This window comes from Streptomyces sp. TS71-3 (assembly GCF_018327685.1).
In the GTDB taxonomy this organism is placed as follows: domain Bacteria; phylum Actinomycetota; class Actinomycetes; order Streptomycetales; family Streptomycetaceae; genus Streptomyces.
Genome location: NZ_BNEL01000003.1, coordinates 2,766,009 through 2,823,679, shown reverse-complemented (window position 1 = coordinate 2,823,679; position 57,671 = coordinate 2,766,009). Strand labels below are relative to the sequence as shown.

41 protein-coding genes and 4 pseudogenes (2 of these 45 cut by a window edge) are annotated in these 57,671 nt (G+C 72.6%); 25 read left to right on the top strand and 20 right to left on the bottom strand.

Going from position 1 to position 57,671, the window contains the following annotated elements; genetic code table 11:
• On the bottom strand, nucleotides 1-1,008 hold the 5' portion of the coding sequence (locus Sm713_RS35955) for a CaiB/BaiF CoA-transferase family protein (protein ID WP_212914131.1). 156 nt of this gene lie to the left of the window's left edge; 1,008 of the gene's 1,164 nt are visible here — the first part of the coding sequence; it begins with the start codon at nucleotides 1,006-1,008; its stop codon lies off the left edge, out of view.
• 134 nt (nucleotides 1,009-1,142) lie between these two features.
• A complete protein-coding gene (locus Sm713_RS35950) occupies nucleotides 1,143-1,841 on the bottom strand; it encodes an endonuclease V (RefSeq protein WP_212914130.1) in 699 nt (232 codons plus the stop codon).
• 372 nt (nucleotides 1,842-2,213) lie between these two features.
• Between Sm713_RS35950 and Sm713_RS35945 the strand changes: the two genes are divergently transcribed.
• On the top strand, nucleotides 2,214-2,630 hold the full coding sequence (locus Sm713_RS35945; RefSeq protein WP_212914129.1) for an SsgA family sporulation/cell division regulator: 417 nt from the start codon (nucleotides 2,214-2,216) through the stop codon (nucleotides 2,628-2,630).
• A gap of 124 nt (nucleotides 2,631-2,754) precedes the next feature.
• Here the strand turns inward: Sm713_RS35945 and Sm713_RS35940 are convergent, their stop codons facing one another.
• Nucleotides 2,755-3,420 carry a GPP34 family phosphoprotein gene (locus Sm713_RS35940; protein ID WP_212914128.1) on the bottom strand — a complete coding sequence of 222 codons (666 nt, stop codon included), beginning with the start codon at nucleotides 3,418-3,420 and terminating at the stop codon, nucleotides 2,755-2,757.
• A gap of 242 nt (nucleotides 3,421-3,662) precedes the next feature.
• Between Sm713_RS35940 and ddaH the strand changes: the two genes are divergently transcribed.
• Both ddaH and Sm713_RS35930 read left to right on the top strand, forming a co-directional pair.
• Complete coding sequence (ddaH, locus tag Sm713_RS35935) at nucleotides 3,663-4,439, top strand: dimethylargininase (RefSeq protein WP_212914127.1); 777 nt, start codon at nucleotides 3,663-3,665, stop codon at nucleotides 4,437-4,439.
• A gap of 590 nt (nucleotides 4,440-5,029) precedes the next feature.
• Nucleotides 5,030-5,860 carry a PP2C family protein-serine/threonine phosphatase gene (locus tag Sm713_RS35930; protein ID WP_249416910.1) on the top strand — a complete coding sequence of 277 codons (831 nt, stop codon included), beginning with the start codon at nucleotides 5,030-5,032 and terminating at the stop codon, nucleotides 5,858-5,860.
• Nucleotides 5,861-6,080: 220 nt separating this feature from the next.
• Here Sm713_RS35930 and Sm713_RS35925 read toward each other — a convergent pair whose 3' ends face one another.
• From Sm713_RS35925 to Sm713_RS35905, 5 genes are all read right to left on the bottom strand, one after another.
• On the bottom strand, nucleotides 6,081-6,785 hold the full coding sequence (locus tag Sm713_RS35925; RefSeq protein ID WP_212914126.1) for a maleylpyruvate isomerase family mycothiol-dependent enzyme: 705 nt from the start codon (nucleotides 6,783-6,785) through the stop codon (nucleotides 6,081-6,083).
• 160 nt (nucleotides 6,786-6,945) lie between these two features.
• Nucleotides 6,946-7,194 carry a WhiB family transcriptional regulator gene (locus Sm713_RS35920; RefSeq protein ID WP_212914125.1) on the bottom strand — a complete coding sequence of 83 codons (249 nt, stop codon included), beginning with the start codon at nucleotides 7,192-7,194 and terminating at the stop codon, nucleotides 6,946-6,948.
• 146 nt (nucleotides 7,195-7,340) lie between these two features.
• Nucleotides 7,341-8,120, bottom strand: a complete 780-nt coding sequence (locus Sm713_RS35915) for a VOC family protein (protein ID WP_212914124.1) — start codon at nucleotides 8,118-8,120, stop codon at nucleotides 7,341-7,343.
• Nucleotides 8,121-8,651: 531 nt separating this feature from the next.
• Nucleotides 8,652-9,692 (bottom strand): LacI family DNA-binding transcriptional regulator, encoded by a 1,041-nt coding sequence (locus tag Sm713_RS35910; protein ID WP_212914123.1) that lies wholly within the window; start codon nucleotides 9,690-9,692, stop codon nucleotides 8,652-8,654.
• 216 nt (nucleotides 9,693-9,908) lie between these two features.
• A complete protein-coding gene (locus tag Sm713_RS35905; protein WP_212915069.1) occupies nucleotides 9,909-10,916 on the bottom strand; it encodes a multicopper oxidase domain-containing protein in 1,008 nt (335 codons plus the stop codon).
• A gap of 335 nt (nucleotides 10,917-11,251) precedes the next feature.
• Between Sm713_RS35905 and Sm713_RS35900 the strand changes: the two genes are divergently transcribed.
• Together Sm713_RS35900 and Sm713_RS35895 are read left to right on the top strand one after the other, a co-directional pair.
• Nucleotides 11,252-13,777 carry a ThuA domain-containing protein gene (locus Sm713_RS35900; protein ID WP_212915068.1) on the top strand — a complete coding sequence of 842 codons (2,526 nt, stop codon included), beginning with the start codon at nucleotides 11,252-11,254 and terminating at the stop codon, nucleotides 13,775-13,777.
• Between the two features lie 98 nt (nucleotides 13,778-13,875).
• Nucleotides 13,876-16,035 carry an OmpL47-type beta-barrel domain-containing protein gene (locus Sm713_RS35895; RefSeq protein ID WP_249417115.1) on the top strand — a complete coding sequence of 720 codons (2,160 nt, stop codon included), beginning with the start codon at nucleotides 13,876-13,878 and terminating at the stop codon, nucleotides 16,033-16,035.
• Between the two features lie 284 nt (nucleotides 16,036-16,319).
• Here Sm713_RS35895 and ligD read toward each other — a convergent pair whose 3' ends face one another.
• On the bottom strand, nucleotides 16,320-17,345 hold the full coding sequence (gene ligD, locus Sm713_RS35890) for a non-homologous end-joining DNA ligase (RefSeq protein ID WP_212914121.1): 1,026 nt from the start codon (nucleotides 17,343-17,345) through the stop codon (nucleotides 16,320-16,322).
• Between the two features lie 99 nt (nucleotides 17,346-17,444).
• Here ligD and Sm713_RS35885 point away from each other — a divergent pair, with 99 nt between their 5' ends.
• Complete coding sequence (locus tag Sm713_RS35885; protein WP_212914120.1) at nucleotides 17,445-18,521, top strand: ATP-dependent DNA ligase; 1,077 nt, start codon at nucleotides 17,445-17,447, stop codon at nucleotides 18,519-18,521.
• Nucleotides 18,522-18,660: 139 nt separating this feature from the next.
• On the opposite strand, the pseudogene Sm713_RS35880 reads toward Sm713_RS35885, so the two are convergent.
• Nucleotides 18,661-19,107, bottom strand: a pseudogene (locus tag Sm713_RS35880) (MarR family winged helix-turn-helix transcriptional regulator); the annotation flags it as partial.
• Between the two features lie 345 nt (nucleotides 19,108-19,452).
• On the opposite strand from Sm713_RS35880, the gene Sm713_RS35875 reads away from it, so the two are divergent.
• The 10 genes from Sm713_RS35875 to Sm713_RS35830 all read left to right on the top strand — a co-directional run bounded on the left by Sm713_RS35875 (nucleotide 19,453) and on the right by Sm713_RS35830 (nucleotide 31,072).
• A complete protein-coding gene (locus tag Sm713_RS35875; protein ID WP_212914119.1) occupies nucleotides 19,453-20,208 on the top strand; it encodes a CoA transferase subunit A in 756 nt (251 codons plus the stop codon).
• Nucleotides 20,208-20,900, top strand: a complete 693-nt coding sequence (locus Sm713_RS35870; RefSeq protein WP_212914118.1) for a CoA transferase subunit B — start codon at nucleotides 20,208-20,210, stop codon at nucleotides 20,898-20,900. The genes Sm713_RS35875 and Sm713_RS35870 overlap by 1 nt, the downstream gene beginning before the upstream one ends.
• A 235-nt stretch (nucleotides 20,901-21,135) precedes the next feature.
• Nucleotides 21,136-21,906 carry a protocatechuate 3,4-dioxygenase subunit beta gene (pcaH, locus tag Sm713_RS35865; protein ID WP_212914117.1) on the top strand — a complete coding sequence of 257 codons (771 nt, stop codon included), beginning with the start codon at nucleotides 21,136-21,138 and terminating at the stop codon, nucleotides 21,904-21,906.
• The gene (gene pcaG / locus Sm713_RS35860; RefSeq protein ID WP_212914116.1) at nucleotides 21,906-22,574 is read left to right on the top strand and encodes a protocatechuate 3,4-dioxygenase subunit alpha; all 669 of its coding nucleotides are present in this window, start codon (nucleotides 21,906-21,908) and stop codon (nucleotides 22,572-22,574) included. The genes pcaH and pcaG overlap by 1 nt, the downstream gene beginning before the upstream one ends.
• Before the next feature lie 44 nt (nucleotides 22,575-22,618).
• Nucleotides 22,619-24,052, top strand: coding sequence for a lyase family protein (locus Sm713_RS35855; protein WP_212914115.1), 1,434 nt, complete (start codon nucleotides 22,619-22,621; stop codon nucleotides 24,050-24,052).
• The gene (pcaD, locus tag Sm713_RS35850) at nucleotides 24,049-25,197 is read left to right on the top strand and encodes a 3-oxoadipate enol-lactonase (protein WP_212914114.1); all 1,149 of its coding nucleotides are present in this window, start codon (nucleotides 24,049-24,051) and stop codon (nucleotides 25,195-25,197) included. The genes Sm713_RS35855 and pcaD overlap by 4 nt, the downstream gene beginning before the upstream one ends.
• A 154-nt stretch (nucleotides 25,198-25,351) precedes the next feature.
• On the top strand, nucleotides 25,352-26,155 hold the full coding sequence (locus tag Sm713_RS35845) for an SDR family NAD(P)-dependent oxidoreductase (protein WP_212914113.1): 804 nt from the start codon (nucleotides 25,352-25,354) through the stop codon (nucleotides 26,153-26,155).
• Between the two features lie 216 nt (nucleotides 26,156-26,371).
• Entirely contained in the window at nucleotides 26,372-28,300 is a 1,929-nt protein-coding gene (locus tag Sm713_RS35840) for a protein kinase (protein WP_212914112.1), read from the top strand.
• The gene (locus tag Sm713_RS35835) at nucleotides 28,297-28,758 is read left to right on the top strand and encodes a hypothetical protein (protein ID WP_212914111.1); all 462 of its coding nucleotides are present in this window, start codon (nucleotides 28,297-28,299) and stop codon (nucleotides 28,756-28,758) included. The genes Sm713_RS35840 and Sm713_RS35835 overlap by 4 nt, the downstream gene beginning before the upstream one ends.
• Nucleotides 28,759-28,768: 10 nt before the next feature.
• Nucleotides 28,769-31,072 (top strand): PQQ-binding-like beta-propeller repeat protein, encoded by a 2,304-nt coding sequence (locus Sm713_RS35830; RefSeq protein WP_212914110.1) that lies wholly within the window; start codon nucleotides 28,769-28,771, stop codon nucleotides 31,070-31,072.
• Between the two features lie 56 nt (nucleotides 31,073-31,128).
• On the opposite strand, the pseudogene Sm713_RS35825 reads toward Sm713_RS35830, so the two are convergent.
• A pseudogene (locus Sm713_RS35825) lies at nucleotides 31,129-33,799 on the bottom strand (AAA family ATPase).
• Between the two features lie 355 nt (nucleotides 33,800-34,154).
• Here Sm713_RS35825 and Sm713_RS35820 point away from each other — a divergent pair.
• Nucleotides 34,155-35,126 carry a DUF2510 domain-containing protein gene (locus Sm713_RS35820; protein ID WP_212914109.1) on the top strand — a complete coding sequence of 324 codons (972 nt, stop codon included), beginning with the start codon at nucleotides 34,155-34,157 and terminating at the stop codon, nucleotides 35,124-35,126.
• 159 nt (nucleotides 35,127-35,285) lie between these two features.
• Here the strand turns inward: Sm713_RS35820 and Sm713_RS41880 are convergent, their stop codons facing one another.
• Complete coding sequence (locus tag Sm713_RS41880; protein ID WP_212914108.1) at nucleotides 35,286-36,473, bottom strand: phospholipid scramblase-related protein; 1,188 nt, start codon at nucleotides 36,471-36,473, stop codon at nucleotides 35,286-35,288.
• Nucleotides 36,474-36,577: 104 nt separating this feature from the next.
• Nucleotides 36,578-39,214, bottom strand: a complete 2,637-nt coding sequence (valS, locus tag Sm713_RS35810) for a valine--tRNA ligase (RefSeq protein WP_212914107.1) — start codon at nucleotides 39,212-39,214, stop codon at nucleotides 36,578-36,580.
• Between the two features lie 269 nt (nucleotides 39,215-39,483).
• On the opposite strand from valS, the gene Sm713_RS35805 reads away from it, so the two are divergent.
• From Sm713_RS35805 to Sm713_RS35795, 3 genes and pseudogenes are all read left to right on the top strand, one after another.
• The gene (locus Sm713_RS35805) at nucleotides 39,484-40,758 is read left to right on the top strand and encodes an MFS transporter (protein WP_212914106.1); all 1,275 of its coding nucleotides are present in this window, start codon (nucleotides 39,484-39,486) and stop codon (nucleotides 40,756-40,758) included.
• Between the two features lie 212 nt (nucleotides 40,759-40,970).
• Nucleotides 40,971-42,193, top strand: a pseudogene (locus Sm713_RS35800) (RNA-guided endonuclease InsQ/TnpB family protein).
• Nucleotides 42,194-42,255: 62 nt separating this feature from the next.
• Nucleotides 42,256-42,399 (top strand): hypothetical protein, encoded by a 144-nt coding sequence (locus Sm713_RS35795; RefSeq protein ID WP_212914105.1) that lies wholly within the window; start codon nucleotides 42,256-42,258, stop codon nucleotides 42,397-42,399.
• Nucleotides 42,400-42,550: 151 nt separating this feature from the next.
• Here Sm713_RS35795 and Sm713_RS35790 read toward each other — a convergent pair.
• The 7 genes and pseudogenes from Sm713_RS35790 to Sm713_RS35760 all read right to left on the bottom strand — a co-directional run.
• Nucleotides 42,551-44,278 (bottom strand): annotated as a pseudogene (locus tag Sm713_RS35790) (glycosyl hydrolase family 28-related protein); the annotation flags it as partial.
• 90 nt (nucleotides 44,279-44,368) lie between these two features.
• Entirely contained in the window at nucleotides 44,369-45,997 is a 1,629-nt protein-coding gene (locus Sm713_RS35785; protein WP_212914103.1) for an alpha-amylase family glycosyl hydrolase, read from the bottom strand.
• A 57-nt stretch (nucleotides 45,998-46,054) separates the two neighbouring features.
• Nucleotides 46,055-46,948 carry a carbohydrate ABC transporter permease gene (locus tag Sm713_RS35780; protein ID WP_212914102.1) on the bottom strand — a complete coding sequence of 298 codons (894 nt, stop codon included), beginning with the start codon at nucleotides 46,946-46,948 and terminating at the stop codon, nucleotides 46,055-46,057.
• Between the two features lie 16 nt (nucleotides 46,949-46,964).
• Nucleotides 46,965-47,945: a carbohydrate ABC transporter permease gene (locus tag Sm713_RS35775; protein WP_212914101.1), complete on the bottom strand. Its 981-nt coding sequence runs from the start codon at nucleotides 47,943-47,945 to the stop codon at nucleotides 46,965-46,967.
• Nucleotides 47,946-47,955: 10 nt separating this feature from the next.
• Nucleotides 47,956-49,326: an extracellular solute-binding protein gene (locus Sm713_RS35770; protein ID WP_212914100.1), complete on the bottom strand. Its 1,371-nt coding sequence runs from the start codon at nucleotides 49,324-49,326 to the stop codon at nucleotides 47,956-47,958.
• A 303-nt stretch (nucleotides 49,327-49,629) separates the two neighbouring features.
• Nucleotides 49,630-50,637 carry a LacI family DNA-binding transcriptional regulator gene (locus Sm713_RS35765; RefSeq protein WP_212914099.1) on the bottom strand — a complete coding sequence of 336 codons (1,008 nt, stop codon included), beginning with the start codon at nucleotides 50,635-50,637 and terminating at the stop codon, nucleotides 49,630-49,632.
• Nucleotides 50,638-50,694: 57 nt separating this feature from the next.
• Nucleotides 50,695-51,366: a PAS domain-containing protein gene (locus Sm713_RS35760; RefSeq protein WP_212914098.1), complete on the bottom strand. Its 672-nt coding sequence runs from the start codon at nucleotides 51,364-51,366 to the stop codon at nucleotides 50,695-50,697.
• 391 nt (nucleotides 51,367-51,757) lie between these two features.
• On the opposite strand from Sm713_RS35760, the gene Sm713_RS35755 reads away from it, so the two are divergent.
• From Sm713_RS35755 to Sm713_RS35730, 5 genes are all read left to right on the top strand, one after another.
• Entirely contained in the window at nucleotides 51,758-52,033 is a 276-nt protein-coding gene (locus Sm713_RS35755; protein ID WP_212914097.1) for a hypothetical protein, read from the top strand.
• 629 nt (nucleotides 52,034-52,662) lie between these two features.
• Complete coding sequence (locus tag Sm713_RS35750; protein ID WP_212914096.1) at nucleotides 52,663-52,881, top strand: type A2 lantipeptide; 219 nt, start codon at nucleotides 52,663-52,665, stop codon at nucleotides 52,879-52,881.
• A 133-nt stretch (nucleotides 52,882-53,014) separates the two neighbouring features.
• A complete protein-coding gene (locus Sm713_RS35745; protein ID WP_212914095.1) occupies nucleotides 53,015-53,821 on the top strand; it encodes an HlyD family efflux transporter periplasmic adaptor subunit in 807 nt (268 codons plus the stop codon).
• Nucleotides 53,818-56,100, top strand: coding sequence for an NHLP family bacteriocin export ABC transporter peptidase/permease/ATPase subunit (locus Sm713_RS35740; protein WP_212914094.1), 2,283 nt, complete (start codon nucleotides 53,818-53,820; stop codon nucleotides 56,098-56,100). Before Sm713_RS35745 ends, Sm713_RS35740 begins: the two co-directional genes overlap by 4 nt.
• A 10-nt stretch (nucleotides 56,101-56,110) precedes the next feature.
• On the top strand, nucleotides 56,111-57,671 hold the 5' portion of the coding sequence (locus Sm713_RS35730; RefSeq protein ID WP_374196141.1) for an NHLP bacteriocin export ABC transporter permease/ATPase subunit. The gene runs 1,439 nt beyond the window's last position; 1,561 of the gene's 3,000 nt are visible here — the first part of the coding sequence; it begins with the start codon at nucleotides 56,111-56,113; its stop codon lies off the right edge, out of view.

Sequence of the window (57,671 nt, the reverse complement as noted above, 5' to 3'; positions counted from 1 at the left end):
GTGGACGAAGGTGCCGCGGGCGGCCAGGTGCGGGTCGCCGGGGGCCTCCCGCAGGGAGAGGACGGGCGCCACGCAGGCGTCGGAGTCCGCGAAGAGCGACGTCCACTCGGCGCGGGTGCGGGTCGCGAAGCGCTCGGCGACCGCCGCGCGCAGCTCGTCCCAGCGGCTCTGGTCGTCCCGGTCGGGCAGCTCGCCGTCGAGGCCGAGCAGGTGGACGAACTCGTCGTAGAACCGCCGCTCCAGCGCGCCGACCGCCATGTGGCCGCCGTCCGCGGTGCGGTAGCAGCCGTAGAAGGGGCAGCCTCCGTCGAGCAGGTTGTCGCCGCGCCTGTCCTGCCAGATGCCGGCGGCCAGCATGCCGTGGATCATCGTGGACAGGTGGGCGGCGCCGTCCACGATCGCGGCGTCCACGACCTGGCCCGCCCCGGTGCCGCGGGCGTGGTGCAGGGCGGCGAGGAGGCCCACCACGAGGTAGAGCGAGCCGCCGGCGAAGTCGCCGAGGATGTTCGCGGGGATGGCGGGCGCCGCGTCCGGCCCGCCGATCATGCCGAGGATGCCGGTGCGCGCGATGTACGCGACGTCGTGACCGGCGCGGGCGGCCAGCGGGCCGTCCTGGCCCCAGCCGGTCATCCGGCCGTAGACGAGCCGGGGGTTGCGGGCCAGGCAGGGTTCCGGGCCGACGCCGAGGCGCTCGGCGACGCCCGGCCTGAAGCCCTCGACCAGCAGGTCGGCGCGGGCGACGAGGTCGAGCAGCTGTTCCGGGCCGCCGGGGGACTTGAGGTCGACGAGGACCGAGCGCTTGCCGCGACCGCAGAGGTCGTGGACGGGGTCCAGGGCGAGGTCCGTGCCGCCGGGGCGGTCCACGCGGACGACGTCGGCGCCGAGGTCCGCGAGGAGCATGCCGGCGAACGGGGCCGGCCCGATGCCCGCGAGCTCCACCACCCGCACCCCGGTCAGCGGGCCGCGCGCTGCCGTCTGATGAACCTGAGCGGTCCCTGCCGCCGCCATCGGGCCCCCAGCTCTGTGACACAACCGATGTAACACTGCTGATGTTAGGAAGGCGCACCGTGCCCGCACAAGCCACGGGCAAGCAAGCGCTCAGTTTCCACGCTTTCCTCGCCGCTCGCGTGGCGCTTTCCGGGCTAGGACGTGGCCGCGCGCAGTGCGCGGCGGCAGAGGGCGTCGGCGCGCCGGGTGGTCTCGGGGAGCCGGAAGCGGGGCGCGAGTGCGAGCGTGTGGGCGCAGGCGGTGTCCAGGTCCACGCGGTGCCCGACCGAGACGAAGACGGGCTTGACGCTCTCCTGGGTGCGCAGCGCGCGGCCGACCGTCTCCCCCTCGTCCAGCAGCGGCGAGACCGAGCCCCGGGCGGGGGGCGGATCGGCGTACGTGAAGGTGAACGGGTTCTTGGCGACGCCGACGGTGGGCAGCCCGGTGAGCACCCCGAGGTGGCTGGCGAGTCCGAAGCGGCGCGGGTGGGCCCTGCCGTAGCCGTCGCAGACCACGAGCCCGGGGTCGCCGGCGAGCGATTCCAGGGCGGCGAGCACGGCGGGCAGTTCGCGGAAGGCCAGCAGCCCGGGGACGTACGGGAAGGCGACGCGGCTCGCCGCCGTGGCCTCCTCCAGGACGTCGAGCGTGGCGGCGTCGAGGACCACGGCCGCCGCCGCGACGACGTCCCGCTCGTCGTCGTACGCGACGTCGACGCCGGTCACCCGGCCGGTGCCGGGCGGCGGGCCCGGCTCGTCGACCACCACCCGGGCGCGCAGATCCTCCTGGACGGCCCTGGCGTGCTCCTCCGTGCCGGGCCAGCCGGCGGGGACGGGTACGAGACTCGCTTCGGCCATGGTGCGTCAGAGGATACGGCGCGGGTCCTTTGGACGGGCGCGGGTGCGGATCTCGGCCACGGACCGCTCCGCCGCCCTCGCCCGCCGCCGGGACCCGCCAGGCGCCGAGTGGCCGGTCAGGGGCCTGACGAGCCGTCCGATACCGGGCGGTACGGACCCGTTGGCCCGCTCCCGCGGCCCCCGCCCGGAACCGGAAGGGCCACCGCTGGCGTGAACGCGGTGACAGAGGTCACTCGGGGAGGCATGCACGGAACCGTCCGTTCAACCGTCTCTTCTCATAGGGGGCAGTGCCGAACAGCGGCCCGCCGTCCGACCGTCCAGCGCACCGCGAGCCACCGTTCACGCCGTAGAGCCGTCACCAGGGAGCAGGCGATGTCCACCGTCATCGAGCAAGCCGTAGAGGCCCGCCTGGTCGCCGCCGCGCCACGCATGCCCACCGTCTCCGCCACGCTGCACTACGACCGGAGCGACCCCTTCGCCGTCCGCATGACCTTCCCCGCAGCGGCGACGCTGGAGGGCGTCGAGGTGTGCTGGACCTTCGCACGCGAACTGCTCGACGACGGCATGGAGGACGCCTCCGGCGAGGGCGACGTGCACATCCGCCCCTACGGCTACGACCGCACGGTCCTGGAGTTCCACGCTCCCGAGGGCACCGCGCTCGTCCACGTCCGCAGCCACGAGCTGCGCCGCTTCCTCAGGCGCACCCACACGCTGGTCCCGGCGGGCGAGGAGGGACAGCACCTGGACCTGGACCAGGACCTGGACCAGCTGATGCGGGACACCTGCTGAGCGTCCGCGACGGCGCGCCCGCTCGCCGCCTCGCGCCAGGCGGGCGCTGACCGTCCGGGCGCAGGGCGCCGGCCGGGCGGCGGCCATCCGGCCGGCCGGGCGTCCACCGGGCTCCGACGGCCCGTCAGCCGCCGGCCGTCGTGGCGGCGACGATCACCGCCGCCCTGACCTCGCTGATCACTTTCTTCAGCGCGGGGACGGCCGCGCCGCTGCGATCGGTCAGTTCCTCCAGCCGCTCCTTGTGCCGCCGGCGCTCCTTGCCGGGCAGCGCCGTGCGCAGCTCTCCGGCTGCGGCGAGCGCCACCAGGGCGGCGTCCTCCTCGGTCACCTGGGCCACCGGCACGGGCCCCGTCAGGACGGCCAGCACGTGCTTGCGCAGGGCCTCGATCTCCGCCGGGACGGCGGGTTCCGTGCCGGTTGCGGGGAAGAGGCCGAGTATCCGCTGCCTGCGGGGCCGCAGCCGGCCGTCCGCCGTCAGTTGCTCGCGGACCGCCTGCAGGGTGACCCTGGCGCGCAGGTTCACCCAGGACTTCCAGCGGCGCGGCCGGGATTCCGTGATCAGCTCCAGCAGGCCGTCCAGGGCCAGGTCGCCGGTGCGGGCGTCGGGGTCCACGGGGGTGACGACTCCGTCGTCGTCGGCGAGCAGACCCCGCTGGACCAGCTCGGTGAGGGCGCCCGCACGCACCAGGTGGTGGAGGTGGCCGCGGCCCGTGGACCGTCCGCGCTCGGTGTCCCACGCGAGCAGGTAGAGCCGGGCGGGGAGGGAGGGCGGCGGAGGCGAGGAGGGCACGGGCGGTTCCTTTCGCTACGGTCCGGCGGAGCCGGCCGCCGGGCGCGGGCCGGGCGGCAAGAATAGAGCGCCGGTGTGGCGCGGACGAGAACGCGCGGGGCGCGGCGGGCCACACCCGGGGGTGGGAGGCGCGGCAGGTGTCCCGTATCGCCCACATTGACGGGCCGATGAACCGTCCGTCCCCGAAACCCCCACCCCTGGGGGCTTTTTTTCCGCCGAATCCGGCAGGCATCATGTGCGCCGTGCCATCCCAGAAGGTCTTGATCCGTCGCCCGGGCCCTCGCCTCGCCGAGGGCATCCTCACGCGCAAGGAACGCTCCCCCGTGGACGTGCGCCTCGCGCTCCATCAGTGGGAGACGTACGCGGCCACGCTACGTGCGCACGGGTGGGAAACCGTGGAGGTCGAGCGGGCGGAGGAGTGCCCCGACTCGGTCTTCATCGAGGACACGGTGGTGCTGTTCCGCAACGTCGCCCTGATCACCCGCCCCGGCGCGCGCGCCCGCCGCGCCGAGACCGTCGGCGTGGAGCAGGCCGTGGCCCGGCTCGGTGCCTCGGTCAACTGGGTGTGGGAGCCGGGCACGCTGGACGGCGGCGACGTCCTGAAGATCGGCGACACCATCTACGTGGGCCGGGGCGGGCGCACCAACGCCGCGGGGGTCCAGCAGCTCAGGGCGGCCTTCGAACCGCTCGGGGCGCGGGTGGTCGCGGTGCCGGTGGCCCAGGTGCTGCACCTGAAGTCCGCGCTGACCGCGCTGCCGGACGGCACCGTGATCGGGTACGCGCCCCTGGTGGACCAGCCGTCCCTCTTCCCCCGCTTCCTTCCGGTGCCGGAGGAGACGGGCTCCGCGGTGGTGCTGCTGGGCGGCAACAAGCTGCTGATGGCGGCGAGCGCGCCGAAGACCGCGGAGCTGCTGGCCGAACTGGGCCATGAGCCGGTGATCGTGGACATCAGCGAGTTCGAGAAGCTGGAGGGCGGGGTCACCTGCCTCTCGGTACGGATGCGGGAGCTGTACGCCTAGGTCGTGTCCTGCCCATCACGTCGGTGAACCCGCCCTGCGAGCGGCCCAGGCACGAGCAGCCCGGGCCCTCGCCTCCCGCGCCTTCTCCGCCGGGCGGACGGGGCGGCTCCGCCACGGCCTTCCCGCCCGCCTTCTCCGTGTTCTTCTCGCCGAGCAGAGCGGCACGGTGACCTGCTGAGCACCTGCGCGTCACCAGCGTCACCGGCTTGTTCGCAGGCTTCGGGCATGTGACTGTAAAAGTGTATGAATCGACTGCCTGGCTTTCGATGACTGCTGCGACCTTGGGGAGCGGCACGTGGCGAGGTTTCCCGGGGAAGGCGGAGTCGCACTCAGCGCTGCCGCGCGAGACAGGTTGCTGTCCTCGGTGCCTGCTCTGCTGCTGTTCGTCGGCCTGTTCGTCGGCCTCTTCACACCCAGTGACGTCAGGCCGATCGCCTTCCTCGCCACTGCCATGGTCTCCGCCGCCGCGCTGCTGTCCCTGAAGGGGACCGTGCTCGCCGGAGTAGGGCGCCTGCGCCATCTTTCTCGGCCTGATCGTCCACTTCGACGCGCTGCGGGATGCGACCGCCTACTCCGAGCTGGCCACGGTCGTGGCGGTTGCGGCATTCTCCGTCTTCCTCAACCGTCTGCTCGACCGGCGCGCCCATCAACTGCTTCAGGTCCGCTCAGTGGCCGAGGCCGCCCAGCTGGCGGTGCTGCATCCGATACCGCGCCACCTCGGGCACGTCACCCTCGAAAGCCTGTCCCTGGCCGCCGCGGCGGAAGCCCGGATCGGCGGCGACCTGTACGAGGCGATCCGCACCCCGCACGGCGTACGGCTGCTCATCGGCGACGTACGCGGCAAGGGCCTGCTCGCGGTCCAGACGGCCGCCACGCTGCTCAGCGCCTTCCGCGAGGCCGCCCACGACGCGCCTGACCTGCCCCACCTCGCGCGCCGCCTGGAGACGAGCGTGAGCCGCTACGCCTCCCAGTACCCGGAGGTCCCGGGCTCGGAGATCGCTGAACGTTTCATCACCGCTCTCCTCGCCGAGATCCCGGACGACGAACCGGTCGTCCGGACCGTCACCTGCGGCCACCCGCCCCCGCTGCTACTGCACCGCGGCGAGGTCCGGGAGTTGCCGGCCGCCGCTCCCTCGCCGCCACTCAACCTGGGCATGCTGGTGAGCGATGAGTACCACGTCGACCTCGCCCCCTTCCACCCCGGAGACCGGCTCCGGCTGTACACCGACGGGGTCACCGAGACCCGCTACCGCACCGGCGATTTCTACCCCCTCGCCGAGCGCATCCGCTTGTGGAGCGGCGAGGGGCCCCACCAGCTCCTCGAGCATCTCCACCGCGACCTGGTCGCCTACAGCGGCGGCGAGCTCGACGACGACATCGCCGCCCTCGTCGCCCGGCGGCGCCCGGGCCTCCCGGCGTGATGATGAGGCCCCGACCCATGCGGGTTCGCCGGATCCTGTTCGAGGTGGCCCTGCCGCCGGCCTCCCCCAGCAGCTGGGAAACCCCGGTTGCGCAGCTCCCGGAACCTCTCGCTGAACCTGGCAGCGGCCGCGGCCGTGTCCGCCGGCCCGGTGGCCGGCCGGTCCGCAGGCCCGGCCGGCGCCGATGGCGGGTGCCCCCGGGACGCGGCCCGTGGCGGGCTCACGGGACCAGCGGGCCCGACAGCACCGCGAGAGCCGCACCGCGGTCACCCTTCCAGGTGAATTCCGGACCGTCGGCCCGCCGCCTCCCCCAGAGCATCAGCAGCAGGTCCTCGGCCGGCGCGGCGACGGCCGCCACCGGTGAGCCCGGGCCGTAGCTCCAGCAGCCGCCGGTGTCGACGGCGTCCAGGCGGAGGGCGTGCCGGGGCGGCCGGGCGCGGCCGCGGGCGATCTGCCGTGGCGCCATCGTGTCGAACACCTCGGCCACGCCCTCGCCGGCCAGCTCCGGATCGAGGGGCCGCGCGGCGCCCAGCGCGTGCTCGGCGTCCCACCGGTGGATCAGCGTCTCCAGGCTGCGGCGCCGCTGCCAGAAGCCGACCCCGTGGTCCGAGACGCCCGGCGGGTGGAAGATCCAGGCGGGCGTCGCGGGGTCGGCGTCGAGCGCGTCGAGCAGGGCGGCGACGGCCTCGTCGTACCACTGCACGAGCAGGCACGGGTCGCGGGGCGCGGGCGCCGCCGAGAAGTCTCCGTGTCCGTCGGTCACCGCGGCGGCGGACCACAGGCCGGAGCTCCCCAGGTGCTCGGCGAGGTCATGCAGGGTCCAGTCGCCGCAGGTGGGCACCGGGACCGACAGGTCGCCCCCGAGACAGCTGCGGAAGGCGCCCAGCTCGCGGTCCAGATGGCGCAGGAGGGAAGCGGAGTCCATGCCCGGAACGTAACCGACGGCACCGGCGATCCGGTGCTTTTGCCCGGCTCGGGACGGGGCGTGGCTCATGCCTGGTTCAGGACGTGGCACCGCTCGCGCTCGGCTCAGGCCGTAGCGCCGCTCGTGCCCGGCCCAGGCCCTGGCGCCGCTCCCGCCCGGCTCAGGACGGAGCGTCGCGCCGCAGGTCGAGACGTTCCTTCTCGGAGAGTCCGCCCCACACGCCGAACCGTTCGTCATGCGTGAGCGCGTACTCCAGACAGGCTTCGCGCATCTGGCACAACTCGCATATGCGCTTGGCCTCGCGTACCGAGCTGCCGGGCTCGGGAAAGAAGAAGTCGGTGCCGACCTGCGCGCAGAGCGCCTGCTGCTGCCAGGCGAGTTCTGCCCCCGTGGTGCTGTACATCTGCATGGCACGGCATCGTTCCGGGCCGCGAAAAACGACGGATCAACGAGTCATCAACGCCGAAGCCATCCGCCTTCCGGCACCGTCAGTGTAGGCGTCACGGGCCCACAAGCCACGCCGCCGCGCCCGGCGCGCCGCATTCTCCGGACGGGTCAGCGCTCGCTGGGGGTGAGCACCGCGAACCTGGCGCCGTAGGGATCGGCCAGTTGGGTGATCCGGCCGACGTCCTGGATGTCGACGGCGGTGCCCAGCGCCCTGCCGCCCAGCTCCTGGACCCTGCCGCGGGTCGCGTCGGCGTCCGGGACGGCGAAGTAGGGCAGCCAGTAGGGCGTGGAGGCGCGCGGGTCGGCGGAGAGCGGCATCATGCCGCAGAAACCCGAGTCCTCCCCGCCTCCGGCGGGGGACGCGATGGTGTACGTGCCGCCGCTGAACGGCATCTGCTCGATGCTCCAGCCGAGTACCGACGCGAAGAACCCCGTGGCCGCCTCGACATCCGGGGTGTAGAGCTCGGTCCAGCAGAGCGCGCCCTTCTCGTTGACGGTGTCCAGGCCCTTGTTGGCGGCGGGCTGCCATACGCCGAAGGGGGTGCCCGCCTGGTCCGCCAGGACCGCCATCCGGCCCTGGTCCATGACGTCCATGGGCTTGAAGCGCACGGTTCCGCCGGCGTCCTCGGCCGCCTGGGCCGTGGCGTCCGCGTCGGAGCTCTGGAAGAAGATGCTCCACGCCGGCGGGCCCTGGTCGGGGTCGACGGTCATGCCGCCCGCGACGACCTTGTCGTTCAGCCGGAACATGCCGTACCCGCCGGCGTCGGGGCCCGCGAGGCGGTACTCCCAGCCGAAGAGGTCCCGGTAGAAGGCCTGGGCGCCGTTCATGTCCGGGGTGGCGAGATCGAGCCAGTTCGGGGCGCCGTCGACGAATCGGGTGGTGAGCATGGTGCACTCCTTGGGTTCCCGAGGTGCTCTCCCACCGAGTCTTGCCCGGACGGGCGAAGCCCGCATGTCGCCGACGCCGGGGGCACCGCACGTCTGGGCCCGCCCCGGCCCACTCAGCGGCGCGGGGCTGTGCCACCACCTGGCGGTGGCCTGGCCACGGCAGCGTCTACCCCCTTCGGACGGTGACGTCGTGACGGTCTCGACGTGGCTGGTCGCGCAGTTCCCCGCGCCCCTGTCAGGGCACTGCTGCGCCCTGTTCGGGCGCTTCGCGCCAGCGGCGCCCCCGTAGGGGCGCGGGGCTGTGTCGATGTCCGGCTCCGCCGCGTGGGCGCGAGCAACCAGCCACCCGCCGCTGGTCCGGACACGACAGAGACACCCGCTTGGGACGGTGACGATCGACGGTCACGTCGCGGCTGGTCGCGCCCACGCGGCGGAGCCTCCCGCACTGCCCCAAGGGGTAGGAGGTGCCCCCACGACAACAGCCCCGCGCCCTCGTCAGGGCGCGCCATGCACCCCGGTGAGCCCCGGCCGTCAGGCCGACGCGCGCCGCACCAGCGTCGTCTGGGTGACGACCGGAGCCCACTCCGCGCCCGTCCCGGGGCCGGGGACGCGGCCCTGGCCCTGGAGCAGGAGGCGGGCCATCAGGCGGCCCATCTCCTGGATGTCCTGGCGGATGGTGGTCAGCGGCGGGTCGGTCTGCTCCGCGACATGCAGCAGGTCGTCGAAGCCGACCACGGCGACGTCCTCGGGGACCCGCAGCCCGCGCTCGCGCAGCACGCGGATGGCTCCGGCTGCGGACAGGTCGTTGGCGGCGAAGACGCCGTCCAGATCGGGGCAGCGGTCGAGCAGGGCGCGCATGGCACGCTCGCCACCCGCCGGGGTGAAGTCGCACTCCTCGATCAGCCGCGGGTCCCCGTCCCCGAGTTCCTCGCGGTAGCCGTCCAACCGGTCCACCGCGGAGGTCTGGTCCAGCGGCCCGGTGATGTGCGCGATCCGGGTGCGGCCGAGCCCCACCAGGTGGCGCACGGCGTCCCGGGCGCCGCCGCGGTTGTCGCAGTCGACGTACGGGATGTCCGCCTGGCCGTCCGACCAGTAGGGGCGTCCGCCGAAGACGGTGGGCACCCCGGTGCCGCGCATGACACCGGGCAGCGGGTCGTCCAGGTGGAGCGAGAACGCGAGCGCGCCGTCGACGTGGCCGCCGGAGAGGTAGCGTCCCACGCGCGCGTAGTCGTCGGGGCCCTCGGTGAGCAGCAGCACGAGCTGGGAGTCGTGGGCGGTGAGCTCCTTGCTGATGCCGCGCAGTTGCAGCCCGAAGAACGGGTCGGCGAAGATCCGGGTCTCCGGCTCGGCGACGACCACCGCGATGGCGTCGTGCCGGCGGGTGACGAGGCTGCGCGCGGCCTGGTTGGGCACGTAGCCGAGCTCGTCGACGGCGACCCGGACCCGTTCGGCGAGCGACTTGCGGACTCCCGTGCTGCCGTTGACGACGCGGGACACCGTGGCCCGGGACACCCCGGCCCGTGCGGCCACGGCCTCCAGTGTGGGACGCGGGTCGGTCGTCGGATCGCTCACCTTCGGGCTCCTGGGACTCTGGCGGACGAAATGGTCTCGACCACCCTAGCCGCGCTTCCGCACCGGGAAGAGAGCGCTCCCTGTGGACGCCTTGTGTGCCCTCCGCAGGGATGACATGGGGCGGACCCCGGCGCCGACCGGCCCGGACGCCGCTCCCCGGCCCGGTGCCGGCCTCGCGGCGCTGGGGCCGGCCTCGCGGCGCTCGTCCGGACGCGCTCAGTGCCCGTGCGCCATGGAACCCGCTCCGGACGCCGTCCCGGAACCGGAGTGCTCGTGCATCTCGTAGCCGGGAATCGTGCCGTCTGCCTTCCTGACCAGGAAGTGGCCCACCATGCCCATGTCGGAGTGGCTCTGCACGTGGCAGTGGTACATCCAGGCGCCCGCGCCGACGCCCTCGCCCGCGAGGACCTGGAAGCCGAAGGAGTCGCCCGGTCCCACGATCTTGTTGTCGATGACCTGGCTGGGGTCGTCGGGGCCGGTCAGCAGGCCGGTGCGGTTGTCGGCCCAGCGGTGCCCGTGCAGGTGGAAGGTGTGGTAGTACTCGCCGTGGGTGATCGAGACGAACTCGATCCGGTCGCCGACGGTGGCCTCCAGGTCGGGGCCCGGGGTCACGTTGTTGATCGTCATGTCGTTGAAGACGATCGTGTAGGTCCTGTCCGGCAGTATGTCGCCCTTCCTGCGGACGATCACCGGGCCGTACAGCCCCGCACGTATGCCGCCGGTGCCGTGCTCGGTGCCCACGACGTGGTCGTGGTAGTGCCAGTAGCCGGCGGTGCCGGCGCGCCAGGTGCCGTCCTCGCGGCGGCCGGGGGCGTGGGTGCGCCAGGTGTAGGTGCGGGTGCCACCGGGCTCGACCTCACTGTGCGTCATCGCGGTGCCGTCGCTGCTGATCTCGTAGTCCATGCCGTGCACGTGCAGGCTCGCCGCCACGTCCATGGTGTTCTCGAACTCTATGTAGAGCGTGTCGCCCTCGTTGAGCTCGATCAGCGGGCCGGGCACGGTGGCCTTGCCCTTCTCGAAGCCGTAGCCCATCCGGCCGTCCGCCAGCTTCTCCGCGTACATCTTGATGTGCCGCGCCTCGCCGCCCGCGGGGGCCGTCGCGGCGGTCCGGGCGGCGGGGGCCGCTGCCGCGGGGCGCGCCGCCGCGGTGGCGGAGACCGCGCCCAGCGAGGCCACGGCGGCGCCGCCGGCGAGGATCCGGCTGGTGAAGGCCCGTCTGCCCAGCGCCTCGGCCCGCCCGCCGCGTCCCGGTGCGGCGCCCCCGCCCGAGGCCGCCCCGCCGCTCGGCGCCGCGTCCGGTGCGCCGCCGCCCGCGGCGCCCGCCGCCCTGCCGCGTGTCTCGTCCGTAGCGTCGTTCATCGCCGAACTCCCCCTCTTGGTACGGAGACTCACGGGGCGCAAGAAGCCCCCGGGACGGCATCACGGTAGCTGCGTGATCTTCGTTTATCCACACTCAGGACAAAGTTTGTTCTATTGCGGTGATACCTATTGGCGAACCATGAAAAGAGGTCTAGCTTCATCGGCGCTGTTGCTATGACCGATGAGGGGTGGGTGAAGACATGCGGTTCATACCGCATCAAAAACCCTCAGCCGCACCAGGGTTGAGCAGAGCAAGACGCACGGGGCCGCGGCGCGCGGGGCGGATCTGGGCCGCGGCCGTGGCGGCCGGGGCGCTGGCCGCCGGTGTGCTGTCCGGGCCGGCCGCCGCGCGGACCGTCCCGGCGGAGGTGGCGGCCCGGATGAACCTTCCGTCGCCTCCGGGCGGCGCCAACGTCAAGGTGCTGGTGTTCTACGGCTCGGCCGCGGCGGGCGACGAGTCGCCGGTCGTCGACGCCGGCATCGCGGCCATCGAGAGGATCGGCCAGACGGGCCCGGCCGGACAGCACTTCAAGGTGCAGGCCACCGGCGACCCGGCGGTCTTCACGGACGGCAAGAAGATGGGCTCGTACAACGCCGTCGTCTTCCTCACGGGCGGTGGCGACATCCTCGATCCCGAGCAGGAGGCCGGGCTTGAGGCGTACATGAAGGCCGGCGGCGGGTTCGTCGGCATCCATGACGCGGCCCGCGCGGAACCGTACTCCGACTGGTTCACCGGCCTGATCGGCGCCCGGCCCGCCGCCGGCTCGCCGACGAGCGTGCAGCAGGCCACGGTGGAGGTGGGCGACCGGGTCAACCCGGCCACCAAGGACCTCCCGTTGGAGTGGAAGCGCCCGGACCAGTGGCTCAACTGGCAGCAGAACCCGTCCGGCACGGTGCACACGGTCGCCCGGGTGCGCGAGTCCACGTACAAGCCCGGTGACGGCGCGAACGGCTGGGACCACCCGGTCTCCTGGTGCCGTGACTACGGCGGCGGCCGGTCCTTCTACACCGCGATGGGCGGTACCGCCTCCACCTTCGACGAGGCCGACTTCCGCACCCACCTGCGCGGCGCGCTGCTGTGGACGACCCGTCTCGTGCGGGCCGACTGCAAGGCCACCATCAACGCGAACTACAAGGCGGAGCGGGTCACCAAGCCCAACCAGCCGGGCCAGAACGACCAGATCGGCGAGCCGCACGGCATGACGATCGCGCATGACGGGCGGGTGTTCTACATCGGCCGCGGCGGCGGGGACGGCAGCGTGCCCCCGGTCACCGACTGGAACGACCCGAACGTCGGCCGCGGCAAGGGCCAGATCCACATCTACGACCCGAAGACCGGTCAGGTCACCCTCGCCGCCGAGCTGGACGTCTTCGGCAACAAGGGCGGCGGCGACGAGCTCACCAAGATCGAGGACGGTCTGCTGGGCATCGAGCTCGACCCGAAGTTCGAGGACAACGGCTGGATCTACGTCTACTACGCGCCGTTCTCGGGCCTGAACCGCGAGACGCAGATGGACACCCGGCAGGTGTCCCGCTTCACGCTGGACAAGGCCACGAACAAGCTCGACCTGAGCAGCGAGAAGGTGCTGCTGAGCTGGCCCGCCCAGGCGCACAGCTGCTGCCACTCCGGCGGCGGGATGACCTGGGACTCCAAGGGCAACCTCTACATCGCGGTCGGGGACAACAACTCCTCGGGCTTCAGCGACGGCTACTCCGGCAACAACCCGGAGCCCAACTACAAGGGCGTCTCCTTCGCCGACGCGCGCCGCACCGCGGGCAACACCAACAACCTCAACGGCAAGATCCTGCGGATCCACCCCGAGCCGGACGGCACGTACACCCTCCCCGAGGGGAACCTGTTCACCGGCAAGGAGACCGACGAGGGCGGCGGCAAGACCCGCGGCGAGATCTACGTGATGGGTGTGCGCAACCCCGCGCGGATCTATGTCGACAAGACGACCGACGTCCTCTACGCGGGATGGGTGGGCCCGGACGCCAACGACCCGTCGACGACCTGGGGCCCCGCCAAGTACGACCAGTTCGCCGTGATCACGCATGCGAGCAACCGCGGCTGGCCGTACTGCATGGGCAACAAGCAGCCCTACCGCGACCGCAACCTGCCCGACCCGAGCAAGCCGCTCGGCTGGTACGACTGCGACCACCTGAAGAACGAGTCGCCGAACAACGACGGCCTGGTCAACCTGCCGCCGATGACCCCGAACAACATCTGGTACTCGCCGCAGGGCGGCGCCCCCGACTACCCGCGGAACGCGGACGGCATCCCGTCGTACAAGGTGGACGAGGCCACGTACCTGCTGCCGTGGCTCAAGGGCGGCGGCCAGGCCACCATGGACGGTCCCGTCTACCGCTACAACGCGGCGAACGCGGGCCCGAACGCGTGGCCGGAGTACTGGGACGGCAAGTGGTTCGTCGGTGACTTCTACAACCAGACCCAGCCGCGCAACGCGGTGCTCATGGACCCGAAGACCATGGGCAACGGCGGGCTGCCGATCCACTCGGAGTCGCTGAAGCAGATCATCCCGACCGGCAACGACGGCATCGCCAACCTGATGGACTGGGAGTTCGCGCCGGACGGCTCGCTCTACGTCCTCGACTACGGCCGCGGCTTCTTCACCTCGGACCAGCACTCGGCGCTGTGGCACGTGACCTACACAGGCGGCGCCGCCACCCCGGCCGCGAAGGACCTGGCAAGGAAGGCGCAGTGATGACGGGCACCCCCCGGAAGGACAGACCCGCGGGGCGTCCCGCGGCGCGCGGGCGGCACCGCAACCATCCGTGGCTGATACTGCTGGCCTGCCTGGCGATGGTGCTCGGCCTCGGCTCGGCCGCCTACGGGCGCACCGCGCAGCCGGCCGACGCGGGCGCGGCGGCGGCCCAGACCCTCACCTGGACCGCGAACGACGACATCACCAAGTACGCCTCGGTGCCGACGACCGCGGTGGCGGGCCCGGCGACGATCGTGTTCGAGAACAGCGCGGCCACCGGCAACACCACCGGCATGCCGCACACCCTCACCTTCGACATCTCCGACCCGAACTACAACAACGACGTCCACGTCAACATCCTGGCCAGCCCCAACGACTCGCAGGGCGGCCGGTACACCCAGGAGGTCACCCTCACCCCGGGCACCTACCACTACTTCTGCTCGATGCCCGGGCACGCCCAGATGACCGGCACCCTGGTGGTGACGCCGGACGGTGGCGGTGGCGATGACACCACGGCCCCGGAGACCTCGGCGAAGGTCGACGGGCAGCAGAACCCGGACGGTGCGTACGTGGGCTCGGCGACGGTGACGGTCGACGCCACCGACGAGGGCTCCGGCATCGACACCGTCGAGTACGCGCTGGAGGCGGACGGCGACTGGCAGCCGTACACCTCCGCGGTGGTGGTGAACACGCAGGGCCAGCACACCCTGCGCTACCGGGCCACCGACAAGGCCGGCAACGCGGCGGCGGAGAAATCCGTCGACTTCACGGTGGCGGAAGCCCCGACGGACGACACCGCGCCGCCGGACACGTCGGCCACCGTCACCGGTGACAAGGACGCGAACGGCGCCTACGTCGGCATGGCGACGGTGACCGTGACGGCCTCCGACACCGGCTCCGGCGTCGACACCATCGAGTACGCGATCGGTGCGGACGGCGACTGGCAGGCGTACACGTCCCCGGTGATGCTGCACGACCCCGGTGACTACCAGGTCCGCTACCGGGCCACCGACAAGGCGGGCAACGCCGCGGCGGAGAAGACCGCCGAGTTCACGGTGGTGGCCCCGCCCGCCGAGGACACCACGGCGCCGGAGGTGAGCGCGAAGGTCGACGGCGAGAAGAACTCCGACGGCGCCTACCTCGGCACCGCCAAGGTGACGGTGACCGCCAGCGACGAGGGCTCGGGCGTGGCCACGGTCGAGTACTCGCTCGACGGCGGCCCGTACCTCGCCTACGCCGACCCCGTGGTCGTCGACGGGACGGGCGCCCACAGCGTCGCGTACCGGGCCACCGACAAGGCGGGCAACACCAGCGAGGCCGGGACGGCGTCCTTCACGGTCGCTCCGGGCGGCGGGGTGCCCCCACCCCCCTGTGCCGAGTACGACGAGCGCGCGACGGTGTTCGTCGGCACGGTCGACACCGGCATCCCGAACCGGGTGACCGACAACCGGTGCCGGATCAACGAGCTGATCGAGGACGAGAAGGAGTGGACGTCCCAGGCGCTGTTCCTCAAGCACGTGGGGACGGTCACCGACCAGCTCCTGAAGGACGGTGTCATCGACCAGCGCGAGTACCGGCTGATCAACAAGGCGGCGAAGCAGTCCGGCATCGGCAAGCCCGGCCAGACCGACGGGTACCGGAAGATCTTCGACGGCACCCAGAAGTCGCTGGACAGGTGGGAGCAGGTCGGCGGCGGCTCGTTCAAGCTGAACGACGACGGCTCGATCACCAGCCAGCAGGCGAACAACCTGGGCATGCTCTGGTACCCGGTGCGCAAGTACGCCAACTTCTCGCTGAAGCTGCAGTGGCGCGACGACGCCGCGGGTGACGCCAACGCCAACGGCGGCGTCTTCGTCCGGTTCCCGCAGGTGCACGACAACCCGCTGGAGTCCCGTCCGGAGTGGGCGGCCATCGAGTACGGCCACGAGATGCAGATCCTGGACAGCCCCACGGGCGACATGTACAAGACCGGTTCCGTCTACGGCTTCGACCGGGTCGGGCTCGCCGGGGCGATGGTCACCCCGAAGGGCACGTGGAACGACTACGAGATCCGGGTGATCGACCAGCACTTCCAGCTGTACCGCAACGGCAAGCTGATCAACGAGTTCGACAACATCGGCGGGCAGCTCTTCGAGCCCCCGAGGTCGGACGACCCGGGCACCGACGGCCGCCGCTGGGCGGAGGGCTACATAGGCCTCCAGGTCCACAGCACGGCGGACCGCATCTCCTACCGGGACGTCCGGGTCAAGGAGCTGTAGCCCCTAACGGCACCCCGGCCACGCGGGCCCCTTCCCCGGCACCTCGGGGAGGGGGTCCGCTCCTTGCGCGGGGCTGTGTCCGATATACGGCTCCGCCGCGTGGGCGCGCCCCCGAAAGGGGCGCAGGGAACTGCGCGACCAGCCACGATGCGCCTGCGGCGGGCCCCCGGGCCCAGCCCCTTGCGGTCTCGTTCTTGACCACCGGCCGGTGGGGGTTGGTGGCGCAGTTCCCCGCGCCCCTGAGCGGCACCGGGGCGGAGCCCCACGACCGGGTGCCCGGCAGCTCAGTCGGCCCGCCGAGCCCGGCTCGGCTGAACCCGCTTGGGCTCCCCGGCCACCTTGGGGTGCTCAGGGGGATACGGCAGATCCCCCAGCCCATGGTCCCGCTCATCGCGACGCGCCAGCTCCAGCAGCCCGTCGAGCACGTACCGCTCGTCATCCATGCCGGCATGCACATCACCGACCTCGGCATACCGCCGGGGCATCGTCGCGAGGTCGAAGTCCTCCGGCACCGCGGCGTCCAGCTCGTCCCAGCGCAGCGGCGCGGAGACGGCCGCGCGCGGCCGCGGCCGCACCGAGTAGGCGGAGGCGATGGTGCGATCCCGGGCGGTCTGGTTGTAGTCGAGGAAGATCCGCTCGCCCCGCTCCTCCTTCCACCAGGCCGTCGTCACCCTGCCCGGCATCCGCCGCTCCAGCTCCCGCCCGCAGGCGATCGCGGCACGCCGCACCTGCGTGAACGTCCAGCGCGGCTCGATCGGCACGAACACGTGCAGTCCCCGGCCCCCGGAGGTCTTGGGCCAGCCGCGCATCCCGTGCTCCTCCAGGACCGCGCGGAGCGCCTGGGCGGCACGGACCGCGTCGGAGAAGTCGGTGCCGGGCTGCGGGTCGAGGTCGAGGCGGAGCTCGTCGGGGCGCTCGGTGTCCGCGCGCCGCACCGGCCACGGGTGGAAGGTGAACGTGCCGTACTGCGCGGCCCACAGCACCGCGCCGACCTCGGTGGGGCACATCTCGTCGGCGTACCGGCCGCTGGGGAAGGTGATGTGCGCGGTGGGGATCCAGTCGGGCCGGTTCTTGGGTGCGCGCTTCTGGAAGAAGGACTCGCCGGTGACGCCCTCGGGGTAGCGCTCCAGGGTGGTGGGCCGCTCGTACAGGGCGCGGAGGATGCCGTCGCCGACGGCCAGGTAGTACAGGGCGAGGTCCAGCTTGGTGAAGCCGCGCTCCGGGAAGTAGACCTTGTCCGGGCTGGACAGCCGTACGGTGCGCCCGCCCGCGTCCAGCTCGACCGCCGCGCCCTTGCCGCTCGCACCCATGGAGCCACGGTAGGCGCACCCGCCCCGGGCCGCATATCGTCCGGCACGCGTGTTTCCGGGCGAGCCGATCCGGGCGTGGACGGGGCAGAATCAGCAGGTATGGAACTGCCGGTGATGCCGCCCGTGAAGCCGATGCTCGCCAAGCTGGTGTCGAGCATCCCCCCGGACATGCAGTACGAGGCCAAGTGGGACGGGTTCCGCACCATCGTCTTCCGCGACGGCCCCGAGATCGAGCTGGGCAGCCGCACCGGCAAGCCGCTCACCCGGTACTTCCCGGAGCTGGTGGCCGCGCTGGCGGAGCGGCTGCCCGAGCGGTGCGTGGTGGACGGCGAGATCGTGATCGCCCGGGAGGGCCACCTCGACTTCGACGCGCTCTCCGAGCGGATCCATCCGGCGGACTCCCGGGTGCGGATGCTCGCCGAACGGACCCCCGCCACGTTCATCGCGTTCGACCTGCTGGCGCTCGGCGACGAGGCGCTGCTGAGCTCCCCGCTCCACGAGCGGCACGAGGGGCTGACGCGGGCGCTCGCGGACGTCACGCCTCCGGTGCACCTCGCGCCCGCCACCAGGGACGCCGCGCTCGCCCTCAGGTGGTTCGAGCAGTACGAGGGCGCGGGTCTCGACGGGATCGTGGCGAAGCCCCTGGACGCGCGCTACCGGCAGAACGAACGCGTCATGTTCAAGGTCAAGCACGAGCGCACCGCGGACTGCGTGGTGGCGGGCTACCGCCACCACAAGAGCGGCCCCGTGGTCGGCTCGCTGCTGCTCGGGCTGTACGACGGCGCGGGGCACCTCCAGCACGTCGGGGTGGCGGCGGCGTTCTCGATGCGGCGCCGCGCCGAGCTGGCGGAGGAGCTGGAGCCGCTGCGGATGGCGTCGGCCCGGGACCACCCCTGGGCGTCCTGGGCGGACGAGTCCGCACACGAGAGCGCCCGGCTGCCCGGCGCGCCGAGCCGCTGGTCGGGACGGAAGGACCTGTCCTGGGTGCCGCTGCGCCCGGAGCGGGTCTGCGAGGTGGCGTACGACCACATGGAGAACGGCGCCCGCTTCCGGCACACCGCCCAGTTCCGCCGCTGGCGCCCGGACCGCACGGCGGAGAGCTGCACCTACGCCCAGCTGGAGGAGCCGGTCCGCTACGACCTCGCCGAGATCCTGGGCGCACCGCCGCGCACCTGAGCCGGCTCGGGTGGCCGGCCGCCTGCCATGCCGGATGCCCGGCTCAGGCCCCCCGCGGCGCCGGAGCCGGAACCTGCCCCGTCTCGGCGGAACCGGAACCGGGACCGGGACCGGTGCCGGTACCGTCGGCCGGCGGCACGGGCGCGCCGGGGTTGCGCAGGCCCTCCGCCGCGTCCGAGACCCGGCGCAGCAGGTCGAAGAAGACGCCTCGCTCGGCGGTGGAGAGCGGGGCGAGGAACACCTCGTTCATCCGGGCGGTGCGCACGGTCAGCTTGCGGTGCACCCGGGACCCCTCGTCCGTGAGCCGCAGCAGGAAGCGGCGGCCGTCACCCGGGTCGCGCACCTTGTCGAGCAGCCCGCGCCGGCCGAGCCTGCTGATGACCTCGGCGACCGTGGAGCGGTCGAGCCCCACCCGCTCCCCCACCGTGCGCTGGTCGAGCCCCGGCTCGGCCATCAGGGTGTTGAGCACCGCGAACTGCGGCGAGGTGATCTCCTCGGAGACCATGGTGCTCCAGAGCAGGTAGTGCGCCTGCTGGAGCCGCCGGGCCAGGTGCCCGGGGTGGGTGGTCAGGTCCACCGCCGCCATGGGGTCCTCCGCTCGGTCGTTCGGCACACCGGCTCGTGCCGGGCTCGCTGCCGGGAAGAAATCGGTGCACTGAATCAGTCTGTGCACTGAACATAATCTCTCGTTCCCTGCCCTGTGTCGACCGTTACGGATGATGCGGCCTAGCAGGCGTCCTGGCAGCACAAGGGTATTGACGCATCGCGGGAGCGGTGGCAGCGTGAGGGACGGTTCGCTGAAATACTCAGTGCGCTGACTAATTACGGAGAGACGCCGGCCGAGCGCCCGTCGTCCGTGGCCCCGCGGCCGTCCGCCGCGCGGCTCGGGCGCCGGGCGGCACCGGCACTCCCGAGAGGTGGGGCTGCACGGATGGACAAGGTGGTCGCGTCCGCCGCCGAAGCGGTGGCGGACGTCCCGGACGGGGCGTCGCTCGCCGTGGGCGGCTTCGGCCTGAGCGGCGTGCCGAACGCCCTGATCGAGGCTCTGCACGAGCGCGCCGTGACGGACCTGAGCGTGGTGTCCAACAACTGCGGCGCGATGGACTCCGGGCTCGCCGTGCTCCTCGCGGCGGGCCGGATCGCCCGGGTCACCGGCTCCTACATCGGCGCCAACAAGGAGTTCGCCCGGCAGTACCTGGCCGGTGAGCTGGAGGTCGAGCTGATCCCGCAGGGCACGCTGGCCGAGCGGCTGCGGGCCGGCGGCGCCGGCATCCCCGCGTTCTACACCCCCGCCGGTGTCGGCACGCAGGTCGCCGACGGCGGGCTGCCCTGGCGGTACGACGGGCAGGGCGGCGTCGCCGTGGCCTCGCCCGCGAAGGAGGTCAGGGAGTTCGACGGCACCCCGTACGTCCTGGAGCACGGCATCCGCACCGACTACGCGCTGGTGCGCGCGGCCGTGGGCGACCGGCACGGGAACCTGGTCTTCAACAAGTCCAGCCGGAACTTCAACCCGCTGGCCGCGATGGCCGGCCGGATCACGATCGCCGAGGTGGAGGAGCTCGTGGAGCCGGGCGACATCGACCCCGACGCGGTGCACCTGCCCGGCATCTTCGTCCAGCGCGTGCTGGCCCTTACCCCGCAGCAGGCCGCGGACAAGGCGATCGAGAAGAGGACGGTGCGCGGCTGATGGCGTGGACACGCGAGCAGATGGCGGCACGGGCGGCCCGGGAGCTGGAGGACGGGCAGTACGTCAACCTGGGCATCGGCCTGCCGACCCTGATCCCCAACCATCTCCCCGAGGGGGTCGAGGTGGTGCTGGAGTCGGAGAACGGCATCCTCGGCGTCGGCCCCTACCCCGTCGAGGACCAGGTGGACCCGGACCTGATCAACGCCGGCAAGGAGACCGTCACCGTCCTGCCGGGCGCTTCCTTCTTCGACTCGGCGCTCTCCTTCGGCATGATCCGCGGAGGCCACATCGACGTGGCGGTGCTCGGTGCCATGCAGGTGTCGCAGCACGGCGACCTGGCGAACTGGGCCGTGCCCGGCAAGATGATCACCGGCATCGGCGGCGCCATGGACCTGGTGCACGGCGCCCGCCGGGTGATCGCGGTCATGACGCACACCGCCAAGGACGGGACGCCGAAGATCGTCGAGGAGTGCGACCTGCCGCTGACCGGCAAGGCCTGCGTGGACCGCATCATCACCGACATAGCCGTGCTCGACGTCACCGCGGACGGCCTGCGCCTCGTGGAGTGCGCGCCCGGCGCCACCCCCGACGAGGTACGCGCGAGAACCGCGGCCAAGGTGCACGGCGCGGACGGCAACGGCAGGGCGGCACCGGACGGCACGTCCAGCGAGGACGCCGTCCCCGGCCACTGACGACCCCCAGCGGCGCGCCGCACCCCCGGACGCGCCGCTCCCCGGACCACCACGGCGTCCGGACCGACCGCACCCCGAGCCGGTCGCACCCCGAACCGGCCGCCACCGGGCTGAACGCAGGTGGACGGGGCCACGCCCGGCAACGGCAGCGTCCCCCTGACGGGCTGACGGGCCGGTCACCCGGCCTCCCCTACGGCAAGAACATCCGCTCTCCCTCCCACTCCTGGAGTCCCCCATGGCTCTCACCCAATCGGACATCGACAAGGAGGTCGGCGACCTCCAGAGCGCCTACGAAGCCGCACGGACGGCGGGCGCCCCGATCCAGCACCACCCCTCGCGCGACTACGCCCCCTACCGCAGCTCGGTCCTGCGCCACCCCACCCAGCCGCTGGTGGCGGTGGACGGCGGCGACCCGGAGGTGGTCGAGCTGTCCGGGCCCGTCTTCGGCGCCACGGACGTCACGGACACGGACAACGACCTGACCGTCCAGCACCAGGGCCAGCCGCTGGGCGAGCGGATCACCGTGTCGGGGCGGCTGCTGGACGGCAGGGGCCGCCCGGTGCGCGGCCAGCTCGTGGAGCTCTGGCAGGCCAACGCCTCCGGCCGGTACGCCCACCTGCGCGACCAGCACCCGGCTCCGCTGGACCCCAACTTCACCGGCGTCGGCAGGACCCTCACCGACGACGAGGGCCGCTACACCTTCACCACCATCAAGCCGGGCGCCTACCCCTGGCGCAACCACGCCAACGCGTGGCGCCCCGCGCACATCCACTTCTCCGTCTTCGGCAGCGCGTTCACCCAGCGCCTGGTGACGCAGATGTACTTCCCCGGCGACCCGCTGTTCGCCTACGACCCGATCCTGCAGTCGGTGACCGACGAGGCCGCCCGCGCCCGCCTGGTCGCCGCGTACCGGCACGAGCTGTCACAGCCCGAGTTCTCGCTCGGCTACGAGTGGGACATCGTCCTGGACGGGCCGAGTGCCACCTGGATCGAGGAAGGCCGCTGATGACCACCACACCGCCCCGGCCCACGGCGTCCAACCCGACCCTGCCAGCAGCGTCCAACCCACCCCTGCCACCCACGCCGTCCCACACCGTCGGCCCGTTCTACGGCTACGCGCTCCCGTTCCCCGACGGCGGCGAGGTCGCGCCCAAGGGTCACCCCGACGCCCTGACCCTGCACGGGTACGTCCTGGACGGCGAGGGCGCCCCCGTGCCCGACGCGCTGCTGGAGTTCTGGCAGAGCGCCCCGGACGGCTCGCTCGCCGGGCGGCCCGGCTCGCTGCGCCGGGACACCGTGAACGGCGGGTACCTGGGCCGCAACGGCACCGACTTCACCGGCTTCGGCCGGGTCGGCACCGACGCGGACGGCCACTACGCGCTGCGCACCCTGCCGCCCGGCAACCCGGGCGTGCCGTACATCAGCGTGTGCGTCTTCGCACGCGGCCTGCTGCACCACCTCTTCACCCGCGCCTACCTGGCCGACGGCCTGTCCGGCACCGGGACCGAGGCCGCGGCCGACGGCGGCACGGAGCGGCCCGGCGACGCGCTGCTCGCCGGGCTGCCGCCCGAGCGCCGCGACACGCTGATCGCCCGCCCCGAGCAGCACCGGACATACCGTTTCGACATCCGGTTGCAGGGCGACGGGGAGACGGTCTTCCTCCGGTTCGACTAAGGGCGCGCGGACCCGCGGGGCAGCGCGCAGCGAAGGGAGTGGTTGTGGCAGGGGCCGACGCCGACACCGGCCTGCTCTCGCCCGGGCGGGCAGGCTCGCCCGCCGAGGCGGCGACCGGGGACACCGCGTTCCTCCAGGCGATGCTGGACGCGGAGGCCGCCCTGACACGCGCCCAGGCCGCGGCGGGACTGGCCCCGGGCGCGGCGGCCGAAGCGGTGACGGCCGCCGCGGACGCCGGCCGGTTCGACGCCCGGGATCTCGCGCTGCGGGCCCGCTCGGGCGGCAACCCGGTGATCCCGCTGGTGGCGGACCTCACGGCCGGAGTCCCCGCGGAGTACGGCGAGTACGTGCACCGCGGCGCCACCAGCCAGGACATCATGGACACCGCCATGATGCTGATGGCCGCGCGCACCCTGGGCCTGATCGAGGCCGACCTCGACCGCGCGGCAGAGGCGTTGGCCGGGCTCGCCGCCCGGCACCGCACCACCCCGATGCCGGGGCGCACCCTCACCCAGCACGCCGTGCCCACCACGTTCGGGCTGAAGGCAGCCGGCTGGCGCTCGCTGGTGCTGGACGCCCGCGACCGCGTCCGGGCGGTACGCGCGGCACTCCCCTGCCAACTCGGCGGCGCGGCCGGCACGCTGGCCGCGTTCACCGCCTTTGCCGCGGCCGGCCCGGCCGCGGCGGGACAGGGGGAGGGAAGGGGTGCCACCGACCCGGCGGGCGTCCGCTCCGGAGCGGACGCGAACGATGCGGCGGACGCCTCCGCGGCAGACGCCCTGCTGGACGCCTACGCTCGCCAGACCGGTCTCGCCCGGCCCGTGCTGCCCTGGCACACCCTGCGCACCCCGGTGGCCGACCTGGCCGCGGCGCTGGCCTTCGCCGCCGCCGCCCTCGGCAAGCCCGCCGTCGATGTCGCCACCCTCTCGCGCACCGAGATCGGGGAGCTGGCCGAGGGCAGCCGGGGCGGCTCCTCCGCCATGCCGCACAAGGCCAACCCGGTCCGCGCCACCCTGCTGATCGCCGCCGCCCAGCGCGCACCCCTGCTGGCGGCCGCCCTGTGCGCCGCGCTCACCGCACCCGACGAGCGGCCCTCCGGCTCCTGGCACGCCGAGTGGGAGCCGCTGCGCGACCTGCTGAGGCTGACCGGCGGCGCCGCCCGGGACGCCGTGGAACTCACCGAGGGCCTGCGGGTGCACCCGGACCGGATGCGCGCGCACCTGGACCTCACCCACGGCCTGATCGTGTCCGAGCGGCTCTCCGCCGAGCTGGCCCCACGGCTTGGCAGGGCCCGCGCCAAGCAGCTGCTGACCGAGGCGGCCGGGCGCGCCGAGGGCGAGGGCCGGATGCTCACGGACGTCCTCGCCGGCCTGCCCGAGATCGCCTCCCTCGGCCTGGACCTCGCCGAACTGACCGACCCGGCCCGCTACACGGGCCACGCCGCCGACCTCACCGATCGCGCTCTGGAACGCTCATGACCGAAACCTTGCTGCACCACCGCGCCGAAGGCGCGCCCACCGCTCCCCCGCTGCTGCTCGGGCCCTCGCTCGGCACCTCCACCAGACTGTGGGACGGCGTCGCGCCCGAGCTGACCACCACCCACCGGGTGATCCGCTGGGACCTGCCGGGCCACGGCGGATCCAGCCCCGCCCTGATCGGCCCCGGCGCCACCGTGGGCGACCTGGCCGCTCTGGTCCTGGCGCTCGCCGACGCGCTGGACATCGAGCGGTTCGCCTACGCCGGCGTCTCGCTCGGCGGCGCCGTCGGGCTGCACCTCGCCGTGCACCACCCCGAGCGGATATCCAGCCTCGCGGTGATCTGCTCCTCCGCCCACTTCGGCGCCGGGACGGCGTGGCGCGAGCGCGCGGCGCAGGTCCGCGAGGCGGGCATGGGGAAGCTGGTGGAGACGGCGAACTCGCGCTGGTTCACCCCCGGCTTCAGCGACCCCGCACTGGTGGAGGACCTCCGCACCACCGACCCCGCCGGCTACGCGGCCTGCTGCGACGCGCTGGCCGCCTTCGACATCCGGGACCGGCTCTCGGAAGTCACCGCGCCCACGCTGCTCGTCGCCGGCCGCGAGGACCGGGCGACGCCGCCCGAGCACCTGCGCGAGATCTCCGACGCCGTGCCCGGCGCCCTGCTCACCGAGCTGCCGGGCACACCCCACCTGGCCCCCGCCGAGCGGCCCGCCGCGGTGCTCGGGGCGCTGCGCGCCCACCTCGAAGGCGACCCGCCGCGCGGCATCGCGGCGCGCCGTGCCGTCCTCGGGGACGCGCACGTGGACCGCGCCCAGTCCCGTACGACTGACTTCACCGCCCGCTTCCAGGACTTCATCTCCCGCTACGCGTGGGGCGAGATCTGGACCGACACCACGCTCTCCCGGCGGGAGCGCAGCATGGTCACGCTGACGGCGCTGGTCGCGCACGGGCACCTCGACGAGCTGGCCATGCATGTCCGCGCGGCGCGCCGCAACGGCCTCACCCCCGAGGAGATCGGCGCGGTGCTGCTCCAGAGCGCCATCTACTGCGGTGTCCCGGCGGCCAACTCCGCCTTCGCGGTCGCCCAGCGGGTGCTGGCGGAGGAAGTGGCCGGCGCGGACGGCACGGGCACCGCGGACTCCTGACCCGAAAGCAGGTTTCGCGCGGGCACGCCGGGTACCCCGCCTGGGCGTACACACGGGGCGAGCGCACGGTTTCGGGAGCGACATTCCGTGTGCCGTCCCCGCGGCCGGACCGGACCAGGGCGACGATCGTGTTCTGCACGGGAAGGGAAGCGCCATGTCCACCGTTCTGCTCACCGGAGCCACCTCGGGCCTCGGCCGCCGCCTCGCCTTCGAGCTGGCCCGCATCGGTCATACCGTCGTGGTGCACGGCCGCGACGCGCACCGCACGGCGCGGCTGGCCGCCGAGATCGACGACGCGGGCGGCGAGGCGCACGCCGTCGTCGCCGACCTCTCCTCGCTCGCCGAGGTGCGGGCCCTGGGCATAAGGGTGGCCACCGCCCACCCGGACCTGGACGTGCTGGTCAACAACGCGGGCGTCGGCTTCGGCGCCCCCGGCGAGGAGCGCGCGCAGAGCGCGGACGGGCACGAGCTGAGGCTCGCCGTGAACTACCTCGCGCCCGTTGCGCTGACCCGGGCCCTGCTGCCCGTGCTGCGCAAGAACGCGCCCGCGCGGATCGTCAACGTCGGCTCGGCGGGCCAGGTGCCGATCGACTTCGACGACATCGAGTTCACCTCGGGCTACGTGGGGGTGGAGGCGTACCGGCGCAGCAAGTTCGCGCTCGTCGCGTACACCTTCGCGCTGGCCGAGGAGCTGGCCGGCTCCGGGGTGTCCGTGAACGTGCTGCACCCCGCGACCTACATGGACACCGAGCTGGTCCGCAAGAGCGGCTTCACGCCCCACTCGTCGGTCGACGAGGGCATGGCGGCCGTGCTGGCGCTGGCCGCCACGGACACCGGCATCCACCACAACGGGGCGTACTTCAACGGCACCCGCCTGACCCGCGCCCATCCGCAGACGTACGACCGGGACGTCCGCAGCAAGCTGCTCGCCGTCACGGATCGCCTGCTCGCCTCCTGACGGGCGGACGCCGCCTCCACCGGGCCAGATCTTCGTCCAGGACCTCCTGAATGGCCGGACCGGCACCTGCACCACCCGCGGCCGACTCCTTTCCGCCACTCCCGCGGGCCTTGGCCGGGGGACCCGCGTCGCCGGAGGAATTGAATGCCGCGGTGCGACGTCCCTGCCCACGCCGGTGCAGGCGCCGGGACAACGTGCGGACACGCGGGGGGAGCCATGGAAGCGCAGAGGCCGGGCCTGGGGCTGGAGCCGGGTTCCGGAGAGCCGGGCGGCGCTCCGCCGGCCACCATCGGCCCCTACGTCGTGATGCGCTCGCTCGGAGGCGGCGCGATGGGCGTGGTGTCCCTGTGCAGAACTTTCTCCGGCCGGTTGGTGGCGGTCAAGCAGGTACGGGAGGAGTACGCGGACGATCCCGCCTTCCGCAGCCGCTTCCGCCGGGAGGTGGCCGCGGCCCGCAGGGTCAGAGGCGTCTACACGGTGCCCGTCGTGGATGCCGACACCGATGGGCACCGCCCCTGGGTGGCCACGGCGTACGTCCCCGGTCCCACGCTCGACCAGGCGGTGGGCTCCCACGGATCCTTCCGGGAGCCCGCGGTGCGCGCCTTGGGGGCCGGTCTCGCCGAGGCCCTCCAGGCCATCCATGCCGCCGGGTTGGTGCACCGCGACCTCAAGCCGGGAAACGTGCTGCTCGGCCGGGAAGGCCCCCGTGTCATCGACTTCGGCATCACCAGGGCCCTCGGCGAGACCCGGCTGACCCGCACCGGCGCCTTGATCGGGTCCCCTGCCTTCATGGCGCCCGAGCAGGTCGCCTCGTCCCACGACGTCGGCCCGGAGTGCGACATCTTCGCGCTGGCCGGGGTGCTGGTCTACGCGGCCTGTGGGGAGGGCCCGTTCGGTCCGGGTGACAAGGGGACACTCCAGAGGATCGTGACGCAGGAGCCCGACCTGCACGGTGTACCGGCCGCGCTGCATCTGCTGCTGCACTGCCTGGACAAGACCCCGTCACGGCGGCCTTCCCCGGAGGATGTGCTGGCCCTGCTGGCGCCCACGGACCCGGAGGCCCTCCGCTTCCCCGCTCTGCGGGAGGACCTGGCGGCACGGGCCCGCGAGGCCGAGCTGCTGGCCGTGGTCCCGCCCCCTCCCGGCGCGGTGCCAGGCTCCGGACGGAAGGAGGCCCTTCCCAGCCGCCGACGGGCGCTGATCGGCGGGCTGTCCGCCCTGGGCGTGCTGGCGGCGGGCTCGGTGGCCGCAGCGGTCTGGATGAACAGCGACGACGGCGACACGAACGGCGACAACGGCAAGGACGCCGGCGCCGGCAAGCCGCTGGGATCCGCCGTGCCCGATGTCGTGCTCACCGACCCGCCCAGACCCCTGTGGACGACCGGCATCCCCATCTACACCTCCATCCCGCAACTCGACGTCCTGGGCTCGACGCTGGTGCTGCAGGACAGCATGAACACGGCGGCCGGGCTCGACACGGCCGGTGGCACCCTCCGCTGGAGGCACAACCCCGGGACCGACGGCAAGCCGGCGCGCGACGATGTGCTCGCTCTGGGAGAGCGGGTCCTCGGGCACGCGGGAACGGAGCTGGTCTTCTCGGGCCTGGGCACCGGCCTGGCCGCCGCGGGGGATTACTTCATGGCGACCGCCAGCCCGGCCACCGCCCGCGTGCGCTCCAAGAACGGCCTTCCCACCGGCGTCTCACCGGTAGCCATGCTGACCGCTCACGGCACCACCGCCTACTGCATGGTCAACAAAGTCGGGGCCGCTCCTTCGTTCACCTCCACCCAGGCTGTCGCCGCCATCGACCTCGACCATGGCACCATCCGCTGGCAGAAGTCCGCCGCCCCGGGCGCCCTGAACGCCAATGGCTATGTCGCCGACGGCCGCGGCCTCTACTACGCGGAGGGCACCGACGACGGGCTGACCCTGCACGCCCTGGATGCGGCGGACGGCTCCTCCAGGTGGTCCCAGAAGGTCACCGCCGATCCCGACGGGCGACTCCAGGGCGGTTCGCAGTCCAACGGCTACCTCGATCCGTCTCTCACCGCGGCCGGCGACCTGCTGATCGCCGTCGACGCGAACGGCGGACTGACGGCCTACGATGCCGCGCGCTCGGGCACCGCCGCTGGACGGTGGCCATGACCCTGGCATCCGCCCCGGTCGTGGTCGGCGGCCTGGCCTTGGCCAACGACCTCAGCAGTGTCAATGCCGTCGAACTGCGCACCGGCAAGGTCCGGTGGCGCGTCGAGAGCCCCCTGACGCTGTCCCAGCTCGGCCACACCATCGCCGCCTCCGAGAAGGTGACCGCTGTCCTGTTCAGCACCCTCTCGATCAACGGGCAGAGTGCCTTGGGCGGGGACACGGCCGGCTGCCTGGCGTTGCGGACGTCGGACGGCAAGCAGCTGTGGGCGCTTCGTGAGAAGCCGCGCTCCATCCCGGCCATGCCGTCGCCATACGCCCCGCCGTCCGCCTCGCCGCCCGACATCGCGGGCGGTAGCGGCAGCCAGATGCCCGAGACATGGGGTGTGGCGGTGCGGGACAACAGGGTGTTCCTCAGCGGAGGCGGCCGGGTCCGGGCATATCGGACGGACGCCGGATGACCGTACCGCCATGTCCTCTCCCCCGCCGCAGCCGGCCGAGCCCGCCCCGGCCCGTTGGCCGGAACCGGCCGCCACCGACGCGCCCGAGCCATCCCCCGCCCAGCACCCCGGTCCCTCCCCGCTCGAGGAACCGTCACCGGCACCGCTCCCGGCGACCATCGGCCCCTTCCGGGTGGTCCGGCTGCTCGGCTCCGGGGGAATGGGCCGGGTCTACCTGGCCGCCACCCGGGCCGGGCGGCCGGTGGCGGTGAAGGTGGTACGGGAGAGCTACGCCCAGGACGAGCGCTTCCGCGAGCGGTTTCGCGCCGAGACCGAGTCCGCCCTCAAAGTCAGCGGCGCGTTCACCGCCCCCGTCCTGGCCGCCGACCCCGACGCCGCGCGGCCCTGGCTGGCCACCGCCTACCTGCCCGCCCCCTCCCTCAGCGACGCCGTCGGTGCACACGGCCCGATGCCGGAGGAGACGGTGCGCGGCCTGGCCGCCGGTCTCGCCGAGGCGCTGGCCGCCATCCACGCGGCGGGCGTGGTGCACCGCGACCTGAAGCCCTCCAACATCCTGCTGACCGCGGACGGCCCCAGAGTCATCGACTTCGGTATCGCGCGCGCCGTGGACGGGGCCGTGATGACCGGCACCGGCCAGCTCGTCGGCACCGCCGGGTACATGCCGCCGGAGCAGATCTCGGGACGCACCTGTACGGCGGCCGGGGACGTCTTCTCGCTCGGCGCCGCCCTGGTGTTCGCCACCACGGGCCGCGGCGCCTTCGGAACGAGTGGCCTGCACATCCTTCTGTACCGCACGGTGCATGAGGAACCGGACCTGGAGGGAACCCCGGAGACACTGCGCGAGGCCCTCGCGGCGTGCCTGGGAAAGGAGCCGTGGAAGCGGCCGAAGGTGCCCGAGCTGCCTGCCTTGTTCGGCGCGCCGGCTCTGCCGGGCTCCGGCTGGCTGCCGGAGGCAGTACGACAGGAAGTGGTGCGGCGCGAGGAGACGGCCCGGGACGCACTGGCGCACGGGCGGGCCCGCCGGTGGGGACGGCGCCGGGTGCTCGCCGCGGTGGGCGGCGGGGTCGCGGCGGCGGCGCTCGGGGGCTGGTACCTCACCCGAGGGAGTTCGGCCGACCGGACACCGCGACCGCGCCTGTTGGGTCAGCAGCCCCTCCCGGACGGCTTCACCAAGGTGTGGACGGCGGCCCGCGGACGGCTTCTGGTGGGAGGCGGCGACGACGCGGGAGCGGCCGCGCTGGACCCGGACACCGGCAGGACCGTCTGGCAGACCGAGCCGTACGGCAACGCCGCGTCCGTGACGGACGGACACACGGTGTACGTCATCGACTCCGACGGTGCCGTGCACGCCCGCGACCTGGCGGCCGGCACCCCCCGGTGGCGTTTCGCCCCGCCCGGCGACGGCCGCCCTGACTCCACGGACCTGGCCGTACAGGCGGGCAGCGAGGGGTGGGCGTACATCACCTCACGCGCGACCGGGGAACTGTACGCGGTCGACGGCACGGGCTCGACGCGCTGGCACCGCCACGCCCCGACCTCCGTCTACCCGCGCGGCGGGGTGCTGCTGTGCGTGACGCGGAGGCAGGGCGGCACGTCCGAGCGCCGCACCCTCTACGCCCTGGAGGCCCGTTCCGGCAGGACCCTGTGGAGCTACGCCCCCGACGTCCTGGGCATCATCAAGAACCCGAACACCCGGCTGACCGTTGCCTTCACCTACGACACCCCCGAGCTGACCGCCCTCCGGCTGACCGACGGCCACCCGCTGTGGACGGTGCCCAGTGGACTGGGCACCGGTACCTTCCCGATCGTGGTCGAGTCGCTGGCCTCGATGGCGCTTCTTGCCGGCAGCGGCACCGCGGTGGCCCTCCAGCAGGATCCCGTGAGCGGTTCCATCGCGGTCCTGGACGCGGCCGACGGCACGACCCGGTGGCGACGGCAAGAGGAGGACCTGCGACAGCTCGTCCCCGCCGGTGACACCCTCTTCACCGCCCCGCCCTCCTCAGCCGACGTCACCACCGGGCAGGGCCCGCTCACGGCCTACCGCCTGCGTGACGGACGGCGGCTGTGGAACACGCGGGACCTGGGCAAGGGCATCCACCAGCTGCTGGGCGTCCGGGGCGGCCTCGTCCTGGTCGGCACCGACGGCGGCAGCCATCCAGGTCTGTACGGATACTCCCTCGCGGACGGCGGTCAGGTCTGGCACCTCCCCTACCGGATCGACACCGTGTCCCCGCCCTGGGCGGCGGTGACCTCGGGCGACCGCCTGTGGTTCTCCAACGGGACCTCCTTGCTGACGTGCGCGCTCACCGTGTGAGGTCCTGTGGCGCTCTCCGTCCTACCCCGCGGTCGGCCCGGCATGTGACGAGAGCCCTAGCGCAGCCCCCTACCCCGGTCCAGCACCCCCTCAGCCCGTGCCACCAGCCCCTCCGCACCGCACGACCTGGCGAGCGTCAGCCCTCTGCGCAGTTCCGCGACCGACCGGGCCGCGATGCCGTACTCGACCCGTGCGACGGCGTGTTCGTAGGCGCAGGGAGACGCTTCCAGGTAGGCCGCGGCACGCGCGTACAGCGTGATGCGCTGCTGCCCGCGGGCCAGCGCGGCGGCGCACCGCAGGGCCTCTCCGATGGCGGTGTCGGTGCCGAAACCGCTCGGCCTGCACCCGGGCGTCGGCGGCCAGCGCCCCGGCACGTGCCGGGTCCTCCGGTGCCAGGGTGCGGGCGAGGTCACCGGCCCAGGGCGCCATGACGGTGTTGTGCCGGCCGCGGGCCGCCGCCACCTTCTCGGCGGCCTCCAGCTCGCTCACGCCGTCCCGGGTGCGGCCGGTCGCGAGCAGCAGCCTGCCGCGTACGGAGTGCACCTCGGGCAGGACGATCGTGGCCGGGTAGGGCGGCGCGAACTCGTAGCGCTCGGCGATCTCCTGCGCCGCCTGCGGACGGCCGCGGGCGAGCAGGGTGTCGATGAGCATGCAGGCGGCGTCCCAGTGCATCGGCAGGCCGTGGCCGACGCGGTCGGCGAGCCTCAGGCCCTCGCGCAGGTAGGCCTCGGCGTCCGCGAGCCGACCGCGCCGCCGGTGCACGTAGCCCACGAAGGCGTGGGCCAGGGCGAGGTGGGCGCCGCTCCAGCCGGCACTCTCGTATGCGAGCAGTGCCTCGCTGAACAGTGCCTCCGCGCGGTCCAGGCGGTCGGTGAAGGCGTAGGCGCTGCCGAGCATCACCAGCAGCTCGAAGCCCCACTCGGTGTCGGTCCAGCCGAGGCCGGGCGCCAGGCGGCCGTTGACCAGGACGCGGTCGCAGAGCTCGACGACCTCCTCGGCGTTCTCTCCGCGGGTCATCGCGTCGAAGGCGCGCAGGATCAGCAGGGCGCGCTCGGAGTTGTCACGCCCGGCGAGCGGCGCGGCGAGGGCGGCCAGGCTGCGGGAGCGGCCCGGGGAGTCCTCCTGGCCGGCGTGGATGCCCTCCCACATGTAGTGGACGGCCTGCAACCGCATCCGCGCGGGTCCCGCCTCCAGCCGGTCGGCCTCGGCGTCCACGGCGGCCACCGCCTCCTCCAGCTGGCCGTTGTGCACCAGCGCCTGGGAGAGCCGGCAGACCGCGTCCACCCGGACGTCCCCGTCGAGGCCCGGCATGCCGAGGGCGTCGCGCAGGTGACCGATGGTGGTGGCGGGCGAGGTGAGGAGCGTGGCGCAGCCCAGCTCGTACAGCACGCGGGCCTGCACATCGGGTGGCGGCGGCTCGCGCAGCGCCCGTTCCAGGCAGCGGCGTGCCGCGTCGGGCGCTCCGACGGCCAGGTGCTCTCGGGCCGCCTCGCGCATCTGCTCCACGAGGTCCGGGTCGCCGTCCGGGTGGACTTCGAGGAGGTGGCGGGCGGCGGCCGCCGCGCCCAGCCCCGACTCGGTGACGGCCCAGGCCGCCTGGCCGTGCATCGCGGTGCGCATGGCGGCGGGGATCGAGCTGTAGACGGCGCCGGCGATCAGCGGGTGGACGAACTCCAGCCGCTCCGCCCCGTCGGGTGCGTCGTCCGCCCGGCGCAGTATGCGGGCGGCCCCCAAGCGGTCCGCGCAGCGCCTGGCCTCGTCGGCGCCCATGCCGGCCAGCGTGGCGGCGAGGTCGAGGGGGATCTCGTTACCGAGCACGGCGGCGGCGCAGGCGAACCGGGTGGCGTCGGTGCCCAGCCCTTCGAGGCGGGCGACCAGGCCCCGGCCGCGCGCCGAGCTGTTCAGCGCGCGCAGTTCCTTGGCGGCCGACTCCGCCGGCGGCAGCCCGCTGTCCTGCACCTTGGCGAGGAGTTCCACGGTCTCGTACGGGTTGCCGCCGGTCACCGCCCACACCTCGCGGCAGAACGGGGTGTCGGCGTGCGCGCCCAGCGAGGCGCGGGTCAGTCCCGCCGTGGCGTCGGGGGTGAGGGCGCGCAGGGTGGCGCTGGGCCGGGCGGCGGCGCCGATCCGCTCCAGGAGCTCCGCGGCGTCAGCGGTGGCCTCGGCGGGGCGGTGCGCGACCACGACGAGGACGGCCAGGTCGTCGAGGCGCTCCGCGAATGCCGCGAGCCAGTGCAGGGTCTCCAGGTCGGCCCACTGCGCGTCGTCGACGAGCAGGACCAGCGGCCAGGTGGTCCGGGCCATCCTGCGCACCGCGGAGACGAGGGCGTCGCAGACTCCCTGGGGGTCGCGCAGGCCGCCGCTCGGCTCGGCGATGCCGAGCGCGGGTCCCGCGACGTCCAGCCGGTCGCCGAAGTACGCCCGCGCCTGGGCGGGGCCGAGCGTCAGCAGCGCGGGTGCCAGTAACTGGCGCACCACGTTGAACGGCACGGACGTGACGGTCTCGCCGCCGCGTGCGCTCCAGACCGTGCACCGGCCCGTGGCGATCCTGCCCACCTCGGCGAGCAGTGCCGTCTTGCCGATGCCGGCTTCGCCGCGGTAGACGAGCAGGCTGCCGGGCGTTGCACCCGCACAGAGCGCGTCGAGGGCCGCTTCGGCGGCGGCGAGTTCGCCGTCGCGCTCCCACAGCGCCGCCGGGGTTGTGTCCTCCGGCAGGCCCTGTGTCATCCTGCCACCTCCTCTGGTGTCGACGCCCGCGTTCACCGCCCAGAGACTAGCCGGACGTCTGTCCATGGGAAGCCTCGTCGCCAAGGGACATGCAAACAGCGATGATTCCCGGACGCGGTGCCCCGATGGGTGGTAATGGCGGATGCCCGACAGGATCCGCGGGGGGACGCCACCGTGGCCCGCGGCGGTTGCGGGCGGCGGTTCGGGCGGCGGTTGCGGCCGCGTCCCGGCGGTCACCCGGGGGTGCCGTCGCCGGGGCCGGGCGGGAGGCGGCGCGGCGGTGGGCCGGGCCGTCCGGATGGTTTTGTGCCGCCCCTCTCATCCGGTTTTCAGGCTCTGCTCCTACTGTGTGTTCATGACCCAGGTGACTCCCCCCGGCTGGTACCCCGACCCCGGGCAGACAAGTGACGGACCGCGCACCGAGCGCTGGTGGGACGGCAGTGCCTGGACGCAGAGCGTCCGGCCCGCCGAGACCGCGGCCGGGTGGGGGCCGCCCGGGTATCCGCCGGGTGCGCCCGCCGCGCCTGGGGGACGGCGGCGCGGGCTGCGCGCGTGGATCGGGGCGGTGGTCGTGCTGGTCGTGCTGGCCTGCATCGGCGGCGGGATCTACGCGCTCACCTCCGACGGCGGCAGCGACTCGGCATCGTCGCAGCCGTCGTCCGCGCCGTCCCGGCAGGGCGGCGGGGGCGACGCGCCGGGCATCCCCGGTGCCCCTGACGGTCCCGGCGCACCCGATGGCCCCGGCGCACCCGACGCGCCGGGCCCGGGCCAGGGCCAGGGAAGCGAGGACGGCTACGCCACCGACCCGATGAGCGGCATCAGCCTGCCGGTGCTTGACGGTTGGCAGGGCGAGTCGCTGCCCGTGGGCGCCCAGGTGACCACCGGCCCGTACAAGTGCCCTGGCGACGGCACGCAGCAGTGCGTGCGCGGCGGCGCCAGCTCGGCCCCCGCGGTGGCGCTGAAGCTGAAGCAGACGACGGCTCAGGCGGTGGCCGAGGCGGACATCGAGCAGAACGCCAAGGACTCGTACGGCGGGAAGGTCTACGGCAAGATCTCGTCCCACCAGCAGCTTGCCGCACGCGCGGTGACGGTGGCGGGCGAGAAGGGCTACCTGGTGCGCTGGAAGGTCGTGACGAGCAAGGGCGACGACGGCTACGTCGAGTCGCTGGCGTTCCCGTCACCCGCGAGCAAGAACGTGCTCGTGGTGGTGCGCTTCGGATTCGACGTGAACCCCGCCGCGCCGGGCGTGGCCACGATGGACAAGATCACGTCGGGCATCAAGAGGGCCGCGCTCTCGGGTGGCGGCGGCAACGGCAGGAACGTGTGAGCAGGGGCGGTGGCGCGGGGCTTCGGGGGCCCGTGCCACCACCACGCCGCACGCCGGCCCGGCCGGCCGCGGCGGACCGCTCGGCACCGAGCGGGCACGGCGGACGGGTTCTGTCCCTGCCGCGCAGGGGTCGGCCCCTGCCGCCCGCTCCGCTCGCGCTCAGCCCCAGCCGCGCGCGTCCTGCTTGAGGGCGGTGTCCACGGTGAGCGCGGTCGCCACCACCAGGCTCAGCAGGGGATCCGGCAGCTGGTAGTGGATCTGCAGGACGTAGTTGTCCGCGGTCGTGAACATCGTCTTGGCCAGGCCCTCCCAGGTCTTGGTGATCCGGGCGACCTCGTTGTCGGCGTGGTCCACGATGGAGAAGTTCCAGGCGCGCCAGTTCTCCGCCCTGATCGCGCCGACCTGGTGGCCGGCCGCGCTCATCGCGAAGTTGATCTTCCCGATCATGTTCTCCTGGACGATCTCGCCGACCTGCGATCCGTCCGGGCGGTTCACGAGCACCCGGGACTTCATGATCTTCGCGGGCCGGGTCAGGATGAGGTGCGGCTGACCGTAGGCGTCGCGGATCTCCAGCCGGTGGGTCATGAACTGGTCGACGCTGGAGACGAAGCGCAGGGCCTTCTTCAGCGTGCTCTGCCCGATCTCGGCCACCGAGCCGAGCGTGTTGCCGTGCTGGTCGAAGACGCTGTACTCGTTCGTCAGCTCGATCAGCTTCGCCTTCTGGTTGACGACCAGCACCGGCTCGGTGAAGAGCGTGCCGCCGCCCTGGCCGGTGGGGGCGACCCCGGCCCGCTGCTGCACCTGCCGCTGCACCCGGGGCGCTTCGCGGGGCGCCTGGCCCGGCTGCGGGGGGAACTGCTGACCGGGCTGCTGCTGGAACTGCTGCTGGCCGGGCTGCTGTTGGAACTGCTGCTGCTGGAACTGCTGGCCCGGCTGCTGGTACCCGGGCTGCTGGGCGGCACCGGCGGGGTACTGGCCCCCGCCACCGGGGTACTGGCCCCCTCCACCCGGCTGCTGACCCGCGCCACCGGGGTACTGACCCCCACCACCCGGCTGCTGACCCGCACCGCCGGGATACTGACCCCCACTGCCGGGATACTGAGCCGCTTCCGGCTGGCCGAACTGCTGTGCCCCGGGGGCCTGCTGGTTCCCGCGCGGGGCCTGCTGCGGTATGTGCTGACCGTGGCCCTGCTGCTGCCCCTGCTGCCCCGCCTGCTGTGCCGGCGCGCCCTGCTGGCCGGCATGGGTGTGCTCGGTCCAGCGGGATCCGTCCCACCACCGCAGTGTCTGCGGTGCGCCGTACGGGTCCGGGTACCAGCCTGCAGGAGTGTTCGATTGCGTCGTCACCGAAGCACACTACCGCGCAGGTGCCCCGGGGCTACCAGCACCTGTGATGCGGCTCTCGCCCCACGGGGCCGGCCGAGTCCCCCTCTTCAGCCGGCCCCGGAACGTCACAGCCGCACGCTCACCTCCAGCGCCGCGTCCGGTGTCCGGGCCGGGGCGCGCTCCACCACGCCGATCCGGCCGGCCGCCCGGACGTCCTCGGCGATGGACTCGAAACGGTCGAGCACGTCCCGCGGAGCGGTCACCACCGCGCCCGCGACCTCGGTCCTGAGCGACAGCCTGGCCTCGGACTTGGCCCTGCGCACCGCGGCGATGGCGTCGGCCGCCGTCGCCAGCAACCCGGCGTCGGCGTCGCCGGCCGCCTGCCGGATGCGCTCTGCGTCGGGCCAGGCGGCGCGGTGCACGGAGCCGTCCCGCCACCAGGACCACACCTCCTCGGTGACGAAGGGCAGCACGGGCGCGAAGAGCCGCAGCAGGGTGTCGAGCGCCAGCCGCAGCGCGGCCCGCGCGGAGCGGGCGGCCGCCCCCTCCGCGCCGCCGTCCTGGTCGCCGTAGGCACGGGCCTTGACCAGCTCCAGGTAGTCGTCGCAGAACCGCCAGAAGAACCGCTCGGTCCCGGCCAGGGCGCGGGCCTGGTCGAACTCCTCGAACGCGGCGGTGGCCTCGGCGACCACGTCGGCCAGTTCGGCGAGCAGCGCCAGGTCGAGCGGCTCGGTGACGGCCCCGGCGTCCGGAAGGCCTGCGGCACCGTCCTCCGCGGCGGGGCCCAGGGGTTCCGGTCCTTCGGACGCGGTGTCCGCGAGGCCCAGGACGAACCTGCCGGCGTTCAGCAGCTTCGTCGCCAGCCGCCGGCCGATCTTCATCTGCCCGGTCTCGAAGGCGGTGTCCACGCCAGGCCGGGCGCAGGCCGCCCAGTAGCGGACCGCGTCGGAGCCGTAGGTGTCGAGCAGTTCCTCGGGTGTCACCACCCTCCCCCGGGACTTGGACATCTTCTTGCGGTCGGGGTCGAGGATCCACCCGGAGATGGCGGCGTGCCGCCAGGGCAGCGTCCCGTGCTCGGCCTCGGAGCGGACCACGGTGGAGAACAGCCAGGTGCGGATGATCTCGTGGGCCTGGGGCCGCAGGTCCATGGGGAAGACCCGGGCGAACAGCTCCGGGTCCGTGCCCCAGCCGCCCGCGATCTGCGGGGTCAGCGACGAGGTGGCCCAGGTGTCCATGACGTCCTGCTCGCCGGTGAACCCGCCGGGCCGCTCGCGCTGGTCCTCCCGGTATCCGGGCGGCGCCTCGGCGCTCGGGTCGACGGGCAGGCCGGCCTCGTCGGGAACGATCGGCCGGTCGTGGTCCGGGCGGCCGTCGGGGCCGAGCGGGTACCAGAGCGGGATGGGCACCCCGAAGAAGCGCTGCCTGCTGATCAGCCAGTCGCCGTTGAGGCCGCCGACCCAGTTCTCGTAGCGGGTCCTCATGTGCGGTGGGTGCCACCGCAGTTCGGCGCCGCGCTCCAGCAGGCGCTCGCGGAGCGAGGCGTCGCGGCCTCCGTTGCGCAGGTACCACTGGTGGCTGGTGACGATCTCCAGCGGCCGCTCGCCCTTCTCGAAGAACTTCACCGGGTGCCTGATCGGGCGCGGCTCGCCTTCCAGGGCGCCGTCCGCACGCAGCAGTTCGACGACGCGCTCGCGCGCGGTGTGCGCGGTGGCGCCCGCGAGACGGGCGTAGGCCTCGCGGGCACCCGGCGCGGCGACACCGGGCGGCGGCTCGGCGGCGAACCTGCCGTCCCGCCCGATCACCGGCCGGGTGGGCAGGTCCAGCTCCCGCCACCAGGTGACGTCGGTGGTGTCGCCGAAGGTGCACACCATGGCGATGCCGGTGCCCTTCTCCGGGTCGGCGAGGCGGTGGGCGAGCACCGGGACCCGGACGTGGAAGAGCGGGGTGCCCGCGGTGGTGCCGACGAGGGAGCGGTAGCGCTCGTCGTCCGGGTGGGCGACCAGCGCGACGCAGGCGGGCAGCAGTTCGGGCCGGGTGGTGTCGACGGGCACGGGCATGCCGTCCGGGCCCGTGAAGAGCAGCCGGTGGTACGCGCCCGGCCACTCCCGCTCCTCCAGCTCCGCCTGTGCGACGGCGGTGCGGAACGTGGTGTCCCACAGCGTCGGGGCCTGAGCGCGGTAGGCCTCGCCGCGCGCCAGGTTCCGCAGGAACGCCCGCTGGGAGGCGGCCCGGGTCGAGGCGTCGATGGTCCGGTAGGCGCGTCCCCAGTCGACGGACAGCCCGATGCGACGCCACACCCGCTCGTACTCCTTCTCGTCCTGCGCGGTGAGCTGGTCGCACAGTTCGACGAAGGTGCGCCGGGAGACCGGGACGGGGTGCTTGCCGGGCCGCTCGGGCGGGGTGGCGTCCGGGTCGTAGGGCAGGGACGGGTCACAGCGCACCCCGAAGTGGTTCTGCACCCGCCGCTCGCTGGGCAGGCCGTTGTCGTCCCACCCGATCGGATAGAACACCTCTTTGCCCCGCATCCGCTGGAAGCGGGCGACGGTGTCGGTGTGGGTGTACGAGAAGACGTGGCCGACGTGCAGCGAACCGCTGGCGGTGAGCGGCGGGGCGTCGATGGAGAAGACCTCGTCGCGCCGCGTGGCACGGGTGGCGTCGAATACGTGTACGCGCTGCTCGTCCCATCGCCCGGACCATTTCTCTTCCAGCCCGTCGAGGACGGGCCGCTCGGGTGCGCCGTGACGGCGATGGGTGTCTGCCATGCCCCGGAATGGTAGCCACGGGCGCTCCGGGCGGGCGCGGGATTTTCCGCGGACACGCCCCTGACGGCCGCCCGACGGCCGCCCGGGGGCCGGTCACCACGGCTTCGGGGACACGGCGCATGACGGCTGCCCGCGGGGCCGCACCTGCCGGGCCCGAGTGTGACGACGGTATGAAATGTCGCCGTCGGGCGCCGCCGGCCGCGGCACCGCGCGGCAGGCTGTGCCCTTGGGGCGTGTGCGGACGCCGGAACGGGGGGAAGGTCGCGGTCATGACAGAAACGCTCACGCCCACCCGGCGCCCGGTGCGCCAGCTCCTCGCGGCCTCGGTGGGCAACGCGGTGGAGTGGTACGACTGGTATGCGTACACGTTCCTGGCCACGTACATCGCCGACCAGATCTTCCCCAAGGGGTCCGGCAGTTCGCTGGTGCCGCTGCTGTCGACCTTCGCGGTGTTCGCGGTGGGGTTCTTCATGCGCCCGGTGGGCGGGCTCCTGCTGGGAGCGGTGGCGGACCGGCACGGCAGGCGCGCCGCGCTGACGCTCACCATCCTGCTGATGGGCGGCAGCAGCCTGCTGGTCGGGCTGACGCCCACCTACGCGGCGGCCGGGGTGTTCGGCCCCGTCGTGCTGGTGCTCGCCCGGCTGCTCCAGGGCCTTTCGGTGGGCGGCGAGTTCGCCGCGTCCACCACCTTCCTCGTGGAGTCCGCGCGACCGGGCAGGCGCGGGCTGTTCTCCAGCTTCCAGTACGTGTCCACCACCGCGGGCCAGCTCATCGCGTCCGGTGTCTCCGCGGCGCTGGTCGCGGCGCTGTCGGGCGGGCAGATGGACGGCTGGGGATGGCGGGTGCCGTTCCTGCTGGGAGCGGTGCTCAGCCTGGTGGGCTTCTGGATCCGGCAGGGCGCGCTGGAGACCCTCGACAACCGCCGGCAGCAGGCGCCGAGGCCCGGCCTGTTCGACGCGCTGCGCAGCCACCCGCGGGCGTCCCTGCTGATCTGCGGCATCACGGCGGGCGGCACCCTCGCGTACTACACCTGGACCTCGTACCTGCCGACCTACGCCGAGTTGAACGCGGGCGTTGCCAAGGGCGACGCCCTGTGGGCGGGCACCATCGCGCTGGCGTTCTTCGCGCTGTTGCAGCCGGTGGGCGGCGCGCTGTCGGACCGGTGGGGGCGGCGGCCGCTGCTGCTGTTCTTCGGGGTGGGCTTCGCGTTGCTGAGCGTGCCGTTGCTGCACGCCCTGGACGGCTCGTTCCTGACGCTGCTGCTCGTGCAGAGCGGTGGCCTGGTGCTGCTGACCGGGTTCACCTCGATATCGGCGGCGGTGAACGCGGAGGTCTTCCCGGCGCGGGTGCGGGCCGCCGGGATCGGCTTCCCGTACTCGCTCACGGTGGCGCTGTTCGGCGGCACCGCGCCCTATGTGGGCACCCTCTTCAAGCAGCTCGGGAACGCGGGCCTCTTCCCCTGGTACGTGGCGGTGCTCTGCCTGGTGTCGTCGGTGGTGTACCTGCGGCTTCCGGAGCGGGCGTTCGCGGAACTGGAGCGGTGACCTCCGGCCGGACGCGGTCCGAGTTCACAGGTGGCGGTTGGAGGGGCGAGTGACCCGTACCAACCGAAGGCGAGGCGGAGGTGAACGGCTGAACCTCGCCGGCTCCTGTGCGGGTCGGAACATGCAGGTTGCGGATGACGTGGCGGCTCGTACGTGCAACGGGGTTCGGATTCCGACATGGTGGCATAAGCCAGGTATGTATGGTGGTTGCTGTGCAGCTTCGGTATTCTTTCCGCCTCTATCCGAACGGCCCCCAGCGCACTGCGCTGGCAAGGGCGTCGGCTGCGCCCGGGTGGTCTCCAACGACGCACTGCGTGCTCGTGAGGAGGCCCGGGCGGCCGGGCTGGCGTTGGTTACCTCCGCCGAGCTGTCCAAGCGGCTCACGGCCGCGAAGAAGACCCCGGAACGGGCGTGGCTGGCCGAGGTCTCGTCAGTGATCCTCCAGCAGTCCCTTCGGGACCTGGAGAGTGCCTACCGGAACTTCTTCGACTCCCTGAAGGGTCGGCGCCCGAAGATGGGGCCACCCCGCTTCAAGTCGAAGAGAGACACCCGCCAGGCGATCCGATTCACCGCGAACGCGGGATGGAAGATCACCCCCGGCAGGAAGCTGCGGCTTCCCAAGATCGGTGACGTGACGGTCAAGTGGTCCCGCTGCCTGCCCTCCGCCCCGTCCAGCGTGAGCGTGCTCAAGGACAGCGCCGGTAGGTACTTCGCGTCGTTCGTCGTGGAAACCGGCCCGGAAGGAGTCCTTGCCGCCGCGCCGGAGGTGGGCATGGACCTGGGACTGGGGCACTTCGCCGTCTTGTCCGACGGCCGGAAGATCGACAGCCCTCGTTTCCTGCGCCGGGCTGAGAAGCAGCTCAAGAAGGCGCAGCGGACCCTGTCTCGCAAGGAGAAAGGCAGCGCCAACAGGAACAAGGCCCGGCTAAAGGTCGCCCGCGTATATGCGCGGGTGGCCGATGCGCGACGGGAGTTCCACCACCAGCTCTCCACCAAGCTGATCCGCGAGAACCAAGCAATCGCGGTGGAAGACCTGGCGGTCAAGGGACTCGCCCGCACACGTCTGGCCAAGTCCGTTTACGACGCCGGATGGTCCCAGTTCGTCGCCATGCTGGAGTACAAGAGCAGCCGGTACGGCAGGACGTTCGTGCGCATCGGCCGGTTCGAGCCCACCTCTCAGGTCTGCTCGGCCTGCGGCGTCAAGGATGGCGCCAAGCCCCTGCACGTCCGTGAGTGGACGTGTGGGTCGTGCGGGACGGTGCTGGACCGAGACATCAACGCGGCGGTCAACGTCGCAAAGGCGGCCGGACTGGCCGTGACAGCCCGTGGAGCGCAGGTAAGACCGGGCTTCCTCCCGGCACAGCGCGATGAAGCAGGAACCCATCCGAAGCCGCGCCCGGCAACGGCACGGCAGGCGGGGATTGCCCTCCTCTAAGTGGGCGAGGATGTCAAAAGAGTCGCAGCGTCCTGGCGCGCCGGTGGAGCGAGCGCAGCCGCATGGAGATCATGGGGACCTGGCCGCAGTTCGCGCTGGGCGCCGCCGTCTCCGACCGGAACACCGTGGTACGGCGGGACCTGTCGGGCCTGAAGGCCGTCTCCCACCACGGCCACCACCAGGTCCACCAGGGCGCGCACCAGTAGTACGGCGCCGCGCGGCGACACGGGGCGCATCCCGCACGGGCGTACGGGACGGGAGCCGCCTTCCCGTTCCCGTACGCCCGCGGTCGTGTCCGCCGCGGCCGGCGTTCCGTGCTCCGGGGCGCCGGCCGCGGCGGGGACAGTGCCGCTACCTGGGTTGCGGCCAGCTCGAGCAGTCGTCCCAGGTGCCGTCGAGGCCGGTGTTGCCGCCGCCGTCGGTGAGGGTGAAGGTGCCGGAGCCCTCCGGGAAGGGGCAGTTGTAGACGCCTGCCGCGCCGACGCCGCCGGCCTTGACGTTGCTGATCGTCGCCGCACCCTGCGTCTCGGCCTGCACGACGACGGTGCCTGCCCCGTCGACGGTGCCGCCGTCGATCGTGACATTCTTCGCCGCGAGGCCGGTGCCGCCGCCCGAGACGAACTCGTAGACGCTGTACGGGCTGTCCGTGGCGGTGGTGTTGGTGATCTCCACCTGGGCCTCGATGGCGCTGTCGTAGGAGTCGACGCGCAGGGCGCCCATCGGGTGTCCCCAGTTGGGGTTGACGGCACCGGTGCGGACAAGGGTGTTGCCGTCGACCGTGATGGTGCCGGCCAGCGGCGAGAAGGGATCGGCGAACTTCTGGTTGGAGATCGCGATGCCACTGCCGAGGGCGTTGGTGTCGGAGATCAGGTTGCCCTTTACGGTGATGTCCCGGCCGCCGTAGATGGCGATGCCGTTGGCGAGGTTCGGCTGGGAGATGGTGTTGTTCTCGAAGCGGGAGTCGGAGTCGGCGCCGTTCAGCGACCACATGGCGAGCGAGTCGTCGCCCTGGTTGCGCAGGAAGTTGTCGCGGACGGTGACACCATGGGCGTTGCCGTTGAGGTTGAGGCCGTCGGCGGTGGTGTCGAGGATGCGGTTGTCCTCGACGACGAGGTTGTCGTTGTTCCCCATCAGCCACAGGCCGACCTTGACGTGCTGGATCCACATGCCGGAGACCGACGAGCCGGGGCCCAGGGAGCCGTTGACGAAGTTGTCCGGGGTGGAGTCGACGCGCTCGGTGACCTCGCCGATCACGGCGAAGTCCTTGATGTGGACGTTGCCCGCGGAGCCGGACTGGTCGATGAAGTGCGAGGAGTGTACGACCGAGTACCAGCTCCCGGCGCCCTGGAGGGTGACGTTCTCGACGCCCTGGAGCGCGGAGGTGACCTTGTAGTCGCCCGGCGGGATCCAGACGGTGCCGCCCTTGGCCGCGGCGATCGCCGCGTTGAACGCCTGGGTGGAGTCGCCCTGCCCGGTCGGGTCGGCGCCCTTGTCGACGACCGAGACGGCGCCGGAGGGGGCGCCGGCGGCGGGTGCGACTTGTTCGAAGTCGGCCACGTCGACGGTGACCTCGCCGGAGGCCTCCAGGGCCACCTTGTCGCCGGCCTTCAGGTCCCGCCCGAGCAGCGCCCTGGTGTCGTCGAAGAAGTGGTGCGTCCTGGAGCCGGCGATCCAGCCCGTGTCGACGTAGGAGTACTTGGCGGTGAGCGCCAGCGAGGCGTCCGTCTTCTGGCCGTTGACGTACACGGCCAGCGAGCCGGTCCGGCCGTCGGGCACGTTGTACGAGACGTTCACCGCGTTCGCGCCGGCGGGCAGCGTGAACTCGACGCGCTGGCCGGCGCCCAGCTTCACGGCCTGCCGTCCGGAGGCCTCGGAGGGGACGGTGCCCTGGGTGTAGTCGGGGCCCACCTTCGAGCCGTCGGTGGTCGCCGCCTCGGCCTCCACCGAGTGCACGGGCAGGTCGGCGCCCGCGGTCTGCGCGGCATCCGCGGTGGGCGCGAGGGCCGTGAGCGTCCCGCCGGCCAGGGCGACGGTCGCGGCGGCCGCCACCCAGCGGGGTGACGGACGCCTGGCTGTCTTCTGCATGGCTGTTCCTCTCGTGGGGGGAGCGTGGGGGGAATGCGGGGGAACGTACTCATTCGGAACAGGCGCTCTCGCCGGCGGCCGGCCGCGGTGTCAGGCCCGCAGCCAGACCGCCGTGTCCTTCGGCAGGCGGCCCGTCTCGTCCAGGGAGCCGCTCGCCAGCAGGACGTCCGTGTGGCCGGGCAGCTCGGCGGGCTCCTCGGCGAGGTTGACGACGCAGATCAGGCCGTCGGTGCGGGTGAAGCTGAGCACCTTGGGGTCGGCGGGCAGCCAGCGCAGCGGGCCGTCCCCGAAGCCGGGTCGGGTGCGCCGGATCGCGAGAGCGGCCTGGTACAGGGAGAGCATCGAGGCGGCGTCGGCCTCCTGCCGGTCGGCCGCGTAGGAGTCCCAGCCGGCCGGCTGCGGCAGCCAGGGCTCCTCCCGCGAGCCGAAGCCCGCGTAGGGCGCCCCGGCCTGCCAGGGCATGGGGACCCGGCAGCCGTCGCGGCCCGGGTCCCGGCCGCCGGACCTGTGGTGCATCGGGTCCTGGATCCGCTCCCGCGGGATGTCCGCCTCGGGCAGGCCGAGCTCCTCGCCCTGGTAGACGTAGACGGCGCCGGGCAGGGCCAGCGAGAGCAGCGCGGCGGCACGCGCCCGGCGGGTGCCGAGCGCCAGGTCGGTGGGGGTGCCGAAGGCCTTGGTGGCGAAGGCGAAGCCGGTGTCCTCGCGGCCGTAGCGGGTGACGGTGCGGGTCACGTCGTGGTTGCAGAGCACCCAGGTGGCCGGGGCGCCGACGGGGGCGTGCTCGGCCAGCGTCTCGTCGATGGCGGATCTCAGCCGGGTGGCGTCCCAGGGGCAGGAGAGGAACGTGAAGTTGAAGGCGGTGTGCAGCTCGTCGGGGCGCAGGTAGCGGGCGAAGCGCTCCGAGTCGGGCAGCCACACCTCGCCGACGAAGACGCCTCCGTAGGCGTCGGCGACGCGGCGCCATGAGCGGTAGATGTCGTGCAGCTCGTCGCGGTCGACGAAGGGGTGCGGGTCGCGGCCCTCGACGAAGTCGGGCAGCTCGGGGTCCTTGGCGAGCAGGGCGGCGGAGTCGATGCGCACGCCGGCCACGCCGCGTTCGAACCAGAAGCGCAGGATGTCCTCGTGCTCCTGGCGGACCGCCGGGTGGGCCCAGTTGAGGTCGGGCTGCTCGGGCGCGAAGAGGTGCAGGTACCACTCGCCGTCCGGCACCCGGGTCCAGGTGTTCCCGGCGAACTCCGACGGCCAGTCGTTCGGCGGCAGCTCGCCGTGCTCGCCGCGCCCGGCTCTGAAGTGGAAGAGCTCCCGCTCGGGGCTGCCGGGCCCCGCCTCCAGGGCGGCGCGGAACCACGGATGCCGGTCGGAGACGTGGTTGGGCACGATGTCGACGATGGTGCGGATGCCCAGCTCGCGGGCCTCGGAGATGAGCTTCTCGGCCTCGGCGAGGGTGCCGAAGGCGGGGTCGATGGTGCGGTAGTCGGCGACGTCGTAGCCGCCGTCCGCGAGCGGCGAGAGGTACCAGGGGGTGAACCAGAGGGCGTCCACGCCGAGCCGTGCCAGGTACGGGAGCCTGGCGCGGACGCCGGCGAGGTCCCCGGTGCCGTCGCCGTCGCCGTCCGCGAAACTCCGCACGTACACCTGGTAGATGACGGCGGAGCGCCACCACTGGTCGTCAGGCCGGCTGTGCGTGGTCCGTTTCTGGGCAGGGGAGGGCTGTCCCACGGTGCGTGCCTTTCGAAGGTGCTGGTCAGGGGCAGGGGCAGGCGGGCTGGTGGACGCTCAGCCCTTGGTGCTGCCGGCGCTGATACCGGCGATGATGTGCCGCTGGAACACCAGGAACGTCGCGACCATCGGGATGCTGGCGATCACCATGGACGCGATCAGCACGGTCAGCGGGATGTTCTGGGAGAGCTGTACGAGCGCCACGCTGATCGGCTGCTTGCCGGTGTCGGAGAAGACCATCAGCGGCCAGAGGAAGTCCTGCCAGACGGCGACGAGCGCGAAGATCGACACCACGCCGAGCACCGGCCGCGACATCGGAAGGACGATCGAGACGAGGCTGCGCAGCTTCCCGGCGCCGTCGATCTCGGCGGCCTCCAGGACGTCACGCGGTATCTGGTCGAAGAACCGCTTGAGGAGGTAGAGGTTGAACGCGTTGGCGACGGCGGGCAGCCAGATCGCCAGCGGGTCGTTGAGCAGGCTGGTGTGCACGAACGGCAGGTCGGCCACCGTCAGGTACTTGGGCACCACCAGCGCCTGGGCCGGGACCATCAGGGTGGCCAGGATGCCGCCGAGGACCACCCTGCCGAAGGCGGGCCGCAGCTTGGACAGGGCGTAGGCGGCGGCGGTGCAGAAGACGATCTGCAGCAGCCAGGCTCCGGCGGCCTGCACCACGGTGTTCCACAGGTGCGTGGGGAGCTGCATCAGGTCCCAGGCGTCCGTGTAGCCGGTGAGGTGCCAGGACTCGGGGACCAGCGTGGGCGGGGTGCGGGTCACCTCGTCCGGGGACTTCATCGCGCCGGACACCATCCAGTACACCGGGAAGAGGAAGGCGAACGCGAAGAGCAGCAGCACGGCGCAGAACACGGTCCAGTACACGGCCCTGCCCCGCGGGCGGCCGAGGGCGTGCGCGGAGACCAGGGTGCGCACGGTACGGGAACTGTCGGTGGTCATGAGTACTCCCCCGGGGTCATGCGTCCTCCCCCGAGCGGGTCAGCCGCAGGTAGAAGGCGGAGAACACGCTGAGCAGGACGAGCAGCATCACGCTGAGGGCGCACGCGCCGCCGAAGTCGTTGTAGAGGAAGGCGTACTTGTAGATCAGGTAGAGCACGGTGACGGTGGCGCTCTCCGGACCGCCGCCGGTGATCACGAACGGCTCCGTGAAGACCTGCATGGTGGCGATGATCTGAAGCAGCATCAGCATGAGGATGACGAAGCGGGTCTGCGGGACCGTCACGTGCCGGATCCGCTGGAGCAGGTTCGCCCCGTCGATCTCCGCGGCCTCGTACAGCTCGCCCGGGATGCCCTGGAGGGCCGCCAGGTAGATCAGCACGGTGCCGCCCATGTTCGCCCAGGTGGCGACGGCGACCAGTGATATGAGGGCGGTGTCGGCGCCGTTCGACCAGTTGGAGGTGGGCAGGTGCACGAAGCGCAGCACCTCGTTGGCGAGGCCGGCGCCGGGGTCGTAGAACCACTTCCACAGCAGCGCGCTGACCACGGGCGGGATCATCACGGGCAGGTAGACGACGACCCGGAAGAACGCCTTGAAGTGCCGCAGCTCGTTGAGGACGAGCGCCGTGACGAACGGCACGGCGAAGCCGAGGAGCAGGGCGAAGAGCGTGAACGTGAAGGTGTTGCGCCAGGCCGCGCCGAACTCGGGGTCGTGGAGGACGCGGGTGAAGTTGGCGGTGCCCACCCACTGGGGGTCCGAGCCCGGCGTGTACTTCTGGAAGGCGATGACGACGGCGCGCACCGCCGGGTACCAGGAGAACAGCGCGAAGCAGATCAGACCGCCGAGCAGGAAGGCGTAGGCGCGGCCCTGCTCGGCGAGCCGCCGGCTCAGCGGCCGGCCGCCGGGCCCGGGGGCCGCGGTGGCGCCGCCCCGTGAGGCGGGCGGCGCCGCGACCGGCTGCGCGGGGGCGGTGGCGCCCACCTTCGGTGCGGTCTTCATGGCGCTCCCGTCAGCCCCGGGCGAGGATGCCGTCGATCTTGCCCGAGGCGTCCTTGAGGAGCTGGTCGATGTCGGCGTCCTTCTTGGTCAGCACCGCCGAGACGGCGCCGTCGAGCACGGAGTAGATCTGCTGTGCCTGCGGCGGCTCGATCTTCAGCTGGAGCTGCTTGTTGCCGTCCAGGAAGCGCTGGTAGTTGTCCACCGGCACGTTGGCGTTGGCCTGCTTGATCCGCTGGTCCTCGGCGTCGGCGGCGCCGCTGAAGAGCCGTGGCTCGGGCAGGCCGACCGGGGCGTCGTGCTGCTTGGCGCGGGCGTAGTCGCCGAGGAAGCCCTTGCCGGGCGTGAGGAACATGTGGTCGAGCCATTTCAGGCCGGCCCTGATCTGCTCCGGCGTGTCCTTCTTGTTGAACATGTAGCCGTCGCCGCCGATCAGGGTGCCCTTGCCGCCGGGCATCGGTGCGAGGGCGAGGTCCTTGTAGTTGCCGCCCTTCTCCTTCACCAGGATCGGGATGTTGTCGGGCGCCGAGAGGTACATGCCGAGCTTCCCGGAGCCCATCATGAGTTGGACGTCGTTCAGCACGAGCAGCTGCTTGCTGCCCATGGAGTCGTCCTTCCAGCGCATGTCCTTGAGGTTCTTCAGGACCGCGTGCCCCTCGGGGGTGTCGACGGTGGCCTTCTTGCCGTCGGGGCTGACGACGTCGCCGCCCTGCGAGTAGACCTCGGCGGTGAAGTGCCAGCCGCCCTGGTTCTGGGCGCTGTAGTCGGCGTAGCCGACGGTGCCGCCGCCCAGCGCGGCTATCTTCCTGGCGTCGGCGCGCACCTCGTCCCAGGTGGCCGGGGGCTGCTCGGGGTCGAGGCCGGCCTTCTGGAAGAGCTTCTTGTTGTAGATGAGGCCCATCGAGTAGCCGGTGCGCGGGATGCCGTAGACCTTCCCGTCGACGGTGAAGATGTCGCGCAGCTGCTTCTGGATGGTGGGGTAGCTCTTCAGGTCCTTGACGTACGGGGTGAGGTCCGCGGCCTGGTTGATGTCGACGACGTGCTTGACGTCGGTGAAGTAGGTGTAGAAGACGTCCTCCATCTGCCCGCCCGCGAGCTTGGCGTCGAACGTCTTGGGGTCCTGGCAGGGGAACGCGTCGTGCGGGGTGACGTCGATCTTCGGGTTCTGCTTCTCGAACGACGCCACGTCCTGGTCGAAGAAGCTCCGGTCGACCTTGGCGCTCTTCGGCGGCTCGCAGTTGACCGTGATGTGGGTCTTGCCGTCGCTCGCCTCGCCGCCCGACGAGCCGCAGGCCGACACCGCGGCGAGGGCGAGCACCGAGGCCACGGCGGCGATGGGGGCGCCCCTGCGGGGCAGGGTGCGACGGAACGCGGAACTTCTCATCGGTGGACCCCTCTTGGGCAGGCGCGTGGGAGGCCGCGCCGCACGGAACGCCGAGGACAACGCACCGGCTGCGTGGCGCACGCCACTCAACCACCACCGATAGTGAGACGCAAGATGTCGCGCTCATCTCGTAAATATTGAACAGCGTGATGTTGGTCCGTACCGCACCACTGCCGTTCCCGGTGCGGGGTGGATGCGCGTCCGGGGCGATTCCCCCTTTGCGCAGGGGTGCTCACGGCCGCGCTCAGGCAGGTGCCACAGGGCCTTTGACCGTGCGGCTCGGGGCCGCGCCCGCGGGGACGGTCAGCGGGGCGCCTGGCCGGTGGAGCCGCGCACCACCAGCTCGGGTTCGAACAGCAGTTCCTCGGCCGCCACGGTGCCGCCGCCGATCTGCGCGTACAGCATCTCGACCGCGGCCCGGCCCATGGACTCGATGGGCTGGCGGACGGTGGTGAGCGGGGGTTCCGTGCAGTTCATCAGTGCCGAGTCGTCGTAGCCGACCACGGAGACGTCGCCGGGCACCGTGAGGCCCCTGCGCCGCGCGGCGCGCACCACGCCCAGCGCGATCGGGTCACTGGCGCAGATGAAACCGGTGACACCCGCGTCCAGCAGCCTGGCGGAGGCGGCCTGGCCGCCCTCGATGGAGAACATGGCACGTGCGACGTGCTCGTCGGGGAGCCTGTCGCCGGCGGACGCGCAGATGGCCCTGGCCGCGGCGAGCTTGCGCCGCGAGGGCATGTGGTCCGTGGGACCGAGCACCAGGCCGATGCGGTCGTGGCCGAGCGAGGCGAGGTGCCGCCAGGCCTGCTCGACGGCGACGGCGTCGTCGCAGGAGACACCGGGGAAGCCGAGCCGCTCTATGGCCGCGTTGATGAGCACCACCGGGATCCTGCGGTCGGCGAGCTGCCGGTAGTGGTCGTGCGGCGCGTCGGCCTGCGCGAACAGGCCGCCCGCGAACACCACGCCGGAGACCTGCTGTTGCAGCAGCAGGTCGACGTAGTCCGCCTCGGAGACGCCGCCCTTGGTCTGGGTGCACAGCACGGGCGTGAGCCCGAGCTGTGCGAGCGCCCCGCCGATCACCTCGGCGAACGCGGGGAAGATCGGGTTCTGCAACTCGGGCAGCACCAGGCCGACCAGGCGGGCGCGCTCGCCGCGCAGCTGGGTGGGGCGCTCGTAGCCGAGGACGTCGAGTGCGGAGAGCACGGCCTGCCGGGTCGCCTCGGAGACCCCCGGCTTGCCGTTGAGCACCCGGCTGACCGTTGCCTCGCTGACTCCTACCTTCTTGGCCACCTGAGCAAGTCGTCGCGTCATACACGCAAGAATAGCGCAAGCGCTTGCAAACAGCTTGCGCGGGCTGGTCCGGCCGGCTCAGGCCTCCGCGGCCGGCACCGCCCGCAGATGCCCCACGGTGCGCCGTCGGCCGGGGGCGTGGCGCGCGGTACGGCCGCCGCCGCGGGGGTCGCGGAGCACCAGGGTCATATGGCGGTAGCCCAGGGATTCGAGCATCCGGGGCGCGTCGGCGACGACCCGGCAGTGGGTGCGGCCCCAGCGGGGGTCCGGGTGGCACAGGGGGCGCACGGAGCCGTCGTGCTCGGCGGCGTCCGGGCCGACCGTGCGCAGCCAGTGCGGCAGGCCCTGGCGGTAGGCGGCCCCCATGATGGGGTCGTCCTCGACCTCCTGGCGGATCGCGAGCAGTTCGGCGTCCTGCCCGTGGTCCTCCAGGCCCTCCGCCAGGTGCGCCAGCATCGGCAGGCACCAGCTCGACTCGTGGTCCTCCAGGACCGCTCCCGCGTCCGGGTGGAAGAGGACGAAGCGCATCAGGTTCTGGTGAGGCATCGCCGTCGGGTGGTGCGAGACCGTCTTGAAGAGGTCGTCGAAGGCCGGGTTGGCGAGAACGACGTCCCAGCGGTGGTCGAAGACGACCGAGGGGTAGGGAAGCGTGCTCAGAAGTGCGGCGTAGTCCGTGAGGTAGGCGCGGGCCTCCGGGCCCTCGGGGGCGTGTCCGCGGCCCGACCGCCACCCGTCCGAGCGGTGTGCCATCGGTTCACCGACCCCCCAACTGCAGCTCTTGTTCCGCGACTGCCCTGCGGTTGCGGTGGCGAAACCGATCTTTACACCAGCCCCGCGATCCTGCTGCCACCGCGCTGGGTGTGTCAATTATCATGCCATTTACGGTCTGTTGAGGACAGAATCACGCCACATTGCGGTCCCGCTGATCGCACTCCTCCACCGGACACCGCTCCCACGCCCCCCTTCGTCCCCTTTCACGGCCCTCGGGCCCGCCCCGGCCGCTCCGCGGAGATCGGGACCTGACCCGTTGTCAGTGGCGGGCGTCATGCTGGGCAGCGCGCGGCAACCGTGCGCAGCCGACCGATGACGCCCCGCCCACCGGGCGGCGGGCCGTCACAGAGCAGCCCGGTGGGGAGCAGCCATGTCCACGGCCCTGGTGACCGACCACGAACGCGCCGCCGTCCAGGCGTACCTGCGCCTGCTCCAGACGGTGCGCGCCTCCCTCGACCTGACCGGGCCCACCCGGACCTCCGACGACAGGGGCTCCGGGGGCACGGCACACCCACCCGTGGTCGCACCCTCGTTACTGGCCGACGCCGACCGCGCCCTCACCGCCGCCGGACTCGCCGGGAACGAGAGAGAGTTCTTCGCCATGGTGCGCGCGTGGTGCCCCGCGGTCGGCACGGCCGACGACTGAGGGGCGAGGACCGAGGTCCCGAGGACCCGAGGACTGAGGGTCGAAGGCTGACCGGGAGTCACATGCCTCCCCGCCGTGAACACGCACCGTTTCCGGCGGAGCACGGCCCTTTTGTTCCACCATGCTCCGCAATATCCGGCAAGGCATGCCACACAGGCATGCGGCGAACGCTCTTTGCAATCGCACGGTAACCAAGCGTCCACTGGCGCCTGATCCGGGCAGACCTTCAGTAAATCTGCACACTGATTGCGCATGGGTGGCACGGATGCCCACAGACATTCGAGATGCGTTGGTGACGGCAGCTACGTTGCGCCCGGAGTGTCCGTAATTCACGGCGGACCACCACCCGAGTGGACACCGAGCCGGTGACGGACGTGAAGGAATTGCCACCGAACCGTGCACACTCCTGCACCTGATGGAAAGGCCCGGCATCTATACCGACGGGATGACGGTGCGGGGGATTGGCCGCCTGACGTGGCGGCATGCTTGGATCCTCACCACTGCGGACGCCGCCCCCCGGTGCACCCATCATCGGGACAGCAGGGCGACTGCGGGAACGGTCGGCGGTCCCGCTCCGCCGGCTCGACCGGCCGTTGTTGAGAAATATCCAGATGAAGGGAACTCCCATCATGAACCGCACCCCCCAGGTCGAGACCCTCGAGATCTCCGACAGCGAGCTGGACGGCGTCTCCGGCGGTCTGGTTGGCGACCTGGTCAGCACCGTTGTGGCCACGGCCGACTCGGTTGCCCCGGTCTCCTCCGTCGTCGGCACCGTGTCCGGCCTCGTGCAGGGCACCACCGGCATCGACGCTGCCGGCACGGTCTCCGGCATTGTCTCCGGTCTCTGAGACTCCGTTCTCTGAGACGCGATAACGCTGCGAGTCCCGGGGCCTGCCGGCTCCGGGACTCCCGGCTGTCATGACGTGCAAAGCTGGACGCCGACAGTTGGACGCAGGCGCAAGCAGTTGAGGGAAGAGTTCCGTGGAGTTCCGCAAGCAGGCCCTTTCCAAGCTGCAGTCGCCGGAGGAGCTCGACCTCCCCGTGCGCTTCGCCCGGCCGCAGGGCTGGCTCGTACTGATCGTCACGGTCCTCGTGATGGCGGGGAGCGCCTTCTGGGCCGTGACAGGGCACGTCTCCTCGACACTTGACGCCACCGGCGTCCTCACTCACGGGCAGGGCAGCTACGTCCTGCAGAGCCCCGTCGCGGGCCAGGTGACCGGCGTGCTCGCGGGCCCGGGCAAGGACCTCCCGGCCGACACCCCGCTCCTGAAGGTCCACACCTCGCACGGCGACACCGTCGTGCGCACCATCGCCGCGGGCCGCGTGACCAACGTCCCGATCACCATCGGCGCCGTGGTGAGCGCCGGCACCGACGTGGCGACCCTGGAGCGCGTGCAGCACCCGGACGACCCGCTCGTCGCCGTCCTCTACGTACCCGCCGACCGGGCGCCGAGCATCCCCCATGACGCCACGGTCGACCTCAAGCTGCCGTCGGTGCCCACCGACAAGTACGGAACGCTCCGCGGCCACGTGGCGAACGTCGGCCAGGCCCAGCAGAGCCGCCAGCAGATCACCGCGTTCCTCGGGGACGCCGAGCTGGCCAAGGCCTTCACCAAGGACGGCGGCTCCGTGCCGGTGGTCGTCAAGCTCGACGCGTCCCGGAAGACCAAGTCCGGCTACCGCTGGTCCAAACCGAAGGGACCACCCTTCACCCCCACGTCCATGACAGGCGCCACCGCCCGCGTCCACCTCGACGACCAGCGCCCCGCCGACTGGCTGCTGCCATGAGCACGCCCGAACAGACCTCGCCCCAGACACTGCCCCCGGCCGGCCGCGGCAGGCACCGCCCAGGCGCCGAGGAGCGCGGCGGCCGCCGCAGGGCGCCCGCGCCCGCGCCGGCTCCCAAGGGCCGCAAGCCCAAGACCGTGCGCAGCCCCACCACGCTCCAGATGGAGGCCGTCGAGTGCGGCGCCGCCTCCCTGGCGATGGTGCTCGGCTTCTACGGAAAGTACGTGCCGCTGGAGGAGCTCCGCATCGCCTGCGGTGTCTCCCGGGACGGCTCGCGCGCCAGCAACCTCCTGAAGGCGGCCCGCAGCTACGGCCTGACGGCCAAGGGCATGCAGATGGACGTCTCCGCGCTCGCCGACGTGCAGGGCCCGGCCATCCTCTTCTGGGAGTTCAACCACTACGTCGTCTACGACGGCACGGCCCGCCGGTTCGGCAAGCGCGGCGTGATCATCAACGACCCCGCCAAGGGGCGCAGGTTCGTGCCCCTGGAGGACTTCGACACGTCCTTCACCGGGATCGTGCTGGTCTTCGAGCCCGGCAGCGGATTCGAGAAGGGCGGCCGCAAGCCGGGCGTCCTCGGGGCGATGCCGGCGCGGCTGCGGGGCACCTTCGGCACCATGCCCGCCGCGGTCCTCGCCAGCCTGCTCCTGGTCGCGGTCGGCGCGGCGGTGCCCGCGCTCAGCCGTACCTACATCGACACCTTCCTGATCGGCGGGCAGACCTCGCTGCTGGGCGCGCTGTTCGCGTCGATGGGCGCGATGGTGGTGCTCACCGGGGTGCTGACGGTGCTCCAGCAGGCGAACCTGCTGCGCGGCCGGCTGATCTCGTCGACCCTCGCCAGCGCCCGCTTCCTGCGGCACCTGCTGCGCCTGCCCGTCACCTTCTTCGCGCAGCGCAGCCCGGCCGACCTGGTACAGCGCCTGCAGTCCAACGACACCGTCGCCGAGACCCTCGCCCGCGACCTCTCGGCCTCCGCCGTGGACGCGGTGGTGGTGGTGCTCTACGCGGTGCTCCTGTACACCTACGACTCGCAGCTCACCGTCGTCGGCATCCTCGTGGCGCTGCTGAACGTGGTCGCGATGCGGGTGGTCGTGCAGTTGCGGGCCACCCGGACGCAGAAGCTGCGCGCGGACACCGCGCGGCTGACCAACACCTCGTACACCGGGTTGCAGCTCATCGAGACGATGAAGGCCACCGGCGGCGAGGACGGCTACTTCCGCCGCTGGGCGGGACAGCACGCCACCACGCTGGAGGAGCAGCAGCGGCTCGGCGTGCCGAGCGCCTGGCTGGGCATGGTGGCACCGACGCTCGCCACGCTCAACAGCGCCCTGATCCTGTGGATCGGCGGGATGCGCGCGGTGGACGGGCACATATCCATCGGCCTCCTGGTCGCCTTCCAGTCCCTGGTGACCCGCTTCACCGCGCCCATCACCCGGCTGAACGGCGTCGCGGGCCGCATCCAGGACTTCGCGGCGGACGTGGCCCGGCTCAAGGACGTGGAGAACTTCCCGGCCGACTCGCTCTACGCCCGCCCCGGCACCGGCGGCGGCACCCGCAGGCTGCGGGGGCATGTCACGCTGGAGAACATCACCTTCGGCTACAGCCCGCTCGACAAGCCGCTGCTCACCGGGTTCTCGGTGTCGGTGGGCCCGGGCCAGCAGGTGGCCCTGGTGGGCGGCTCGGGCAGCGGCAAGTCGACGGTCTCGCGGCTCATATCGGGCCTGTACGCGCCCTGGGAGGGCGAGATACGCATCGACGGCCAGCGCCTGGAGGACATCCCGCGCGGCGCGCTCGCCGCCTCGGTCTCCTTCGTCGACCAGGACATCTTCCTCTTCGAGGGGACCGTCAGGGACAACGTGGCCCTGTGGGACCCCTCGATCCCCGACGAGGCGGTGATCGCCGCGCTCAAGGACGCCGCGCTGTACGAGGTGGTGACGCGCCGCCCGGGCGGCATCCACAGCCGGGTGGAGCAGGACGGCCAGAACTTCTCGGGCGGGCAGCGGCAGCGCCTGGAGATCGCCCGCGCGCTGGTGCGCGGGCCGAGCGTGCTGGTGCTCGACGAGGTGACGAGCGCGCTCGACGCGGAGACCGAGCAGGTCATCATCGACAACCTCCGCCGCCGCGGCTGCGCCTGCGTGGTGATCGCGCACCGGCTGAGCACGGTCCGCGACAGCGACGAGATCGTGGTGCTCAGCCACGGCACGGTCGTGGAGCGCGGTCGCCATGCCGACCTGGTCGCGGCTCGCGGCCCGTACGCCGAACTCGTCAAGGAGAGCTGAGGTGACCTCCGTGCACGACCCGGCCGCGGCCCATCACGCCGAACAGGACGCGGTCCTCGCCGCGCTGGGCACACTGGGTGAGCAGGTGGACTGCGCCGGCCTGTCCAGCGTGCCGCTGGAGGGCCCCGTGGTGCTGTGGCTGGTGGCCGCGGGCGCCCTCGACCTGTTCGCGGTGGACGCGGCGGAGCAGGGCCACTGGCACCACCTCGGCCGCCTGGAGCCCGGTTCGCTGCTGCTCGGCCCGGTGCAGGGTCCGCAGCACACGCTGGTGGGCAGGCCGGTGCGCGGCTGCGTGCTGCGCCGCATTCAGCTGCGCGAACTCGCCCGGCAACCGGTGGGCTACCAGGGCGGGTACGGCGACGGGTACGACACGGGCTCCTTCCCGGCCGGCTCGTACGACACCGGCTCCTATCCCGCGTACGACACCGGCAGCTACCCGGCCGGAACGTACGACACCGGCGCGTACCCCGCCGTGGGCCACGACACGGGCTCCTATCCGGCCGCTGGCCAGGACACCGGCTCCTACCCGACCGCGGACCAGGGCGCCGGAGCGCAGATGAGCGCGCTTGAGTACGCGTTCGCGCTGGGCGTCGGGCGCGGTCTCGGCATCCTCTTCGAGGCGCCGCTGAGCCAGCGTCCCGCCGAGTCCGGCACCGAGGACGTGCTGTGGATGCAGGTGCCGCCCGGCAGCGTGCAGTACGGGGCCGCCTACAGCCACGACGCGGCGGGCGACCTGCTGATCGACCCCACGCTGTGGCAGGGCATGGTGGACCAGCAGGAGCGCCTGCTGTCCGCCCTGGACCGCTGGATCGAGCAGCTCGAACGCACCCACGAGGACCGCACGGCGGCCGGCATCAGGGCCGGCGAGGCGGTCCGCGAGCAGGCCGACCGGGCACTGCTGGCGTCGATCGGCAGCAGCCGCTCCACCGGCGGGCGCGGGCAGGCCGCCGGCGACGACGTCACCTACGCCGTGTGCCGGCTGGTGGCCCAGGCGGCCGGCGTGAAGCTGGTGGAACCCTCCCGCAGCGGCGCGGTGAGCGAGCGCATCGACCCCGTGGAGCGGATCGCCCAGGCGTCCCGGGTGCGCACCCGGGAGGTGCGCCTCGTGGGCCGCTGGTGGAAGGAGGACATGGGCCCGCTGGTGGGCCACCGGGTCGGCAGCGGCACGCCGGTGGCGCTGCTGTGGCGGCGCGGCGGCTACACCGCCGTCAGCGCGGGCTCCGGCCGCGGCACCAGGATCGGCGCGGACAACGTGGAGGAGTTCGAGCCGCAGGGCATGATGCTCTACCGGCCGCTGCCCGAGCGGCGCCTGAGCCTCGCGCGGCTGATGCGCTTCAGCCTCCAGGGCACGGCGTTCGACATCCGGAACCTGATCCTGAGCGGTCTGGTGACGGTGGGGCTCGGCGCGCTGGTACCGATCGCCACGGGCAAGGTGCTCGGGGACTTCGTGCCGAACGCCGAACGCGGGCTGATCGTCCAGGTCTGCCTGGCGGTGATCGTCAGCAGCCTGGTCTCGGCGGCGTTCACGCTGTTGCAGAGCCTCACCCTGCTCAGGGTCGAGGGCCGGATCG

Coding starts and splice junctions, on each gene's coding strand:
- Sm713_RS35950 (WP_212914130.1), bottom strand. CDS start 1,841: ATGGCCGAAGCGAGTCTCGTACCCGTCCCCGCCGGCTGGCCCGGCACG.
- Sm713_RS35945 (WP_212914129.1), top strand. CDS start 2,214: ATGTCCACCGTCATCGAGCAAGCCGTAGAGGCCCGCCTGGTCGCCGCC.
- Sm713_RS35925 (WP_212914126.1), bottom strand. CDS start 6,785: ATGGACTCCGCTTCCCTCCTGCGCCATCTGGACCGCGAGCTGGGCGCC.
- Sm713_RS35920 (WP_212914125.1), bottom strand. CDS start 7,194: ATGCAGATGTACAGCACCACGGGGGCAGAACTCGCCTGGCAGCAGCAG.
- Sm713_RS35915 (WP_212914124.1), bottom strand. CDS start 8,120: ATGCTCACCACCCGATTCGTCGACGGCGCCCCGAACTGGCTCGATCTC.
- Sm713_RS35900 (WP_212915068.1), top strand. CDS start 11,252: ATGCGGTTCATACCGCATCAAAAACCCTCAGCCGCACCAGGGTTGAGC.
- Sm713_RS35895 (WP_249417115.1), top strand. CDS start 13,876: ATGGTGCTCGGCCTCGGCTCGGCCGCCTACGGGCGCACCGCGCAGCCG.
- ligD (WP_212914121.1), bottom strand. CDS start 17,345: ATGGGTGCGAGCGGCAAGGGCGCGGCGGTCGAGCTGGACGCGGGCGGG.
- Sm713_RS35885 (WP_212914120.1), top strand. CDS start 17,445: ATGGAACTGCCGGTGATGCCGCCCGTGAAGCCGATGCTCGCCAAGCTG.
- Sm713_RS35875 (WP_212914119.1), top strand. CDS start 19,453: ATGGACAAGGTGGTCGCGTCCGCCGCCGAAGCGGTGGCGGACGTCCCG.
- Sm713_RS35870 (WP_212914118.1), top strand. CDS start 20,208: ATGGCGTGGACACGCGAGCAGATGGCGGCACGGGCGGCCCGGGAGCTG.
- pcaH (WP_212914117.1), top strand. CDS start 21,136: ATGGCTCTCACCCAATCGGACATCGACAAGGAGGTCGGCGACCTCCAG.
- pcaG (WP_212914116.1), top strand. CDS start 21,906: ATGACCACCACACCGCCCCGGCCCACGGCGTCCAACCCGACCCTGCCA.
- pcaD (WP_212914114.1), top strand. CDS start 24,049: ATGACCGAAACCTTGCTGCACCACCGCGCCGAAGGCGCGCCCACCGCT.
- Sm713_RS35845 (WP_212914113.1), top strand. CDS start 25,352: ATGTCCACCGTTCTGCTCACCGGAGCCACCTCGGGCCTCGGCCGCCGC.
- Sm713_RS35840 (WP_212914112.1), top strand. CDS start 26,372: ATGGAAGCGCAGAGGCCGGGCCTGGGGCTGGAGCCGGGTTCCGGAGAG.
- Sm713_RS35835 (WP_212914111.1), top strand. CDS start 28,297: ATGACCCTGGCATCCGCCCCGGTCGTGGTCGGCGGCCTGGCCTTGGCC.
- Sm713_RS35830 (WP_212914110.1), top strand. CDS start 28,769: ATGTCCTCTCCCCCGCCGCAGCCGGCCGAGCCCGCCCCGGCCCGTTGG.
- Sm713_RS35820 (WP_212914109.1), top strand. CDS start 34,155: ATGACCCAGGTGACTCCCCCCGGCTGGTACCCCGACCCCGGGCAGACA.
- valS (WP_212914107.1), bottom strand. CDS start 39,214: ATGGCAGACACCCATCGCCGTCACGGCGCACCCGAGCGGCCCGTCCTC.
- Sm713_RS35805 (WP_212914106.1), top strand. CDS start 39,484: ATGACAGAAACGCTCACGCCCACCCGGCGCCCGGTGCGCCAGCTCCTC.
- Sm713_RS35795 (WP_212914105.1), top strand. CDS start 42,256: ATGGAGATCATGGGGACCTGGCCGCAGTTCGCGCTGGGCGCCGCCGTC.
- Sm713_RS35780 (WP_212914102.1), bottom strand. CDS start 46,948: ATGACCACCGACAGTTCCCGTACCGTGCGCACCCTGGTCTCCGCGCAC.
- Sm713_RS35775 (WP_212914101.1), bottom strand. CDS start 47,945: ATGAAGACCGCACCGAAGGTGGGCGCCACCGCCCCCGCGCAGCCGGTC.
- Sm713_RS35770 (WP_212914100.1), bottom strand. CDS start 49,326: ATGAGAAGTTCCGCGTTCCGTCGCACCCTGCCCCGCAGGGGCGCCCCC.
- Sm713_RS35765 (WP_212914099.1), bottom strand. CDS start 50,637: ATGACGCGACGACTTGCTCAGGTGGCCAAGAAGGTAGGAGTCAGCGAG.
- Sm713_RS35760 (WP_212914098.1), bottom strand. CDS start 51,366: ATGGCACACCGCTCGGACGGGTGGCGGTCGGGCCGCGGACACGCCCCC.
- Sm713_RS35755 (WP_212914097.1), top strand. CDS start 51,758: ATGTCCACGGCCCTGGTGACCGACCACGAACGCGCCGCCGTCCAGGCG.
- Sm713_RS35750 (WP_212914096.1), top strand. CDS start 52,663: ATGAACCGCACCCCCCAGGTCGAGACCCTCGAGATCTCCGACAGCGAG.
- Sm713_RS35740 (WP_212914094.1), top strand. CDS start 53,818: ATGAGCACGCCCGAACAGACCTCGCCCCAGACACTGCCCCCGGCCGGC.